Raw genomic sequence first — 54,862 nt, forward strand, 5'->3', positions numbered from 1 at the left:
CAGTGCGACCTGTTCTCCCACCTTGAATACCTGCTCCACGCTAAGTGCCGAACCACTTAAAAAGCTGTCGGCCCACGTATCAAAGGTATTCAGGCAGGTGCGGAAATCCGCGAATACGCGCTCAACCTTCGGCGCTTCGGGATCCATGGGCACTAGCACCAGGTTGGCCAGCACCGAGATCAAGAGACAGCCCCATTCATCAGGGCTCTAACGAACACCACCATCTGCAATCCCTCGCACTGTTTGATCAGGCGAGGGACTTTGCAGCGGTTGTCAGGTAAAAGAAGTCGGCGTTATTCGCGGGGATGGCGAGGAAGTTTCGTCTTAACTTCAGGTAAACCGAGGCTTGGTCGTAGGAGTTGGATTACAGCTGGAACAGTCTTACAACTTCAACTGCCCAATCGCCTTGCTCAACTCCCCGGCCAACGTCGCCAGTTCATTGCTGGTGGTGGCCGACGCCACGGTCTGATGCACGGTGTTTTCGGTCACATCGCGAATGCTCACCACGGCGCGGTTCATTTCTTCGGCGACATGGCTTTGTTGCTCGGCGGCCACGGCGATCTGGGTGTTGCTTTCGCGCATCTGTGCCACAGCGCCGGTAATTTCAGCCAGCGCGATGCCGGCTTCCTGGGCCTGTTGTACGCAGTCATCTGCCTTGAATGAGCTTTCCTGCATGAAGTCCACCGCGTCGCGGGTGCCGGCTTGCAGCGCCGAGACCATGCGGGTGATTTCGTCGGTGGAGCTTTGCACGCGCTTGGCCAGGTTGCGCACTTCGTCGGCGACCACCGCGAAACCGCGGCCCATTTCCCCGGCGCGGGCGGCTTCGATGGCGGCGTTGAGGGCGAGCAGGTTGGTCTGTTCGGCGATGCTGTGGATCACACTGACCACACCGTTGATTTTCTGGCTGTCTTCGGCCAGTTTCTGGATCATTTCGGCGGTCTGCTGTACGCCGCTGGACAGCCCGGCGATCGAGCGCTGTACCCGGGTGACCACTGCCTGGCCGCTGCCGGCGAGAGTGTCGGCGGACTGGGACAAGTCACGGGTGGCGCCCGCGTGCTGGGCGATGTGGTAGACGGTGGCGGTCATTTCGTTGATGGCGGTGGCAGCCTGGTCGGTTTCGCTTTGCTGGCCCAGCATGCCGTGTTGCACCTCGTTCATGCTACTGGCCAGGCGTGCGGCGCCGTCGTCCAGTTGCCGGGCGGTGCGTGCCACGGTATTGACCACGCGCTGGTAGCCGGCTTGCATGGCGTTGAAGGCGCTGGCCATCTGGCCGACTTCATCCTTGCAGGCCAACGGCACCCGCGCCGACAGGTCGCCGGTCTTTTCGACGTGCAGCATCACATCCTTGAGGGTGTTGAGTTGGCTGAGCAGGAAGCGGATCAACAACTGCGAGGCACCGAGCATGGCCAGCATCAGCACTGCCACGGCGACGGCGTAGTGGGTGAAGCGTTCACTGAACACTTGGCTCAGGCTCGGCGCGTAGGCCAGGACTGCGACCTGCTGGCCGTCGGCCCGGCTGATCACCTCGGCGCCGATCAGCGGGTTTTCACCGAACAACGGCATGGGGTTGAGTTCAGTCCAGCCGTTGGCAGTGCTCAGGGTGGGTAGATCCTGGGGGGGCTGGCCTTTGGAAAATGCGAGCCAGTGCTCACCCGTGGGCAAGGTTCTGTCGGCTGGCCAGGCGCTGAGCAAGCGTCCTTGGGCCTGGGCCGATGCTTGCGACGCCTGGCTGCGCGCCTGTTGTTCAAGCTGTACCGCGTACAGCACCAGCAGCAGGGTGGTGATGAAGGCGACCGCGTTGACGGCCCAGAATTTGTATTTGAGCGAGATATTGCTAAGCCAGGCACCCATGGAAGGTTTTCTCTGATAGCGGAAACAGTATTGGCAAGGTGCCATTATTGTGCCGCTATTCAGAAAAGCGCTTTTGACATGGGTCAATGCGCCGTATTAATCGATGGCAGGCAAGCCGAAAAAGCGGCGGGCGCAGGCGGTGCTGTGCAACGCCAGATCTTCCATCGTTTCGTTACGGTGCAAGGCCACTTCGCGCAGTACTTCGGGCAGGTACGCCGGCTCATTGCGACCATTTTTCGGCTTGGGGCGCAGGGTGCGTGGTAGCAGGTAGGGCGCATCGCTTTCCAGCATCAGACGGCCTCGGGGAATTTCCCTTACCAGGGGATGCAGGTGGGTGCCACGGCGTTCGTCGCAGATCCAGCCCGTGATGCCGATGTGCAAATCCAGGTCCAGGTAACTGAACAGTGCGGCCTGTTCACCGGTGAAGCAGTGCACCACGGCGGCCGGCAGGTGGTCGCGGTAGTCCTTGAGGACCTCCAGCAGGCGCTGGTTGGCATCGCGCTCATGGAGAAACACCGGCAGTTTCAGCTCGACTGCCAGGGCCAGGTGTTCTTCGAGAACTTTTTCCTGCTGGGGGCGAGGGGAGAAGTCCCGATTGAAATCCAGCCCGCACTCACCCACGGCGCGCACTCGGCTGTCGCCCAGCAAGCCACGCAGACGTTGGGCGCTGTCGCTGTTCCAGTCGCTGGCAGAGTGGGGGTGAATGCCGGCGGTGCTGAACAGGCGCTGGCCGCTTTCGTCGAGTTTTACACACAGTTGCAGGGCCTGTTCGCTGCCCTCGACGCTGGTGCCGGTGAGTACCAATTGCTGCACGCCAGAGGCGTAGGCGCGTTCGAGAACGGCCGTGTGCCTCTCGTCGAAACTGGGGTTGGTCAGGTTGACGCCAATATCAATGAGTTGCATGGTGCTATCTCCGCCTGCGGCCGGAAAGCATATCAGAGCTGTAGATTGATAAGAAAAACCAAGAACTACAATGCGTTAACGCTGTCTTTGAACGTCGCAAGCGACATTGTGGTGGGCCGATTGCCTGCCACCTTGGCGCCGTTGCACGCCTTGCCAGCGCATAAAGCGCTCTGTTTCTGACCCCCAGCACTGCGTAATTCGCACAGGCGCTGGCCAGTTTTCTTTCCGGAGAGCGGATGATCCGACCCTCGGCGTTGCTTATGTTGTGCCTGGCGTTATTGCTGCCCATGACGGCGGTCGCACGTCTGGATGGGCCGCTGCAAGTGGCCAAGCCCGGCAAGGTCCGCGACCTGGCGCAAATTCGCTCCAGCCGCACCCTGCGTGTCTTGGTCAACCAGAGCCGCAACAGTTCCGGTGAAGTGCAGGGCCAGGCCATCGGTGTCGAATACCATCGGTTACGCGCCTTCGAGCAATACCTCAACGGCCATGCCCGTGATGGGCAGGCCATCAACCTCAAGATCATCCCCAAGGCCAAGGACCAGTTACTCGGTGCGCTGGCCCGTGGTGAAGGTGACCTGGTGGCGCCCGGTGAGTTGCTGGACGTGAAAGGCGTGCACAAGGTCAGCGCCAGCGCCCCGATTGTCAGCGATGTGCCGTTGTGGCTGGTGGGCGTCAAGGGTGAACGACGGTATACCAAACTGGAGCAACTGTCGGGTCGCACGGTGACGCTGACCACCGGTAGTGCGGCGGTGGACGCTATCAGTCAGGTCAATCAAAAGCTGGCCCTGCACAAGCGCCCACCAGTGAAAGTGGAATGGGTTGACCCGAGCCTGGCGGTGGAAGATGTCCTGGAGATGGTGCAGGCCGGGATTTTTCACCTGACGATCGTGGAAAAACCGATTGCCCAACGCTGGTCGAAAATCCTGCCCAAGTTGCGCTTTGACAAGCAGGTCGTCATCAGCGAGCCAGGCGACGAGTTCTGGTTTGTGCGTCAGGACGCGTCGATGCTGCGTGCCAGCATCGATCGGTTTCTCAAGACCTATCACACGCCTTCCGACCAGGATGTGGCCTTCCAGCGCATCTATCGGCGCCTCTACCAGGTCCGTAACCCATTGGCGCGGGCTGACCGCCAGCGCCTGGAAAAACTGCGCCCGGTTTTGCAAAAACATGCGCGTGAGCAAGGTATGGACTGGCTGAATCTGGCGGCGTTGGCGTTCAAGGAGTCTTCCCTGGACCCAGGCGCACGCAATAGTGGAGGCCCTACCGGCCTGATGCAGATCACGCCGTCGGCGGCGCAGCGGGTGGGGGTCAACAATATCGAGTCGCTCGACAGTAATGTGCAGGCGGGGGCGCGTTACCTGGCGATGATCCGGCGCAAGTTTTTCTCCAGCCCCAAGCTCAATGAGCGCGAGCGCATGGCCTTTATGCTGGCGGCGTACAACATGGGGCCGGAGCGGGTGCAAGGTATGCGCACCGAGGCCAAGCGCCGTGGGCTTAACCCCAATCAGTGGTTCTTCCAGGTTGAACGCATTGCCATGGAGCAGGTAGGGATGGGCGGCGTCAGCTATGTTAATAGCGTCAACAAGTATTATTTGGCGTTCGATCGGGAGCGCGAGTCTCTGGAGCCGCCTGCGGCTAAAGTTGCATCGCGTGAGTAATCGATTTTTTTGATGTGAATTAGGCAATATTTCGGCTTTTATCATTGCTTAAACTGATTAATATAGCGGCCAACCAACCCCTACCTGGAAAAGGATTTACCCCCATGAGCCCAATGATTACCCGTGTACTGTCCACTCGCGCCGGTTATGGCCTGACTATTCTGCGTATCTTCGTCGGCATCATCTTCGCTGCCCACGGTTCGCAAAAGCTCTTCGGCTGGTTTGGCGGTGGTGGCCTGGCGGGCACCGCACAATGGATGGAAAGCATCGGCCTGGCGCCGGGCACGCTGATGGCGCTGCTGTCGGGCGGTACCGAGTTCTTCGCCGGCCTGGCCCTGATCATCGGTTTGCTGGTTCGCCCTGCTGCATTGGGCCTGACCTTCCTGACACTGGTGGCGATTTTCTCTGTACACATCCACAACGGGCTGTTCATGGCCAACAACGGTTATGAGTTCGCACTGGCGTTGCTCGGCGGCGCGTTGGCGGTGTTGCTGGAAGGTGCGGGCAAATTGTCTGTCGACCGCGCGATCACTCACTGATCGTTTAGCAAGCTGCACAAAAAGGCCCGCTGATGCGGGCCTTTTCGTTGCCCGGGATTCTTGACACTGCCCCACAGGCTTCTCTAGGATGCTGCTCATGCGCCGATTTAAACAGCTAATTGCGGGGCGCCACTGGGTCTCAATGCAGCCCGACAGAAGTACGCTTGCTCACGCAGGGCGTTCCTCGAAATACCGCTAAAGCGCTGGTTCGGTGTTGCCTCTCACCTGCCCGCAGACTTTTGAGGCAGAGACACGACACGATGAATGCACTACGCCCCCTCATACGCCTGGCCCCGATCACCGCGGACCTGACTCAACGCAATCCGAAAATCCTCCTGGGCGGTAAGCACCAGCCGACACTGCTGCGTTATCTGGACGGCTGGCCACGCCGTTCCGGTCGGCCTTCGGCGTTCCTGATCCAGTTTGTGGAAGACGGCGATTCCCTGGCCCGTTTTGCCAGCGACAGTTTCGACCTTGCAGTGATTCAGGCACCGAGTGCCAGCAACGCCCATGAGGTGATCCACCAACTGACGCGCATTGCCCGGCAAGGGCTGATTGCCCGTCGCTGAGCGACTAGTGAAAGGTTGCCAGTGCGAGGAGTCGACGCTTGCGCTGGTACAGGAACAGTAACCCGGCAATCAGGCACAGCAGTAGCGGTAGAGGCACGACCATCAGCCCTTTGAGCTGTCGCTCGAAACGCTGCACCGGGGCATAGGCCTGCGCCTTGAGTGTATGCAACTCGATGGGCAACTGCAGGCGCTCCTTGTTGAGTACCTGCAACTGCGTATTGGTATCCACCGCCTGGGTGATAAGCCGCGTGTGCGCTGGGTTCAACTCGCGCCATGCTTGCTCTGTCTGCTCAAGTCGTCGCTGGAGCTCAAGCGAATTTTTCCGATAAGCCTGTGCGGCTTCGTCGCGCATGTGTTCCAGCCTGTGCAACGGTTGGCGCATGACACGGGATCGAATGCGCTGGAGCGCTTCGGGCGCCGCCAGGTTATCCAATGTGTTCAATACAAACTGCGCGTTGCCGTTGCGTGCATGGCTGACTGTGTCCGCGAGCAAGTCGGTGTCGGCCACGACCACCATCTGGATCAGTTCTGCTTTTTGCAGCCCGGGCGGCTGGCCCTTGAGGCCGTCGGGAAACGCTGAGTAAGCGGGCCCCTCAACGCGCGCAGCGATCACATGGCGCTGCCCTGAAGTCGCCGTTTCATCGATCAGTGAGTCAAATGTCGTCGCCGAGCCAAAGCGTTTCGCGTCCAGCAGGGCCGATTGCCGTGAGCTCAACAGAAGCGGGGTCAACAGTGAACGGCTCTTGGGGGCCAGGGAAAGCGCGCCGCTGCTTGAGACCATCACGGCGTCCAGCCCCCAGGCGCTGACATCCGTTGGAGTCATCGCCTGTGATGGAAGGTGTAGCCTGGCCGGGTGCAGTACCCGGGGCATTCCCGGGCCGGGCGTGGCTGATGAGGCATAGAGATTATCCACCAACAGCTTATCCGCGGGCATTTGGATGCCCCACGCGTTCAGCAGCCCCTCCATTCTGGCGTTCGCTGGCACGGCGTCAGCGCCCATCTCGCTCACGGGGTCGAGGAACATCATCAACTGGGTGCCTTTCAATACCGATTGCTCAATGGCATATAGGGCTCGTTCAGGTAAAGCGTGCGGCTGTACGACTATCAATGTCGCGATGGATGACGGAACCTGGGCGATGTTCGCAGCCAGTTCCACCACGTTGAATTGCTCGCGGATCAACCCCAGCAACTCGCTGGCCGATTTGTCTAACGCCAGTCCCGACAGCAGGCCGATAGTGGCACGCTCAGGCTGCCCCAACTTATAGATCAGGTGGCTGATCTCATATTCAAGTAATGACTCGTGCTCAGGCCGGAACGCTTCGATGCGTTGGGCGCCCTGGCCAGTACGGGTGCCGATAAGGCCAAGGAATCCTTGTGTGTCATCAAGCCCAAACAAGCGGGCTTTGTAGGCATCTTCAGAAAAGGGAGCGCGGTTAATGATATGTAAGTTGATCAGGCCGTTTGCCGCTTTTTCGAACGCCTTGAGCACGTCTTCCACGCGCCGACCATAACGTTCTAATGCCTGGCTTTTTTGCGGCGCATTGAGGGTATTGAAGTAATACAGATCCAGTGGGCTTTCAAGTGACAGTAGCAGTTGCTGCGCCGCGGGCGATAAGGTGTGGATTTTTTCTTCGGAAAAGTCCCAGCGAACAGTGGGCAGTTTGGGTACCCAGACTAGATTGAATGCCAGAAACAGCAGTGATATGACGAGAAGTGTCATACCCGCACGAAAAGCGGATCCCATCAGCGGTCTTCCTTTTCTCAGCTGTTTTTATAATTGAGTGTGAGGGTGGTCGCGAACAGAAAAGCAACGATCATGCTGATAAAGTACAGGCTGTCCTGCAGTGTGAGCTTGCCGTTATCCATCGCGCTGAAGCGGGCAACGGGATCCAGGGACATCAAACTGTCGATAATCCATATCGGTGCTTGTTGTTCAAGTGCATCCAGTACTGACGAAAGCCCACTGGCGGTCAGCAACAAGCCGAGCGTGAAAAAGAAAATCAGCAGGCGTTGGTTCGCAAGTACGCAGATGAAACAACCTACCGAAAGATAACTTCCCGCCAGTAACCAACTGGCCAGGAATTGTGAGGCGATAACGCTATTGTCAGGTGTGCCCAGATAATTCACGGCAATCACCAGGGGGAAGTTAAGCATCAGCGCAATGCCACAGACAGTCCATGCCGCGATGAATTTTCCGATTACCCGTTCCATCGAGGTGACAGGCAAGGCATTCAGGGTGTTGTAAAAGCTGGCGTTGGATTCATCCGACCACAACTGCGTCGATAAAAGGGGGACCAGCAGGAGATAAAGCCAGGGGTGCAGTTCGAAAAAAGCCTGCAAATCACTGCTGTTTCGCTCCATCCATTGGTTGGAATGCAGTCCCAGCGCTGCGCACAGGGCGAGAAAAACCGCCACGCTCAGGTAAGCGCTGGGGGCGCAGGCATAGCTGACGAGTTGTCGTTTGAAAATGACAGGTAGCAGTCTCAAGGTGTTACCTCTTGGCTCAGATGGTGAACGACATCGTTCAGGCGACCCGGCTCCAGATTCATTGAGGTGATGTTCCAGCCGCGATGGGTGATAAGCGCGTTGATCGAGGGAAAGATGGAATGCCCGGGCATGGCCAGTACCGTCACCTTGCCGGGCGCATGCCGGTCTTCTTCGATGCCTGCGACGCCGGGCAATACGGCCAACGCGAGCAAATCCAGCGGGGCGTCTGCCGCGAGGGTGACGGCCTGGAAGTGCCGGGAGCTGCGCTGTAAGTCGGACAGCGAGGCATCGCCCACCAGGCGACCACCGGCGATAACCAAGGCACGGGTGCAGATGTCCGCCAGATCCTGGTAATGGCGGGAGGCGATGATGATGGTCATTTCCTCGCTCAGGGACTGGATGAGTGCCCGGAACTTGAGGCGTTGATCAGGGCAGAGCCCTTCTGTGGGTTCGTCCAGCAGCAGCAGGCTTGGGGAATGCAGGAGCGCCTGGGCCATTGCCACTCTGCGCTTCAAACCAAGGGAAAGGACGTTGATGGGGCAGTCGAGCACGGGCAGCAGTTCCAGTCGTGCGGCTACCTGCGCCACCTGGCTGCGTTTTTCCATCCCGCTCAAGCCGCGAATGGCGGCAATGAAATTGAGCATATTTTTGACGGGCATCGTGTGATGGTCGAGGCCGTTTTGGAGCTGATAGCCAATGACCTTTTTGGCTTGAATTGAGTGGGTATGGGTATTGAAGCCTTGAATACTGATGTGCCCGGCCGTCGGCTTGATCGTCCCGGCGATCAGGCTCAACAGTGTTGTTTTTCCCGCCCCACTCTCTCCCAGCAAGCCCACACACTCCTGGCGCTGGGCACAGAAGGACAAGTTGCTGATTACGCGTGTTTTGCCCAGGTGTTTTGTGAGGTTGCTTATCTCGATCATGGTTTTACCGAATAAGTTTTGCAGGGCGTGTGAGAGAGGCCGGCGGTATGGAAAAGTGCTTTAAAAAGGGTACGTTCAATATGAAGACTTGGGAACGCGAAGTGTGATTAATAAGAAGAATCCTACGTTCGGCCCGATAATCCGCTGAAACAATTGTTTTGTTTTGAATACTTATTAATGTCCAGATGTTTATCTGATGTTTATATAAAGTTTTCTCCTTTGTAACGAGGCCAGATTGCCATGATGCTTCTACGTACTCTTGTTCTTGAGCGCAACGATGAAGGGACGCCCGTTAACGGCGCCTTGTTGTGCGGGTTTGCTGTGACGCAAACGGCGTCCAACTTTCTGGTGTATAGCCTGGATGAGGAGGCAGAGCCCGGCCACTCCAGGGTCTATATCGCGGCACTGCGTAAAAAGATTGACCGGTATTTCCTGGGAGGCGTTGACTCCAAAGAGGACCTGCAATTAGCCATGCAAGTCTTCAAACAGATCCTGACGATGGCAGCGGCAGCCGGCTCGAAGACAACGCCGATTGCCGAACCCCAGGTGCCCTTTCATTTCGTTGATTTGAAAGGCTGCCGGTTGCCGCCTGCCAGGCCAGAGGATCATCACTCGGTGATCATCAAGAAAGCTTTGGTCATGAAGGTCATCACCTTGGGCATGTCGGCCCCGGCGTTGCCTGCGATCGAAAGCAGCGCAGTGATCGTGCCGTCCATTCGCTTCTCGTCGCAAATGGTTGCGCCGCCGCGAAATCCGCGCTCAGCCACGACTGCGCCGCAACCTATGGATGAAGGCACCCTTGAAGAACCGGCGCGGTCGCTGGTCGCGATACCGCAGGAGCAGGTTGAGCCCAGTGCGTCGCCTGTTCCTGGTGAACAAGATGACAGTCACTTTGAGTCAGACAACCTGCGGTTGGAGCCACCCGAGCCTGAGCCCGAACCCTTGGACCCGCCTGCCCAGTTGGACCATACCTCTTTGCTCGAAATGGACAGCGCGCTGAGCAATCTGGCCAAAGTCGCCCAGGAACTGACGCAAAAAAAATGCGCGGTCCTAGAGAAGGAGCAAATGCTTGAACAGTGGCAGGCGCGATTGCAACAGCAGCAGAGCCAGTTGGAAGAAAAAGGCCGTGAACTTGAGCAGCGCCATACCTATTTGCAGGAGCAGGGCTTGGAGGTCAGCCAGAAGGCCGAAAAGCTGGCGATGATGATGTTGCAGTTGTCGGGTATGCGCCAGCGTATGCAAGGCACGTTGCTTGAATTGGACCAAGTGCTGGAGGGGCATGGGTGAGGTAATGGGGCGCCGGCCTGGATACTTTCCAGGGTTCATTTATCATCAGTCCCAGCCAGCCGCTGCCTGGGCATGATGCCCTGGCATAACGGCACCATTGGACATTGCCTGGGGATGCAAGCGTTTGAGTACCAAGCTGATTACCAAAGAAGGTCATGAAGCGCTGAAAAAAGAGCTGGATTACCTGTGGCGAGAGAAACGCCCGGATACCACACGCAAAGTGACCTGGGCCGCCTCCCTGGGAGATCGCAGTGAAAATGCGGATTACCAGTACAACAAGAAGCTGTTGCGCGAGATCGACCGACGGGTGCGTTACCTGCGCAAACGCCTGGAAGACATGCGGGTGGTGGAGTACATGCCCGAGCAGGAAGGAAAGGTATTTTTCGGTGCATGGGTCGAAATCGAAAACGAACAGGGCGAGACCAAGCGTTTTCGCATCGTCGGTTATGACGAGATCTACGATCGCATGGATTACATTTCCATCGACTCACCCATGGCACGGGCCCTGCTGCGCAAGGAGGTGGACGACGAGGCAATCGTACAGACCCCCGGCGGAGAGGTGTGCTGGTGGATCACCAAGATCGAATATGTGAAGACCGCCTGATGGCACGTACCCTTGGCTGGGGCGTGCCATCCAGGTCTCAGCCTTCGCGCAATACGGTCAGCGGGCTGGCATTCAGTGCACGGCGTGTGCCGAATACCCCGGCAGCGCCAATCAGCACGGCACCGATCACGGGCAGCAGTAACAACCACGGGTGGGGATGCCACGCCAGGTCAAAGGCATAGCGGTACAGCACCCAGGTCACCAGTTCGGTGCCCAGTGCCGCCAGCAAGCCACTGACCGCCCCCAACAGACCGAATTCGATGCGTCGGGCCTTGACCAGCAACTTGCGCTCGGCGCCCAAGGCTCGCAGCAATGCACCTTGGCGGATTCGTTCATCCAGGGTGGCCTGCAGGCCAGAGAACAACACTGCCATGCCCGCCGCGAGTACAAACAACAGCACGTATTCGACCGCCAACGTCACTTGGGCGAGGATGCTGCGCAACTGCTCCAGCAGGGCCTCGACCTGCAGGATAGTGACCGCCGGGAAGGCCCGTGACAGGTCGACGATCTGTTGGTCATGGCCGGGAGCCAGATAGAAGCTGGTGAGGTAGGTCGCGGGCAGATCCTTCAAGGTGCCCGGTTGGAAAATCATGAAGAAGTTGGGCTGGAAGTTATCCCAGTTGATGGTGCGCAGGCTGGTGACCCGTGCTTCACGGTTTTCCCCACCGATGGTGAACAATAAATGGTCGTTGAGCTTGAGCTTCAAGCTCTCGGCCACCTTGGCTTCCACCGACACGCCTGGAATCCCGTCGTTGGGTTGCGCCGACCACCACGTACCTGCCGTCAGGACGTTACCCGCTGGCAAGTCGGCTGCCCAGGTCAGGCTCAGGTCGCGTTGAGTGGCCCGGTCGCCACTGGAGTCCTTGCTGACAATCTCCTGCACGGGTTCGCCATTGATGCTGATCAGGCGCCCCGGCACCACCGGGTAGAGCGGCGCCGCTTGTGCCTGGACGTCCAGCAGACGGGCGCCAAAGGCGTCCTTGTCGGCTGGCAGGATATTCAGGGCGAAGTAGTTGGGCGCATCCTTGGGCAACTGGTTTTGCCAGGTGTCGAGCAATTCGCCTCGCAACAGCGCGATCAACCCCATGGACAACAGGATCAAGCCAAAGGCCAGGGATTGGCCTGCCGCCGCCAACGGGTGACGCAACAATTGGCCCAGGCCCAGGCGCCACGGCAGGGAGGCGCGAGCCAGTAACCGCCGCAGGCTCTGTAGCAACAACAGCAGCAAGCCACCCAGGAGCAGCGCAGCGACTACACCGCCGCCGAGTAACGCGAAGGTCAATACCAGGTCCAGGCTCAGGCGCCACATGATCAGGCCCAAGGCAAACAGTGCCGCGCCGTAGACCATCCAAGTGCTTGAAGGAATAGGCAGCAAATCGCGGCGCAATACCCGCAGCGGCGGTACCCGGCCCAGTGCGGCCAGCGGCGGGAGGGCGAAGCCGGCGAGGGCGACCAGCCCGGTGCCAATCCCCGCGACGGCCGGTAGCAGCCCGCCTGGCGGTACGTCGGCGGGTAGCAGGTCGTGCAGGAAGTAGAACAGGCCAAATTGCGCCAGCCAGCCGAGCTGGGCGCCGGCCAGGCTCGCCAGCAAGCCCAGTACGCTCAGTTGCAGGCTGAACAGCAGCATGGCTTCACGGCGCGACAAGCCCAGGCAGCGCAACAACGCGCTGGCATCGAAACGTCGACTGGCGAAGCGGTTGGCTGACAGCGCCACGGCGACGCCAGCCAGCAGCACAGCCACTAGGCTGGCCATGTTCAGGTAACGTTCGGCCTTGCCCAGTGCGCCGCCGATTTGCTGGTTGCCATCGCGGGAGTCCTGCAGGCGCTGGTTGGCAGCCAGGCCCGGTTTGACCAGGTCGCGATAAGTTTGCAGCGCTGTGCTGCCTTGTGGCGCACGCCATAGTTCGCGGTAGCTGACACGGCTGCCTGGCTGGACGACACCGGTGGCGTCCAGGTCCGCCAGGTTGATCATGACCCTGGGCGTGAGGCTGTAAAAGTTGCCGGCGCGGTCGGGCTCATAGTTCAGGATGCGCGCCAGGCGCAGGGTCTTCATGCCGACATCGATGCTGTCGCCGACTTTCAGGTCCAGCGCCGTCAGCAACCGTGCTTCTACCCAGGCTTCACCAGGTTTGGGGCCACCGCCCGGGATTTGCGTACCGAAGGGCTCGGTGCTGCTTTTAAGCTCGCCGCGCAAGGGGTACTGCTCGTTGACCGCCTTGATGCTGGAGAGCTGGATGCCGTTATCGGTGGCGATAACGCTGGAGAACTCCACGATGCGAGCGTGATCCAGGCCCAATTCGGTCCCAGATTTGATTTGCTCGGCACGGGCCGGCGAGCTGCCTTCGAGCACCAGGTCGGCGCCGAGGAATTCGGTGGCGCGCAGCAGCATGGCGCCGTTGAGGCGCGCACCAAAGTAGCCGATAGCGGTGCTGGCGGCCACGGCCACCAGCAGGGCAAAGAACAGCACGCGCAATTCGCCGGCGCGGGCATCGCGCAGTAACTGACGCATGGCAAGACTGAACAGGCGCAACAGCGGCAAACGTGCCATCAAGGCTCCAGGGGCGCGACCATCAGGCCGGCTTCAAGGCGGATCAGGCGCCGGCAACGGTGGGCCAGGCGCTCGTCGTGGGTGACCAGTACCAGGGTCGTACCGCTCTCTTTATTCAACTCGAACAACAGGTCGCTGATGCGCTCGCCAGTATGACTGTCGAGGTTGCCGGTGGGCTCGTCGGCAAACAGCACGTCCGGTTCGGCGGCAAACGCGCGGGCAATCGCCACGCGTTGTTGTTCGCCACCGGACAGTTGGCGGGGCGAGTGGGTCAGGCGCTGGCCCAGGCCTACGCGCTCCAGCAGGTGTTTGGCTCGCTCGCGGGCGTCCTGGCGACCGTCCAGCTCCAGCGGCAGCATCACGTTTTCCAGAGCATTCAAGCTGTCGAGCAATTGGAAGGATTGGAATACGAAACCCACATGCTCGGCACGGATGCGCGCGCGCTGATCTTCGTCGAGGGTGCTCAGGGCTTGCCCGCCCAGGGTCACTTCGCCGCTGCTGGGCAGGTCGAGGCCGGCCAGCAGGCCCAGTAGTGTGGATTTACCGGAACCGGAGCTGCCGACGATAGCCAGGCTATCGCCCTTGTTCAGTTCCAGGCTCAGTTCGTGCAGGATAGTCAGTTCACCTTCCGCGCTGGGAACCACTTTGCTAAGGTTTCGCGCGGTGAGAATGCTTGCGCCCATGGAGAATCCGATGCGAGTGTGGTTTTTGAGTGCTGGCCTGGCCTTGATGTGCATGGCCCAGAACGCAGCGGCGGGTACAGTCCTGATCGTTGGCGATAGTATCAGTGCCGGTTTCGGCCTGGATACCCGCAAAGGGTGGGTCGCGTTGCTGGAGCAACGGCTCAAGCAGGAGGGTTTTGACGACAAAGTGGTCAATGCTTCCATCAGTGGCGACACCAGTGCAGGAGGCCTCGCGCGGCTGCCCGCGGCGCTTGCAACGCACAAACCGGACGTGGTGGTGATCGAGTTGGGTGGCAACGATGGCTTGCGCGGCCAGCCGCCTGCGCAATTGCAACAAAATCTTGCTTCGATGATTCAGCAGTCCCGGGACAGCGGCGCCAAGGTGCTGCTGTTGGGTATGCAGATTCCGCCCAATTACGGCAAGCGCTATGTCGAAGCTTTTGCCAAGGTATTCGGTGATGTGGCACAGAAAGAAAAGGTGCCGTTTGTGCCGTTTTTCCTCGAGGGCGTGGGTGGCCATCCGGAGTTGATGCAAGCTGACGGGCTGCACCCGGCGGTCGCGGCGCAAGACAAGTTGCTGGAAAATGTCTGGCCGGCGCTAAAACCGCTGCTATGACGCTTTTCTACCGGCAGGCTTTCGGCTAAGGTGGCGCCCCCCTGATTTGGAGCCCTCGATGTCGCGCCCTGCCTGGTCCCTGTTTAACTACCAACTGATCGAGCCGGACGAGCAGCTGGACCTGTTCGCCTGCCAGGAAGTGCGAGTGCATTTGGTGGCGCGTCAATTGGAACTGGGCGGCTCCATCGACCGCACGCTCTGCGGCACTTTATTGCCCGCACAGCCACGCTGGTCCTCGGTCAACCGCTCGATTTTTCAAGACCAGCGACTCTGCCCGTTATGCCGGGCGATTCTAGAATCGCAAAAGCGCGGCACGCCGCCGATCTGGCCGGAGCTGCGCTTCGAGCTGTAAAACAGCTTGAAGCTTGGCGCTGCGAAGCCGTATACAATCAATTTTTCCCTACCCGTCGTCTTGCGAAGGATTTTCCGGATGTTGTCGCGCCTTTCCGTCGTCACCTGCTGCCTGTCTCTTGCTGCGCTTTGTGCGGCGGGTGCGGCGGCGGCCTTGCAGTTGCCCTTGCCACCGCCCGGTGAGGACATTGTTGGCCAGGTCCAAGTGATCAAGGCCAAGTACGAAGACACTTTTGCTGACCTTGGCACCACCTACGACCTGGGCTATTCGGAAATGGTCGCGGCCAACCCGGGTGTCGATGCCTGGTTGCCGGGTGCGGGCACTGAGATTGTGCTGCCGACACGCTTTATCCTGCCGCCCGGGCCGCGGGAAGGCATTGTGATCAATCTGGCGGAATACCGGCTCTACTACTATCCAAAAGGCCAAAACGTCGTCTATACCTTCCCTCTGGGCATTGGCCGGGAAGGCTGGGGTTCGCCGATCGCCCATACCAGTATCATCGCCAAGACGCCGAACCCGACCTGGACGCCACCGGCCTCGATCAAGGCCGAGCACGCCGCCAACGGTGACCCGCTCCCCAACGTGGTGCCTGCCGGCCCCGACAACCCACTGGGGCCGTTCAAGTTCACCCTGGGCACGCCGGGTTACCTGATTCACGGCTCCAACATGAAGTTTGGTATCGGCACGCGTACCAGCCACGGGTGCTTCCGCATGTTCAATAACAACGTGTTGGAAATGGCAGGCATGGTGCCGGTAGGCACGTCAGTGCGCATCATCAATGACGCGTACAAGTTCGGCAGCAGTGGTGGCAAGGTCTACCTTGAGGCCCACACGCCGTTGAATGATGACGGTACGCCATCGGTGGTCGACAAGCACACCGCGGTCATCAATGCGTTGCTCAAGCGCGAGGACCTGTCCAATAACCTACGCGTCAACTGGGACCAGGTGCGTGATGTGGTCGCCGCCGAGGATGGCTTGCCGACCGAAATTGGTGTGCCAGGCGGCGCACCTGTGGCGTCCAGCACCCCGCTCGATCTTCAATAATAAGCCTGAGCGAACATCCCTGTGGGAGCGGGCTTGCTCGCGAAGACGTCGGCCCGGCAAACATTGATGTTGACTGACCCACCGCTTTCGCGAGCAAGCCCGCTCCCACATGCCAAATCATAGGCAAAAAAAAGCCGACCCATAAATGGATCGGCTTGATAACAACCCCGAAGGATTATTACTTGCGGCTTGCTTTTTCAAGCATGCGCAGAGCGCGCTCGTTAGCTTCGTCAGCAGTCTGTTGTGCTTTTTGAGCAGCAGCCAGAGCTTCATCAGCTTTACGGTAGGCTTCGTCTGCACGGGCCTGGGAGCGAGCTGCTGCGTCTTCAGTTGCAGTCAGACGAGCTTCGGTTTCTTTGGAGACGCTGCTGCAACCGGTAGCCAGAACTGCGGCCAGAGCCAGAGCAGAGAATTTCAGAACGTTGTTCATCGTGTTCCCCTTCAAGGACTTTCAATTTAATGGCTACTTTCTCAGAGTGAGCTAATAGCCGGCGTACATACTACCCATTACTTGTAGTAAGTAAACTGACGTTGCGCAAGAAGCAAAAAAATTTCTTGTGCCGAATCTATTTTGGCTAATCTTTTGGCGGTTTGTATGAAAACTGTCCAATTTTTTGCACCTGGACGCACATTGGATCCAGGCTGAAAGGGCCGGCCCGCATGTGTTAAGCCTTGTAAATAGATGAAATTTTATATAACGAAGCGGGGCACTTTGGTTACGCTTGGCTTTACTGCGGCGGGCATCTTTTGCGCATCTAGAGGTGACTTTAAGAGCGCCAGTTCGTCTCAAGGTTCAACTGCCGGCAATGTTCAGGCTATCGGTCACCGGTTGATCGAGGCCCTTTCTATATCCACCAGCGGCGGGGAATGACGAGTGCGCCTTGAGCAATTTCAGGATTGGTGCCTACTATTCCCTATGTGCTGGTTGTGAGCGCTCACGGTTTTCTCGCTGTCGAAACCGGCACGGGGTGGCGTAGATGTTCCTTCGCCGGAAAAACATCGGTAAGGTAGGGTCGTTAATTCAGACCCGCGAGGAGTAGTGATGAGCGAGGCGTTGTCCATCCACCATGACCAGGCTGGTCATCAGTTCGAGACCAATGTGGACGGTCATCGTGCCTACCTGACCTACATGGACCTCGGGAAGCAGACCCTGGATATCTATCGCACCTTCGTGCCCAACGCACTGCGGGGGCGAGGCATTGCGGCTGCGTTGACCGAGGAAGCCTTGAAGTTTGCCGAAGAGGCTGGCTACACGGTGATCCCGTCGTGCTCTTATGTCGAACGCTATATGGAGCGCCACCAGCGCCATGCCGCGAAGCTGTAACTGACCAGTTGCCAATAAAAAACGCCGGGCTTAGCCCGGCGTTTTTGTGTGCGCGAAACCGGTACGGACTCAGGTGCGCTTGCGCTGGGGCAACACGTCCTTGAGCTTGGCGTGCATGCTGCGCAGGGTAGTTTCGGTGGCGGACCAATCGATACAGGCATCGGTGATCGACACGCCGTACTGCAAGTCGGCCAAGTCTTTTGGAATCGCCTGGCAACCCCAGTTCAAATGGCTCTCGACCATCAAGCCGATGATCGACTGGTTACCTTCCAGAATCTGGTTGGCAACGTTCTCCATCACCAATGGCTGCAAGGCCGGGTCTTTGTTGGAGTTGGCGTGGCTGCAGTCGACCATGATGTTTGGCTTGATCTTGGCCTTGTTCAGCGCCTGTTCGCACAGCGCGACGCTGACCGAATCATAGTTGGGCTTGCCATTGCCGCCACGCAGCACCACGTGACCGTAGGCGTTGCCCTTGGTCGTCACGATGGACACGCCGCCTTCCTGGTTGATACCCAGGAAGCGATGAGGGCTGGAGACCGATTGCAGCGCATTGATCGCCACGGTCAGGCCGCCGTCAGTGCCGTTCTTGAAGCCTACGGCCGAAGACAGGCCGGACGCCATTTCGCGGTGGGTCTGGGATTCGGTGGTGCGTGCGCCGATAGCCGACCAGCTGATCAGGTCCTGCAGATATTGCGGGGAGATCGGGTCGAGGGCTTCGGTGGCGGTGGGCAGGCCCATTTCAGCCAGGTCCAGCAGCAGTTTGCGACCGATGTGCAAGCCATCCTGGATCTTGAAGGAGTCGTCCAGGTACGGGTCGTTGATCAAGCCTTTCCAGCCGACGGTGGTACGCGGTTTCTCGAAATACACGCGCATGACCAGGTACAAGGTGTCGGACACTTCAGCCGCCAGCACTTTGAGGCGCTCGGCATATTCGTGGGCGGCCTTGAGGTCGTGGATAGAGCAGGGCCCGATCACCACGAAGAGACGGTGGTCGGTGCCGTCGAGAATGTCACGGATGACTTCGCGGCCCTTGGTGACGGTCTGCAGGGCAGCGTCGCTCAGGGGGATTTCGCGCTTGAGCTGATCGGGGGTGATCAGGGTCTCGTTGGATTCAACGTTAAGGTCATTGATCGGTAAATCAGCCATCGTGTTACTCGCCAGGGTCACGGGTGCCGGCCGCCAGCTATCCCCGTGCGGCGGGCACAGCATGATTTGAATGCAGGGGGGAGGAACCTTAGCGCGTAACACGGGCCCGCGACAATGGGCAAAGCCCGGTTTAATCCAGCGCTGGCTGCACAACCGCCTCATGGGAGAACTCGCCGGCATGACGCGACACCCACTCACGGGCCATGGTTTCAAGTTGTGCAGGCGTTGGCTCGGCGTCTTCGTGCAGGCGGCAGTAACGCTCGATCTGGCACACTTGCTCGCCCATCCGTGCACCGAACAAGGCGTGTTCGTCGGTAAAGCAAATACCAATGCGATAGCCCTGTTCGACTTTGCGGCACCAGGCGACATAGCCTGGATAACGGGCGCTGGGCCCTAGGGAAGGGATATGCAGGTCTACCGCCGTGCCGGCGCGCCAGGCACGTGGCCAATTGCAGGCGACGCCGCCGCGGCCGATAGTGTGCAGGCGTTGGCGGGGAAGGGCGGGAGAGGGACGTTGGATCAACTCGACAGCGACATCATCAGGGTGAGGTAAAAAACGACCCATGTACACGGACTCCGAGCGCCGTCCAGTTGACGGCAATGGCAGCAGTATAGTGAAGGAACTGGAATTGACCGACCTGGATATTGACCAGCAATTGCTGGGATTGCCAGGTATTTCGCTGGTAGTGTTCACCAGTGTCGGTTGTGCCAGTTGCCGCTGGGCACGCCAGCAGTTGCCCAGCTGGCACTTGCCGGTGGACCGCGTGTGCTGGGTGGATGCCGGGCACAACGGCGGTGCGGTGGAACGCTACCGGATCTTTCATTTGCCGGCGTTGTTCCTGGTGTGCGAGGGTCAATTCTTTGGGCAATTACAGACACGTCTTACAGCATCCGACCTCGCCGAATGCCTAAACCAGGCGCTCAACCGAACACCAGAGGATTTGCCATGACAGCAGTTGCAGCCCCGTCGCCACGCATTGGCATTATTGGCACCGGTGCCATCGGCGGTTACTACGGACTGATGCTGGCGCGTGCCGGCTTCGATGTGCATTTCCTGTTGCGCAGCGAATATGCCGCGGTGAGCAGGCATGGCCTGCACGTCAACAGTACGGTGCATGGGCAACTGCACCTGCATCCGGTGCAGGCCTATGCCAGCGCCGCCGACATGCCGCCGTGCGACTGGCTGTTGGTGGGCACCAAGTCCACCGGCAATGTGGACCTGGCGCCCACCATCGCCCAGGTGGCGGCGCCGGATGCCAAAGTGGTGCTCCTGCAAAACGGCCTCGATGTCGAAGACAGCCTGCGTGAACACCTGCCGCCGTCGCTGCATCTGTTGGGCGGCCTGTGCTACATCGGTGTGCACCGCTCGGCCCCCGGTGTGGTAGAGCATCAGGCGTTGGGCCGGGTCAACCTGGGCTATCACAGTGGCACGGCGGCCAACGATGAGGTGCAGCAACAGGCGATTGTCGAAGCCGGTGCCGGGCTGTTTCATCAAGCGGGCATCGAGTCCCAGGCCATGGCCAATGTGCATCTGGCGCGTTGGCACAAGCTGGTCTGGAACGTGCCGTTCAATGGCCTCTCTGTGTTGCTGGGCACGGGCACCACGGCCATGATGGCCGATGAGTCCAGCCGCGAGTTGATCCAGGCGCTGATGGCCGAGGTGGTGCAGGGCGCTCATGCCTGCGGGCATGAAATCCCTGCCAGTTACGCTGGGCAGATGTTCGCCATGACAGAAACCATGGACGACTACCTGCCCAGCATGTATCACGACCACCTGCACAAGCGGCCGCTGGAGCTGGCGGCCATCTATGCCCGTCCCTTGGCCGCTGCCAAAGCGGCCGGTTGCGAACTGCCACGCATGCAGGCGCTGTATCAGGCCTTGAGTTTTATTGATCGGCACAACCGCTGATTGGGGGGAACCACCATGGTGAAGGGATTGGCTGACAAACTGGTGCTGGCGATTTCCTCACGAGCGCTGTTCGACCTGAGTGACAGCCACAAGGTTTATCTGGCTGAAGGGGTCGAGGCTTACCGCAAATACCAGATCGAGCACGAGGAAGAAACCCTCGAGCCTGGCGATGCCTTCCCGCTGGTCAAGAAGCTGCTGAGCCTGAATGCCAGCCTGGGGCGTGCGCGGGTCGAGGTGGTGTTGGTGTCGCGCAACAGTGCCGATACCGGGCTGCGGGTGTTCAACTCGATCCAGCATTACGGCCTGGATATTTCCCGCGCCGCTTTCGTAGGCGGGCGTAGTCCCTATCCCTATTTGGCCGCCTTCGGTTGTCATCTGTTTCTCTCCACCCATGCTGAAGATGTGCGCAGCGCCCTCGATGCCGGGTTTGCGGCCGCGACGATTTTGTCCGGCGGCCCGCGCCGCGCTTCCAGCGAAGAGCTGCGCATCGCATTCGATGGCGATGCCGTGCTGTTCTCCGATGAGTCCGAACGTGTCTACCAGGCCGGTGGGCTGGCAGCCTTCCAGGCCAGCGAGCGAGAGTCGGCGCGCCAGCCTTTGCACGGCGGTCCGTTCAAGGGCTTCCTGGCGGCACTGAACCTGTTGCAACGCGAGTTTGCCGATGAGGCCTGCCCGATTCGTACCGCGTTGGTCACCGCACGTTCGGCACCGTCCCATGAGCGCGTGATCCGCACCTTGCGCGAGTGGGATATCCGCCTGGACGAATCGCTGTTCCTCGGTGGCCTGGAAAAATCCGCGTTTCTGGAAGCCTTTGCCGCCGATGTGTTTTTCGATGACCAGGCCGGCCATTGCGAGAAAGCCAGGGAGGTAGTGGCCACCGGGCACGTGCCCCATGGCATCAGCAATGAGTTGAGAATCCAGACCGAGCGCTAGCTGCTAAGCTCATTCAATTCCCGCCATCCTGGCAGCCCAGGAGGTTTTATGATTCGTTCGATGCTGTTTGCCACGGACCTCGGTCTGTATGCGCCCTACGTGATGCAACATGCGCTGGCGCTGGCGCGAACGTTCAAGGCTGACCTGTATGTGATCCACGTGGTCGAGCCCATTGGCTTGTTCGCCGAATCGGTGCTGCAGAGCTACCTTGATGAAACCGCCCTGAGCGAATGGCAAAGCAAGGGGTTGAGCACGGTGATGGCGACGATTGAACAACGCGTGCTGGACAGCTTCCGCGAGGAGTGGGGGGAAGGGGAGCAGGACCTGCAATGGATTCGCTCGGTCAAGGTGATCCAGGGGGATCCTTGCGAGGTGATTCTCGACCAGTTGCGAAAACTGTCTGTCGACTTGCTGATCGTCGGGAGTCATAGCCAGGCAACCGGTGTGGCCGTCCCCCTTGGACGTACCGCCGCACGGGTGTTGCAGTTGTCCCCCGTGCCGGTTTACCTGGTGCCGTCGCTGCAGCGTCGGCGCAGTGACGATAGTTGATCGGCAAAAACGATAAAAAGTTCTAGATTTATCCGTCAAACCTTTAATATAGTTATATACCGTCGCTGATACCCGTGGCGTCTATCTGCTTTGAGGGATTCATATGAAGCTTCAACAACTGCGCTACATCTGGGAAGTGGCGCACCACGACCTCAACGTTTCCGCTACCGCTCAAAGCCTCTATACCTCGCAACCTGGTATCAGCAAGCAGATCCGCCTGCTCGAAGACGAGTTGGGCGTCGAAGTCTTCGCACGCAGTGGCAAACACCTGACCCGCGTCACTCCAGCTGGCGAGCGCATCATCACCACCGCCGGCGAGATCCTGCGTAAAGTCGAAAGCATCAAGCAGATCGCCCAGGAATTCTCCAACGAGAAGAAAGGCACCTTGTCGATCGCCACCACTCACACCCAGGCGCGCTATGCATTGCCGCCGGTGATCCGTGATTTCATCAAGCAATACCCGGACGTAGCCCTGCACATGCACCAGGGTTCGCCGATGCAGATTGCCGAGATGGCCGCTGACGGCACCGTCGATTTTGCCATCGCCACCGAGGCCCTGGAATTGTTCGGCGACCTGGTAATGATGCCCTGCTACCGTTGGAACCGCTGCGTGGTTGTGCCCCAGGGGCACCCTTTGGCCAAGCTGCCGAAGCTGACCCTGGAAGCCTTGGCTGAATACCCGATCGTGACCTACGTGTTCGGCTTTACCGGCCGTTCCAAGCTCGACGAAGCGTTCAGCCATCGCGGCCTCACGCCCAAGGTGGTGTTCACTGCTGCCGATGCCGACGTGATCAAGACCTACGTGCGCCTGGGCCTGGGCGTCGGGATCGTCGCCAAGATGGCGGTCGACACCAACCTCGACAAAGACCTGGTGGTGCTGGATGCCAGCGAATTGTTCGAGTCCAGCGTGACCAAGATCGGTTTCCGTCGTGGTACCTTCCTGCGCGGCTTCATGTGCGACTTCATCGAGAAGTTCGCACCGCACCTGACCCGTGAGGTGATGGCCAAGGCGATCCAGTGCCACAACAAGCAAGAGCTGGAAGAGTTGTTTGACGGCGTTGAATTGCCCGTCCACTGACCGCGATTACCCTGTAGGAGCGAGCTTGCTCGCGAAGATCGCCAACGTTAACGCGGGGCGCCAGGTAGAATGCAGCGCCCTTGCGTTCCTTCGCGAGCAAGCTCGCTCCTACAGAGGGCTGTAGGTTATCGGGCCTCGGTCACCGTAAAGTGCTGCCGAGCGCCGGCCACCAGAATCTCTACCTCTTCATCGATACGCTTGCCCAGCAGGCCTTTGCCCAGGGGCGAGCGTGGCGTGATGACCGTCACCGGTTGCCCCACCACATCCACTTTCAAACCCGCCGCATCCGGCGCCAGGAACAGCCATTGCTGGCGACCGTCCTCGTCTTCCAGGCCCACCAGCGTGCCTATCTCTATCCCGCGTTGATCATCGTACGCACGTAGCTGCAGTTGCTGGCACAGCACCAGCGATTGCTTGATCTCCTCCACTCGTCGGGCCTGCCCGGTGGCCAGGTACGAAGCCTCCAGGCCGAGGGTGTCGTATTTGTTTTCGGCAATGTTTTCTTCGTGGGTCGCGGTTTCGTAGGCGGTCTGCGCGGCGCGTTGGACGACGTCGATGTCGACGGTGAGCTTTTCCAGGATCAGCTGGAGCACGGCGTGTTTATTCATGGCGGTATCTGGCATCAATCGCAGAATTGCAGGACATTGGCCCGCGTCTTTTCATTGGGGGCGTTCTGGTCTTGTTGCAGCCAGAACTGGCATTTGGGGTTGGACAGGTTACGCGCGTTGCTTCGGGCCTGGTCCAGGGCCTGTTGTTGTTCCTGTTTTTGCAGGTTCTGTTGGTACTGTTCGAACAGACGGTTCGGTGGCTGCGGCTCAACCATGGCCGGTTTGCCCAATTGCTGAACCGCCTGTGCCACCGGCGCCAGGCTCTGGGGGAACAGGTAGCGAGACGCCAGCCAGGCGGTCAGCGCAATGGCGATAAACCCTAGCCACACGCCGGCGGCAATCGCGATGCAGAGCTTGAACAGCGATAACGGACGGTCAGACATAAGGGCCTCCTGGCAGGCATTGACGGCATGACGGTGATTGTCGCACAGCCTCCGTGCAGAATAATCGCGATCAAGCCTTCTGCATCCACGCATTTATGCGGACAATCGAACCTTTGATCGATGGAGCCCGGAATGAAAGCCCGCTGGGATATTTTTTGCAGTGTCGTCGACAACTACGGCGACATCGGCGTGACCTGGCGCCTGGCCCGGCAGTTGGTGGTGGAGCATGGCTGTGACGTGCGCTTGTGGGTCGATGACCTGCGCGCCTTCGAACGCATGTGCCCGGACATTGATGTGCAGGTGGGCCAGCAATGGCAAGAGGGCGTCCAAGTGCGCCACTGGCCGGCCGAATGGCCAGGCGCACACCCGGCGGATGTGGTGATTGCTGCGTTCGCGTGCCAGCTACCGCCCGAGTACATGGACCGCATGGCCGAGTGTGAACGTGCGCCGTTGTGGATGAACCTGGATTACCTCAGCGCTGAAGACTGGGTGGTGGGCTGCCATCGCTTGCCTTCGGTGAAGTACAAGGGCGTGCAGAAGTACTTTTTCTTCCCCGGGTTTCGCCCTGGTACTGGCGGCCTGTTGCGCGAAGCCGGCTTGTTGGAGCGACGCCGGGCGTTTCAGCAGGACGCGGCCGCGCAACAACGGTTCCTGCAAAGCCTGGGCGTTGCTCCGACGTCCGGCGCGCGTTTGATGTCGCTGTTTGCCTATGAGAATGACGGGTTGGCCGGCTGGCTGGACGTATTGGCGGCCGATGGACGGGGGACGCACTTGCTGGTGCCGGAAGGGCGCATTCTGGGGGACGTGCAGCGCTGGCTGGGGGTGAACAGCTTGTCGGCGGGAGACATCCAAGTACGTGGTGCGCTGACCGTACAGGTCATTGCATTCGTACGTCAGGAGCAATATGACCGATTGCTATGGTGCTGCGAATTTAACGCCGTACGTGGCGAAGACTCGTTCGTGCGTGCCCAGTGGGCGGGGAGGCCATTGCTGTGGCACATCTACCGCCAGGACGAAGACATCCACCTGGACAAGCTCGATGCCTTCCTGGAACTGTACACAGCCGCACTTTCACCGGCCGCCAAAGCTGCCGTCGTCACGCTCTGGCAAGCCTGGAACGCTGATGGCGATATGGCACAGTCCTGGAAAATGCTGCTGGAACATTGGCCCGAGGTCAGCCAGCACGCTGAGAACTGGTGTCTGGAACAAGGCTTGCAGGCCGATCTTGCGACGGCGCTGGTACAGTTTTATGAAAGTTGGATATGATACGCCACCTTGATTTTTGTCAATCCCATCCAAATTTCGGATATACGCAATGAAAACTGGTAAAGAACTGAAACCCGGTACAGTGATCCGTCTCGAAAACGACCCTTGGCTGGTTCAGAAAGCTGAGTTCACCAAGTCTGGTCGTAACAGCGCAATCATGAAGACCAAGCTGAAGAACCTGCTGACCGGTTACAAGACCGAAATCGTCTACAGCGCCGATGACAAACTGGACGACGTGATCCTCGACCGCAAAGAAGCGACCCTGTCCTTCATCAGCGGCGACACCTACACGTTCATGGACACCACTGACTACACCATGTACGAGCTGAACGCTGAAGATATCGAAGCCGTTCTGCCGTTCATTGAAGAAGGCATGGAAGACGTCTGCGAAGCTATCTTCTTCGAAGAGCGCCTGGTTTCCGTAGAGCTGCCGACGACCATCGTGCGTAAGGTTGCTTACACCGAAGGCTCCGCTCGCGGCGACACTTCCGGCAAGGTGATGAAGCCTGCCAAACTGAGCAACGGTACCGAACTGCAAGTGGCCGATTTCATCGAAATCGACGACCTGATCGAGATCGACACCCGTGAAGGTGGTTCGTACAAAGGCCGCGCCAAGAAGTAATTCTGGCCCCGGCGATACGAAAAAAGCCCGACCTTGAGTCGGGCTTTTTCATGGGCGTCTGTTTTTCAGACCGTTACATGCAAGCGCACCTCAACGTTGCCACGGGTGGCATTGGAGTACGGGCACACTTGGTGCGCAGCGTCGACCAGGCTTTGCGCCTCATCTTGTGCCAGGCCCGGCAGGCTGATATGCAGGTCGATATCCAGGCCGAAGCCGCCCGGGATCTGGCCGATGCCCACGTGGGCGGTGATCGAGGCGTCATCCGGGATTTTGCGTTTGGTCTGGCTGGCCACGAACTTCAGTGCGCCGATAAAGCAAGCGGAGTAGCCGGCAGCAAACAATTGCTCTGGGTTAGTGGCCTGGCCACCGGCGCCGCCCAACTCCTTTGGAGTCGACAGTTTGACGTCGAGAATATTGTCGCTGGAAACGGCGCGACCATCACGGCCGCCAGTGGCGGTGGCTACTGCGGTATAGAGCGTTTGCATGGGGCGTTCCTCTGTGTGTTTAGCGCTAAACATTTGTGCGCTAAGTAGTTGGTGAGGTGAATGTATAGCGCTAATGTTTAGTGCGCAAGTTAATTTTTCAGCGTTGAAGAATTTAAGGGTGTCGCAGAACAAAAAGTGGGAGCTGGCTTGCCTGCGATGACGGTGTATCAGTCACTGCATGGTTGACTGATGAATCGCAATCGCAGGCAAGCCAGCTCCCACTTTTGAGTATGTTTAGTGCTGGGGCCTAGCGTGTCAGATGCTGGTTTGCAGATTGGCGCGCAACGCGATCAGGTCGCCTTGCAGCTTGCGCAATTGCTCCAGCGCCATCCCGCTGGCGCCCAGGATGCATTGCGGAACATCCTTGGCCTTCTCCTGCAAGGCGCGCCCGGCGTCGGTCAGTTTCACCACCACCACCCGCTCGTCTTCGCGGCTGCGCGTGCGGCTGAGCAGGCCCTCGGCTTCCAGGCGCTTGAGCAGTGGCGTCATGGAGCCTGGGTCCGTCAGCAGGCGGCTGCTGATTTCACTGACGGTCAACTCATCCTCCTCCCACAGCACCATCATGGCCAGGTACTGCGGGTAGGTCAGGCCGATGGCCTGGAGCAGGGGCTTATAGACCTTGGTCATTAGCAGTGAGGTGGAGTGCAGGGCGAAGCACAGCTGGTTGTCCAGCAACAGCGATTCGCAAGGATCAGGGTTTTTGCTCATGGTGGCGTCTCGAAAAAGCATGTCTGGGCTGGAATCTAGCGGGCAAATCTTTAATGCGCCAGGTAATTCTTGCCGTAGGCGTCAGACCAAGCCACTTTGCAATGCCAGATCCCAGGGCGGCACCGGGCTGAAACGGGATTTGAGGTATTCAAGCAACAGTCGGCTGCGTGCATTGGGCTGTTGCTCCAGGCGCAGCGCATAAATGCCTGCGGTTTCCGGACTGGGCAAACCGTCTTCACAAAACAGCGGCAACAATTCGCCGCGCACCAGGTATTCACTGGCCAACCAGGTCGGCAAGTGAGCGATGCCCAGCCCGGCCAGTGCGCCCGAGAGCAGGGCTTCGGCGTTGTTGGCACTCATGCGGATGCGTCGCGGGCGATAGGTGGTGCGGCGCCCGTCCAGTTCGAAGCGCCAGGCGAACATTGGCGCCAGCCCGTCCCAGTCCAGGCCGTCATGTTCGCTCAGATCTCGAGGATGGGCCGGCGTGCCACGGCTTTTCAGGTACGCGGGGCTGGCACAGGCGATACGCACGATACTCGCCAGCGGCGTAGCGACCAGCCGGGTGTCGACAATATGCCCTGCGCGCAGAACCAGGTCGACCTTGCCCAGATGCGCGCCCTGCATATCGACAAAGCTGTCGATCAAGTGCAGGTGCACGTCCAGGCCTGGATACAGGCTCAAAAAATCGGCAATGACCGGCGCCAGGTGCCGGCGGCCGAATGCTGCGGGCGCATCGACCCGGATCAACCCCTCCGGCGCATGGCTCAGCGAGACCGCCTCTGCCCGTGCCAGCTGCAACTCGCTGACAATTCGTCGCGCTCGCTCGGCAAAGGCCAGGCCTGCGGAGGTGGGCACCACCGCATGGGTGCTGCGTTGGAACAGGCGGCTACCCACGGAGCTTTCCAGGCTGTCGATGCGCCGGGCCACGGCTGAAGGTGTCAGCGGATGGAGGCGCGCGGCGGCGGAAAAACTGCCGGCTTCCATTACGTCGAGAAACAGGCTCAGCTGGTCGGTCAGGGTGTTGGGGTTCATAGCTCAACGCTTATGCGAGATTGGCACAGCCATTGTGCGTTGCTGTGCGTTTCCGCGCCAGAGCCGACTGCGTAGCATGCCAAGCATGAAATTGCGGAGTACCGAGCGGTGTGGGATTTAGTGATGTACCTGGCATTGGGTGCGGCGTTGGGCACTGTAGGTGGGCTGTTTGGCATTGGTGGTGGGCTGATTGCCATCCCGGTGCTGGGCGTGTTGTTCGGCCTGGATCAGCAGATTGCCCAAGGTACCGCCTTGGTGATGGTCGTGCCGAATGTGATGCTTGCGCTGTGGCGCTATCATCAGCGTAACCGCATCGAGTTGCGTCACGCTTTACCCCTGGGTGTGACCGGCTTTTGCTTTGCCTGGCTGGGATCGATCTGGGCGGTGGGCCTGGATGCGGGTGCCATGCGCATCGGTTTTATTGCGTTCTTGGTGGCGTTGTCTGCCTACAACCTGCTGCGCATGTTCACTCGCAATGCGCCGCCCACCGCACAAATGCGTTATTCCTGGCCCTGGCTTGGCGTCTTGGGCGCGGCATCCGGTTCCATGGGCGGGCTGTTCGGGGTCGGCGGCGCGGTGGTCGCCACGCCGGTACTCACCAGCGTCTTCGGCACTACTCAAGTGGTCGCCCAAGGCTTGTCGTTGGCCTTGGCGTTGCCCAGCACCGGTGTGACCCTGGTCACCTATGCCTGGCACCACGAGGTGGACTGGATGATCGGCCTGCCACTGGCGGTGGGGGGCCTGCTGAGTATCAGTTGGGGCGTGAAAGTGGCGCATGCCTTGCCAGAACGTCTGTTGCGCGGCCTCTTCTGTGGCTTCTTGGTGGTGTGCGCGCTGATGCTGACCTTTAAAGTTTGAAGCCTTCGACGATGTAGTCCGCCAGGCATTCGGTGATCGGCGAGGTCATCTGCGGGTTACGCAGCAAGCGCAGGTTCATCGACGGTAAAGGCGGGAAGCCTTCGTCGCTGCCGAGCACTCGCAGGTCGTCGGTGACCAGGCTTTCCATGCTGACCATCGCCGCCAGGCCTGCACTGACCACTGCCAGGATCGCTGCTCCGTTAGAGCTGTGATAGGCCAGGCGATAATCTCGCCCGGCCGCCTCCAGTGCGGCCCGTGCCCAATGGGTGTACAGGCACTCGTCGCCGGACACCGCCAGGGGCAGGGCATCGTGCTCCTCCACACAAAAGCACGGTGATGCTGCCCACACCATGCGTTCGGTACGCAATAACTCACCCAGATCGTTGCCGGGCTCGCGGCTGATTACGGTCAACGCCAGGTCCCGCCGTTGCATCAATACGGTCGATGCTTCGCAGTGCATTTCGATCTGGATCAGTGGGTAGGCTTTGGAAAATTGCTTGAGGATGCCTGGCAGAAAGCGCATCACGTAGTCATCCGGCGTGCCGATACGCACCAACCCCACCATATGCGGCTCGCGCAGGGTATTGAACACTTCGCTGTGCAATTTCAGGATGCGCCGCGCATAACCCAACAGCACCTGGCCTTCGGGCGTGAGCCGTACCTGGCGGCCATCGCGCTCGAACAGTTTGCGCTGCAACACGTCTTCTTCCAGGCGCTTCATCTGCATGCTCACCGCCGATTGAGTGCGGTTGACCTGCTCGCCGGCGCGGGTGAAACCGCCCTGGTCGGCAATGGCGACGAAGGTGCGCAGCACATCAGTGTCGATGCTGGGATAGGCGGACAATTGATCAATCTCCGAGATGTAATGCATAAGAAACATTCGTTGGATTGATCATAATGCCCGGCACACACTGTCGTCATCCCCACTGGAGGGCGAGAAGATGAAAGGTCAAAAAGGTTTCATATCGACGGATAAATGGCCGTTTGCCGGGCTGTTTCACACATTCGCGCGTTGGCAGCTGTTGCATCAGGAGCGCCAGATGCTGGCGACCCTGAGCGATGACGCCCTCAAGGACATCGGGCTCAATCGCGCCGACGTCGCGCAGGAAAGCCATCGGCATTTCTGGGAGGACCCGCTGCGAAAATAAGCGCGGATGCAGTAGGGTAGGGGGCGAGCTTCTATGGAGATTGCCATGCCCGCCGACCTGTGTTTTTCACTCAAGCAAGCTCGACGCATGGCGCTGGCTGCCCAGGGATTTTCCGGGCGCCAGGCGCCTGCACAGATAAAGGCTGCGCACCTCAACCGCTTGATCGAACGCCTGGGCGTTTTACAGATCGACTCGGTCAATGCGCTGGTGCGTTCCCACTACCTGCCCGTGTTTTCCCGCCTTGGTTCTTATTCCCCATCGATTCTTGAACAGGCGGCCTGGAGCCAGGGGCGGCGGCGTTCTCTGTTTGAATACTGGGGGCATGAGGCGTCACTGCTGCCCTTGGCGCTGTACCCGTTGATGGGTTGGCGCATGGAGCGCGCCCGGCAAGGGCGGGGGATTTATGCGCAAATGGCACGTTTTGGCCGTGAACAGCAGGCGACGATCCAACGCGTGTTGCGCACCGTCGAACAGCAGGGCGCCTTGGGGGCGGGTAGCTTGTCGACCCGCGAGGAGCGTGCCGGGCCCTGGTGGGATTGGAGTGATGAAAAGCACGCGCTGGAATGGCTGTTCGCCGCTGGCCTGGTCACGGTTGCCGGTCGTCGAGGGTTTGAGCGGCTTTATGATCTGCCCGAGCGTGTTATTCCCGCAGAGGTGCTCAGGGTCTCCATGAGTGAAGGTGAAGCGCAGCGTGGCTTGCTGTTGCACAGCGCGACTGCATTGGGTGTCGCCACCGAAAAAGACCTGCGCGATTATTTCCGCCTCGACCCCGCCGACAGCCGCAACCGCTTGGCCGAGCTGGTTGAGGATGGGCAACTGCTGGCGTGCCGGGTGCGGGGCTGGAAACAACCAGCGTACTGCCCGTCGGCGCCGAAACTGCCTCGCACAGTGCCGGCCAGTGCATTGTTGTCGCCGTTCGATTCGCTGATATGGGAGCGCAGCCGCACCGAGCGCCTGTTCGACTTTCGCTATCGGCTGGAGATCTACACCCCGCAAGAAAAGCGCGTGTATGGCTACTACGTGTTGCCGTTTCTCCACAACGAACGCATTGCCGCGCGCGTCGACCTGCGAGCCGAGCGTGCTCATGGGCGCCTGGCCGTGCATGTCGTGCATGAGGAAGAGCCGGGGCTGGATGAGGAAGGCATGCTGGCGCTGGCGCTGAACCTGCGCAAAATGGCCGACTGGCTAGGGCTGGAACAGGTCCAGCTCAATTGCCAGCGGCCCAGTGCTGCTCGGTTAAGGGCAGCGATGCCGAACCGGGATACCAACCTTTAAACCTCTATCGCGGGCAAGCCCGGCTCCCACAGAGAAACGCGTTCAAATGTGGGAGCCGGGCTTGCCCGCGATGGCGTCATCCCCGTCGCTAAAACGTCAGCGCTTTACCTGTTTCAAGGTCTCTGCAATCAGAAACGCCAACTCCAGCGATTGATCGGCATTCATCCGTGGGTCGCAATGGGTGTGATAACGGTCCGACAGGCCATCTTCGGTGATCGGCCGTGCGCCGCCGATGCATTCGGTGACGTTCTGCCCGGTCATCTCGATATGGATCCCGCCAGCATAGGTGCCTTCTGCCTGGTGCACTTGGAAGAAATCCTTCACTTCGCCAAGGATCTGCGCAAAGTCGCGGGTCTTGTAGCCGCTGCTGGCCTTGATGGTATTGCCGTGCATCGGGTCGCAGCTCCACAGCACTTGCTTGCCCTCGCGCTGCACGGCGCGGATCAGGTTGGGCAAATGGTCGCCGACCTTGCCTGCCCCCATACGGGCGATGAGGTTGAGGCGGCCAGGGTCGTTATCCGGGTTGAGGATGTCGATCAGGCGGGTCAGGTCGTCCGGGTTCATGCTAGGTCCGACTTTCACGCCGATCGGGTTGTTCACTCCGCGCAGGAACTCGACATGGGCGCCGTCCAACTGACGGGTGCGGTCGCCGATCCACAACATATGCGCCGAGCAGTCGTAGTAGTCGTTGGTCAGGCTATCGCGGCGCACGAAGGCCTGTTCATAGTTGAGCAGCAATGCTTCGTGGGCGGTGAAGAAGCTGGTTTCGCGCAATTGCGGCGAGCTGTCCATGCCACAAGCGCGCATGAAGGCCAGGGTTTCGTCGATGCGGTCGGCCAGTTGGCTGTACTTCTCGGCGAGCGCGGAGTTGGCGATGAAATCCAGGTTCCACTTGTGCACCTGGTGCAGGTCAGCGAAACCGCCCTGGGCAAAGGCGCGCAGCAGGTTGAGGGTGGCGGTGGACTGGTGGTAGGACTGCAACAGGCGGTCCGGATCTGGCACGCGGCTTTTTTCGTCGAAGCCGATGCCGTTGACGATATCGCCCCGGTAGGCGGGGAGGGTGATGCCGTCGATGGTTTCATCGTTGGCCGAGCGTGGCTTGGCGAACTGGCCGGCCATGCGCCCGACTTTCACCACCGGGCAACCGGCAGCGAAGGTCATGACAATGGCCATCTGCAGCAGCACCTTGAAGGTGTCGCGAATCTTCGCGGCGGAAAACTCGGCAAAGCTCTCGGCGCAATCGCCACCTTGCAGCAGGAACGCACGACCTTGGGTCACTTCGGCAAACTGACGGCGCAATTCGCGGGCTTCCCCGGCAAACACCAGGGGCGGGTAGCTCGCCAGGCTCTGCTCCACTTGCAGCAAGTGTGCAGCGTCCGGGTATTGGGGTTGCTGCTGGATCGGCAGGGCTCGCCAGCTATCGGGGCTCCAGGGTTGGCTCATCATGAACTCGTTTGCGGGTGGATGTTCGGGCGTCAATGTTAGCAGCAATTAGTGCGTGACCTGTTGCTGCCGCTTGGCCGACAATCGCGCCTTTGCCGTGCAGCAGACCCTTTTAGGAGTAGTGATGAGCGAGGAGCGTGTCGAGCACCTGCTGGCCGAAGTCCATGATGAATTCGGCATGATCCGTGTGCTTGAAGTGGCTGATTACCGCTTTCTCGAATTTGGCGACGCCATCGAGCAAAGCTGTGTGTTCACTGCTGACCCGAGCTGGCTGGAGTACGACTACACCCGCGCCATGCTGATCGGCGCGTTGTGCCATGAACAGCCGGAGAGTGCATTGTTTCTCGGCCTGGGCGCGGGCACGTTGACCCAGGCGTGCCTCAAGTTCCTGGCGCTGGAAGATGTCGAAGCCATTGAGCTGCGCCCTGATGTGCCGCGCCTGGCCATCGAATATCTGGGGCTGGATGACGACCCGCGCTTGTACATCCGCATTGGCGACGCGTTGCAATTGCTCGACAGTGCCGAATCGGCCGATTTGATTTTCGTCGACCTCTACACCGATGTCGGCCCGGGCGTGGGGCATCTGGCCTGGACCTTCCTGGAAAACTGTCAGAAGAAACTCAACCCCGGCGGCTGGCTGGTGATCAACCAATGGGCCACCGATGATGGCAAGCCGTTGGGGGCGGCGTTGTTGCGTGGGTTGTACCACCGGCATTACTGGGAGCTGCCGGTGAAGGAGGGCAATGTGATTCTGTTGGTGCCTTCGGAGCTGGATCAGGTGCTGGACCTGGAGGCGCTGTCAGCCCGCGCCGAAGCTTTGGCGCCGCGCTTGGGGTACTCGTTGCAGCCGTTGATCAAGGCGATTCGGCCGGCAACTTAGTTGCCAGTTCGGACGCTTTCGCGGGCAGGCCCGCTCCCACAGGGGATTGCATTTCAACAGAGCATGCAATTCAACTGTGGGAGCGGGCTTGCCCGCGAAGAGGCCCTCACTGCCGACCGCTAATTCAGTTCGTTCAAATCCCCTTGAACACCCCCGGCCGCTTCTCGACCATCGCCCGAACACCCTCCTTGGCATCTTCACTGTTGAGCAGTTTATCCACCATGGGCGGCAGCGCGGCGGCTGCCACAGCCTCACCCTCCATACGCGCCAGCCGTGCCGACATCAACGTGGCCTGTACACCCAGCGGTGCCTGGCGCGCAATGCGGTTGGCCAACTCGATGGCGCGGGGCAACAGGTCTTCACTGGCCATCACTTCCTGCACCAACCCCAGGCGCAGGGCTTCATGGGCGTCGAACTCGTCGCCGGTGAGCAGCCAGCGCATCGCATTGCCCCAGCCGGCAATCTGATGAAAGCGCAATGTCGCGCCGCCAAACGGGAAGATCCCGCGTTGCACCTCCATCTGGGCAAAGCGGGTATTGCTGGCGCAGAGGTTGATATCCGCCGCCAGCATCAATTCGATACCGATCGTCAGGCAATAACCCTGGGCGGCGACGATCACCGGCTTGCTCACGCGCGGGCCTGCAAACACCCCCCACGGGTCGCACCCTCCCAGCGGCGGTTGCCAGCCACCCGCCATCACGCTGCTGACATTGGCCAGGTCCAGCCCGGCCGTGAAGTGGTCGCCATGGGCAAACACCACGGCCACCCGTGCGTCATCGTTTCGATCAAATTCGCCATAGGCCAGGCTCAGCGCATTGAGCAAATCCAGGTCGAAGGCGTTGCGCTTGGCCACACGGTCCAGGCCCAGCAATAGAACATGACCCTCAAGTGCGCGGCTGACACGGCTACTGCTGGCTTGATTCATGGGGTGTGCCCTCGGGGCGCGGGTAAGGTTTCAGACCAAAGGGTCTCAGCGGGTGGGTGAACCGTTTAAGCTCGATGACCAACAGGGCCGGGCCTTTGAAAAATAGACCCTGGCGCACGGATCTGCAAAGCGCGTGACGCAGTGCGGTTTATCGGTGCCTGGCGATAAAAAAAGCTCCCTTTTTCAGCTATTTCCGGTATAGTGCGCGCCGGCCTTTAACCGGGCCGCGTTTAGGTAGCGCAATTCCCCGAAGTCAGCTTCGGCTGCACGTCCGCACAGCGGACTCTTCCTTGACGAATCTTTTTCATTCATTCGTTTTCGCAAATCCCCGCCGACAAAGCAGCCAGGGCGACTCTTGAGTCTCAACACGGCATGCGCAGCTTTGGAGCATGGGTCTTTGCGGATGCACTTAGAGGCAGACCCATGACCCAGGAAACCGGCGGCTTCGCCGCTTTTAATCTTAACCCGAATATTCTTGCAGCCGTCGCAGCGACCGGCTACGAAGAACCTTCGGCGATTCAGCAGCAATCGATCCCGATCATCATGGCCGGTAAGGACATGATTGGCCAGGCGCAAACCGGTACCGGCAAAACTGCCGCGTTCGCTTTGCCAATCCTGCACTGCATCGATCCTGCCAAGCGCGAGCCGCAAGCCCTGATCCTGGCGCCAACCCGTGAGTTGGCGCTGCAAGTAGCAACCGCCTTTGAAACCTACGCCAAGCAAATGCCGGGTGTAACTGTTGTGGCCGTTTACGGCGGCGCGCCTATGGGCCCACAACTCAAGGCAATCCGTAATGGCGCACAGATCGTTGTCGCCACTCCGGGCCGTCTGTGCGACCACCTGCGTCGTGACGAAAAAGTCCTGTCGACCGTGAACCACCTGGTTCTGGACGAAGCTGACGAAATGTTGAAGCTGGGCTTCATGGATGACCTGGAAGTCATCTTCAAGGCACTGCCAGCGACCCGTCAGACCGTGTTGTTCTCGGCGACCCTGCCGCAGTCCATCCGTGCCATTGCCGAACGCCACCTGCGCGATCCGGAGCACGTGAAGATCCAGACCAAGACCCAGACCGTTACCGCGATCGAACAGGCTCACCTGTTGGTTCACGCTGACCAGAAGACCTCGGCTGTATTGAGCCTGCTGGAAGTCGAAGACTTCGACGCCCTGATCATGTTCGTGCGCACCAAGCAAGCGACCCTGGACCTGGCCAGCGCCCTGGAAGCCAAAGGCTACAAAGCCGCTGCGCTGAACGGTGACATTGCCCAGAACCAGCGTGAGCGCGTGATCGACTCCCTCAAGGATGGTCGTCTGGACATCGTTGTGGCGACCGACGTTGCCGCCCGTGGCCTCGACGTTCCACGTATCACCCACGTGTTCAACGTTGACATGCCTTACGATCCAGAATCCTACGTTCACCGTATCGGCCGTACCGGCCGTGCCGGTCGCGAAGGCCGTGCATTGCTGCTGGTGACTCCACGTGAGCGCCGCATGCTGCAAGTGATCGAGCGTGTTACCGGCCAGAAAGTTGCCGAAGTCCGCCTGCCGGATGCCCAGGCCGTTCTCGATGCGCGCATCAAGAAACTGACCAACAGCCTGGCGCCACTGGTGGCTGACGCTGAATCGACCCACGGCGACCTGCTGGACCGCCTGACTGCCGATATCGGTTGCACCCCGCGTGCCCTGGCTGCAGCTCTGCTGCGCAAAGCTACCAATGGTCAGGCCCTGACCCTGGCAGCCATCGAAAAAGAACGTCCACTGGTTCCGAACAGCGCGCCACGCGGTGATCGTCCAGAGCGTTCCGGCGACCGTCCAGACCGTGGTGATCGCGAGCGTCGCGCTCCAGTGCCATTGGCTGAAGGCCGTGCTCGTTGCCGTACCGCGCTGGGTGCGCGTGATGGTATCGCGGCCAAGAACCTGCTGGGCGCTATCCTCAACGAGGGTGGCCTGGCACGTGAAGCCATCGGTCGCATCCAGGTGCGTGACAGCTTCTCCCTGGTGGAGCTGCCGGAAGACGGCCTGGAAAAACTGCTGGCCAAGCTCAAAGACACTCGCGTTGCCGGTAAGCAGCTCAAGCTGCGTCGCTACCGCGAAGATTGATCTGCCCTTGGGCTGATTGATCGCACATAAAAAATCCCCGACTGGTTCGGGGATTTTTTTGCCTCATGTTTTAGTCTCCGAGGCGATCAACTGTGGGAGCTGGCTCCCGCGACGACCTGATGGTAGATGCTGATCTAACTGATGCCCCGCGATCCAAATGTGGGAGCTGGCTTGCCTGCGAAGACGGTCTGACAGCCGACGCTTTTCTACCTGACACCCCGCAATCAAACTGTGGGAGCGGGCTTGCTCGCGAAGACGGCCTAACAGTCAACTCAGTTGGACCGTGTACATATCCATGCCTGCCGGCCAGCGTGGTTTAACGGGGCGCCTAAGATCAAAAGCCAGATCAAGATCACAAGCAGATCAAGATCAAGAGCGGCTCGTTTTGCATCGTGGTTACCGTCGGCTGCTATTGCAGCAAGCCAGCTTCTAAAGCTATGACGGTGTCAGTCAAAGCGATAGATATCCATGCCCAGGGCGCCCAGTGTGAAGCCTTGGTGCGCCACGCTGAAATCTGCGCCCGCACCCCGCGCAAAGTACAGCGGCAGCAAATGCTCATCGCTGGGATGGTTGCGCACGGCATGTGGCGCCTGGCGCCGATAGTCATGCAAGGCGGCGTCGTCATTGGTCGCCAGTTTGTCGACCACCCAGTCGCGAAACTCCCGCGCCCACGGGGTGATCGTTTCCGGCCCGGCGCGCCAATCCAGTTCGCCCAGGTTATGAGTGATGCTGCCGGAGCCGATCAACAGCACGCCCTGTTCGCGCAGGCTGGCGAGCGCATGCCCGACCCGGGTTTGCAGGGCGGGGCCCAGGCGGCTGGGCAAGGAAACTTGCACCACTGGAAGGTCTGCTGCCGGATACATCAGCGACAGCGGGACCCAGGTGCCGTGGTCGAAGGGACGTTGCTCGTCAATACGTGCAGCCAGACCGTCGGCGTGCAGCAGCTCGACGATCTCACTGGCCAGCTGTGGGTCACCCGGCGCGGGGTATTGCACCGCAAACAACTCGCGCGCAAAGCCGCCAAAGTCGTGCCAGGTTTCCGGTGCAGCACCGCCGCTGACCAGCAGTTCCGGGCTTTCCCAATGCGCCGACACCACCACAATGGCTTTGGGGCGGGGTAGCTCGGCAGCCAGGCGCTGTAGCGCGGGGCCACTGGCGCCGGGTTGCAAGGCCAGCATGGGCGAGCCGTGGGAGATAAACAGGCTGGGGAGCATGAGCGGGTCCTGAGGGTTAAGATAACGCCATCTTCAATCAGATCATTGATCTAAATCTAATATAAGTTTTAGCGCCTTTTGATCGAATTTTCGGAGTGATTCATGCAGCCTGAATTTTGGCAGGACCGCTGGGCGAGCAATCAGATCGGTTTCCATCAGCGCGAGGTCAATCCCTACTTGCAACGGCACTGGCCCGTGTTGGGGTTGCCCGAGGGGGCAAAGGTGCTGGTGCCGTTGTGTGGCAAAAGCCTGGACTTGGTATGGCTCGAGAGCCAGGGGTACCCGGTAATGGGCGTGGAGCTGTCGGAGCAGGCGGTTGAGGCGTTCTTCAGCGAGCAGGGGCTGGTGCCGCACGTCAGTCATAAGGGCGTCTTCAAGGTCTACCAGGCGGGTCAGATCGAACTGTGGTGTGGCGATTTCTTCAGCCTGGATGCGCAGGCGCTGGTCGGTTGCCGCGGCGTATATGATCGCGCCGCGTTGATTGCATTGCCTCCGCTGATGCGTGCGCAATACGCCGAGCACCTGAATGCCTTGCTGCCGTCAGGCTGCCAGGGGTTGCTGGTTACCCTCGATTACGACCAGGCGCAGAAAGCCGGCCCACCCTTTGCTGTCTCGGACGAGGAAGTGCAGGTGCTGCTAGCACCGCATTGGGCGTTGGAGCGGCTGGAGGAGCGAGACATCCTGGGGGAGAGCTGGAAGTTCGTGCAGGACGGAGTGACTCGCCTTGAAGAGCGTGCTTATCGGCTGACCAGGCTCTAAAAGGCCTTTTCCTTTTGTAGGCGCGAGCGGGGAAATCAGCAGGCACAAAAAAGGAGCGATTAGATCGCCCCTTTTCGAGTCATCCGGCTATCAGCCGCGGCGACGCAATGCGTCAATCCGCTCTTCCAGCGGCGGGTGGCTCATGAACAGGCGAGCCAGGCCCTGCTTGATGCCGCCGTTGATGCCGAAGGCGGTCAGGCTGTCGGGCATATGCACCGGCAGGCCCTGTTCAGAGCGCAAGCGTTGCAGCGCGCCGATCATTGCGCTGGTGCCCGCCAGGCGTGCGCCGGCTTCGTCGGCGCGGAACTCGCGTTTGCGCGAGAACCACATCACGATGGCGCTGGCCAGGAAGCCCAGGACCAACTCGGCGAAAATGGTCGCCACGAAGTAGGCAATGCCGCGGCCTTCTTCATTCTTGAAGATGACCTTGTCGACGAAGTTGCCGATGATCCGCGCGAAGAACATCACGAAGGTGTTCACCACGCCCTGTACCAGCGCCAGGGTGACCATGTCGCCGTTGGCCACGTGACCGATCTCGTGGGCCAGCACCGCCTTGACTTCATCGGGCGAAAACCGCTCCAGCAGGCCCTGGCTCACGGCCACCAGCGCGTCGTTCTTGTTCCAGCCGGTCGCAAAGGCGTTGGCCTCATAAGCCGGAAAGATCCCCACTTCGGGCATTTTGATGCCGGCTTCTTGAGACAACTGTTCCACGGTTTGCATCAGCCATTGTTCATGGCGAGTGCGGGGTTGAGTGATGATCTGGGTGCTGGTGCTCATCTTCGCCATCCACTTGGAGATGAACAGCGAAAACAGCGAACCGGCAAAACCAAAGACCGCACAGAAAATCAGCAGCTGATTGAGGTTCAGATCAACCCCATTGGCCGCCATGAACCCGTTGAAGCCAAAAAGGCTCAGGGTGACGCTGGCAATCAGTACGACCGCCAGGTTAGTGGCCAAGAACAGCAGGATGCGCATCATGGTTGTAGAATTCTCCTCATGCTTAATATGTCGCTCACTGCGGGGTATATAAGGTGCGGCATGGGGTGATTCAACCGGGGGACTATTTCAAACTGTGTCCTACGCCTCGGGCGTAGGGCCTTGAAGGGATTTTCCGACCTGTATCGTCAGCCCTTATCAACCCGATACTACCTCGCCGCCCCGTGATTATAAGGGGTACGTCCTCGGCAGGGGCCAAATGAAGTACAACCGCAAGTAAGTGACGCAGAAGTGTTGCCAGATAATCGCTGTACGACCCCAAGTGAGTCGTACAGCGTCAATGGCCTTACTGGCGATAGGACTTCAGGAAGTTGCCGATGCGACCAATGGCCATTTCCAGGTCATCCACGCGTGGCAAGGTCACTACGCGGAAGTGATCCGGCCATGGCCAGTTGAAGGCGGTACCTTGCACGACCAGCAGTTTTTCCGACAGCAGCAGGTCGAGCACGAACTTCTCATCGTTGAGGATCGGGCAGACTTTCGGGTCGATCCGCGGGAACGCATAGAGCGCACCCATGGGCTTCACACAGCTCACGCCGGGGATAGCGTTAAGCAACTCCCAGGTGCGGTTACGCTGCTCCAGCAGGCGGCCTTGAGGCAAGACCAGGTCATTGATGCTCTGGTAGCCGCCGAGGGCGGTCTGGATCGCGTGCTGGCTCGGTACGTTGGCGCACAGGCGCATGTTGGCCAGCATGTCGATGCCTTCTATATAGCTTTGCGCATTGTGCTTGGGCCCGGAGATGGCGATCCAGCCGGAGCGGAAACCCGCCACGCGGTAGGACTTGGACAGGCCATTGAAGGTCAGGCACAGCAGGTCCGGGGCCAGGGAGGCGGTGCAGATATGCACGGCGTCATCATAGAGGATCTTGTCGTAGATCTCGTCGGAGAACACCACCAGGTTGTGCTGACGCGCCAGTTCCAGCATGCCCAGCAATACTTCCCTGGAGTACACGGCGCCGGTGGGGTTGTTCGGGTTGATGATCACCAGAGCCTTGGTGTTGGGCGTGATCTTGGCCTTGATGTCGGCCAGGTCCGGGAACCAGTCGGCGCCCTCATCACACAGGTAATGCACCGGGTGGCCGCCCGCCAAGGTCACGGCGGCGGTCCACAGCGGGTAATCCGGGGCTGGCACCAGGACTTCATCGCCGTTGTTGAGCAATGCCTGCATGGACATCACGATCAGCTCGGACACGCCGTTGCCCAGGTAGATGTCCTCGATGCCGACACCTTCGACCTGCTTCTGCTGGTAGTACTGCATCACCGCCTTGCGCGCGCTGAACAGGCCTTTGGAGTCGCTGTAGCCCTGGGCGGTCGGCAGGTTGCGGATCACATCCTGGAGGATTTCGTCCGGCGCTTCGAAACCAAACGGCGCCGGGTTGCCAATGTTCAGCTTGAGGATGCGATGGCCTTCCTCTTCCAGGCGTTTGGCGTGCTTGAGCACCGGGCCGCGAATGTCATAGCAGACGTTGGCGAGCTTGTTCGATTTGCTGACCTGCATGGCGATGTGATCCTGAAAATGAACGATCCCGACGGCGTAGGCACTACCGTAGGGTGAAGCCTGCACGGCCCGCACCCATAAATACGTTTGAATGCCGATGGCGCGGGTGCCAGACTGGCGTTTTGAAGAGGCGCAATCATACGTGCCGTCTGATCCATGGAAAAGACACAGATCAGGGTTTTTCAGTTGCCGAGGTGTACCGATGGAAAAGTTGCAGAAAACTGTAGATGAATGGAAGGCGATGCTCGATCCGGAGCAGTACAACGTGTGCCGTCTCAAGGGTACCGAGCGACCGTTCAGCGGCAAGTACAACGCCACCAAGACCGACGGCGTCTACCACTGCATCTGCTGCAACGAGCCGCTGTTCGATTCCAAGGCCAAGTTTGATTCCGGCTGTGGCTGGCCCAGCTTCTATGAGCCGATTGCCGACAGCGCGATGGTCGAGATCCGCGATGTCAGCCACGGCATGATTCGTACCGAAGTCACCTGCGCCAAGTGTGACGCACACCTGGGGCATGTGTTTCCGGATGGTCCGCCGCCGACGGGCCTGCGCTACTGCATCAACTCGGTATGCCTGGAGCTGGTGCCGCGCTAGGCTTACATAGCCCCCGTAGGAGCGAGCTTGCTCGCGAAAAACGCCAACGATAACGCGGGGCGCCTGAATGAACGCGGCGTCTGGGAGTTTTTCGCGAGCAAGCTCGCTCCTACACGAATAAGGTTCTTCTTTCGCTGACTTGAGGTATTGCCATGAGCGACTCCCTGCTGAGCATCCCTTGCACCACCATAAAGGGTGAACAAAAGACCTTGGCCGATTTTGCCGGCAAGGCCATTTTGGTGGTCAACACCGCCAGCAAATGCGGCTTCACCCCGCAGTACAAGGGCCTTGAGCAGCTTTGGCAGCAATACAAGGACCAGGGCCTGGTGGTGCTCGGCTTTCCCTGCAACCAGTTCGGCAAGCAGGAACCGGGCAACGAAGGCGCGATATCCGAGTTCTGCGAGCTGAATTTCGGCGTCAGTTTTCCGCTGTTCAAGAAAATCGACGTCAATGGCAGCGATGCCCACCCGCTGTTCGTGCAGTTGAAAAAACAGGCCCCGGGACTACTGGGTTCCAAGAACATCAAGTGGAACTTCACCAAGTTCCTCATCGGCCGTGATGGCCAGCAGGTCAAGCGCTTTGCGCCAACCACCAAGCCCCAGGACTTGACCCAGGAGATCGAAGCCCTGCTCAAATGACCTAAGCATTGCGGGTACCCCTCAGAGGCTGATGGTCTTCGGTACCCACAGCTCCAGCAAGGCGTTGAGTTCTTCCCGGCGAAACGGCTTGGCCAGGTAATCGTTCATTCCCGCGGCCCGGCAACGCTCGCGTTCTTCGGCCATCGCGTTGGCGGTCAAGGCCACGATGGGCAAGTCCGGCCACCGCCCGCTGCGACGAATCTGTCGGCTGGCCTCATAGCCATCCATCACGGGCATGTTGCAGTCCATCAACACCATATCGAAGCGCTGATCCTCCAGCAGCTTGAGGGCTTCGCCACCGTGGGCCGCGACGATCACCTCGCACCCGAGCTTGCTGAGCATGCCCTTGGCCACCAGTTGGTTGACCGCGTTGTCCTCCACCAGCAGGATGCGCGCGCGGTGCGCAAGCGGTGCGGCTTCTATCTGCACCGGATCGAGGACCAGTTGCGCGTCGCTGCGCAGGTTGCGTTGCAGGATCTGGTACAGCGCGTTGCGGCTCAACGGGCGGGCTTGTTGCTGCAGCGGCGCCAGGGCCGCGACTTCAGCGCTGGGCAAAAAGTTGCCGTAGGCGGTGACCAGCAGAATCGGCGCGCTGATGCCCGGGCGCAAGCGGAACAGGCATTCAGGGCAGTCGGTGATCAACAGGTCGGGCGCCAGCCCGCTCAGATCATCGTCCTGGGAATAGCAGCGCGGCGTCAGCCCCCAAGAGGGCAGCAGGGTGGTGAGCAGCTCCGTCAGCCCGCCGCCGGCGTTGGTGATGGCGATCACCTCGCCGGTGAGCGGTGCATAGCGTGTGGCAGGCAAATGCGCGGGCAGCGGGAGGTCGGCGCAGAACTGGCTGCCAAAGCCCACCTCCGAGCTGATACTCAAACGACCTTGCATGGCTTCGCACAGGTTATGGGTCAACGCCAGGCCCAATCCCGTTCCACCAAACTGGCGGGTGATGCCAGCGCCGGCCTGGGTGAATGGTTGGAAAATTTTCACTTGGGCTTCCTGAGCGATACCAATGCCGGTATCGCACACTTCGATGCTGACCCTGCCTGCCGAGGCGCGCAGGCGCACGTCGACGCGGCCAAAGCGGGTGAACTTCAAGGCATTGGAGAGCAAGTTGCTGACGATTTGCCGCACACGGGTTGGGTCGCCGATCACCTGGGCGGGAAATCGCGGGTCGATCAGGCAGGTCAACTCAACACTCGGCGCCGCGTTTTGCGACAGCAGGTTGGCGGTGTCCTCCACCAGGGAGCCCAGGTCGAACGGAATATGCTCCAGCTCCAGTTGCCCAGCGTCGAATTTGGACAGATCGAGGATATCGTTGAGCAACTCCACCAGCACTTTACCTGAGTCATGGGCAATGGACAGTTGCTGGCGCTGTTCGGCAGTCAGCGGGCTGTCCAGTGACAGGGCAATCATGCCCAGCAGCCCATTGAGTGGCGTGCGGATTTCATGGCTCATATTGGCCAGGAATGCCGCCCGCGCCTGGGCCATGCCCAACGCCGTCATTTTCGCTGCTTCCAGCTCATCGTTGGACTGGCTCAAGCGTTGGTTGCTGGCCTTGAGTTCAAGGGTGCGCGCCGAAACGATATTTTCCAGCTGCCCCAGGTACTCCGTGAGGCGGTCTTCGGCGTGGCGCCGTTGCTGGATCTCGGTTTCCATGTTTTCAAATTGCTGGTTAGCGACATTGACCAGCACGCCGATTTCATCGTGTTCATGCCCCGCGGGGCAATCCAGTCGCGCCTGTTTGCGTGTGCTCAGTTCGCGAATAATGCGCACCAGCGGTTGGGTGAGCATCACATAGAACAGGCCCAGCAAAATCCCGGTGAGCAGCAGGCTGCGGGCGAAGCCGTTGAGCAGGGTGATCTCGGCGCGATGCAGGAAACGGCTGCCAAAGGCATAGGTATCGACGTCCAGGCGTAGCACACCCAGGGAGTCGTTGGGCATATGGCTGAGAAACAGCCGGTCTTCAAACTGGCGATTGGCCCCAAACAGAAAATCGCTGACGGGCCGATAGTTGCTTTCTTTGCGCGGGCGGTTGACGTCGGCCAGCACCACGCCATTGTTGTCGATCAACTGCGCGCGGATGATGGCAGGGGAGTGCAGCAGGCCCAGGGTCAGTTCCTGGGCGAGTTCGGCATCGATGTTGTAGGCGATGCGTGACGCCGGGTTATGGCTGATTTCAATCAGTGAGCGTATTTCACGGTTGATGGATGCGTCTTCGCTGGCATAATCAATGCCGATTTGGATCAGGCTGAGCAAGGTTCCCAACACGAAACCGACCAGCACAGTCAATCTGGCTTGTTTATAAGACAAGCGGTGGGCGAACTTGATATCCATCGAGTGTTGAACCACTTAGCGTTTCCCTTCGCCCGGCAAGCATAGCTGAACATCCACAAGCTTTGGCTTGCCCGGCATGAATCGTTTGTTTGATGCAGCCCATGCAGTGTGCCGCAGGGTTGCCAATACGCCATCTTTTGCAAGAACTTGCCAGAGGAATAGCTGTGGATTCTCGATTGAATGCCTTTCTTGAGCGTGCCGATGCGGTGCTGGCTCGCCTGGAACCGTTGTTACCCGCACCGCGCCAAGCGATCGACTGGAACCAATGCCTCGCCGCCCGTTGGCAGCGCGAAGGCCGCAATGGCTTCCTGTTGCCGCTGGAGGTCAGCCTGGACATGCGCTTGTCGGACCTGATAGGTGTCGACAAGCAACGTGAACAACTGGCGCGCAACACCCAACAGTTCCTCGACGGTTTGCCCGCCAACCATGCGCTGTTGTGGGGTTCGCGTGGCACCGGCAAGTCTTCCATGGTCCGTGCCTTGCTCGCCCAGCACGCCAACGCGGGCCTGCGCTTGATCGAGATCGAGCGTGACCACCTGGCGGACCTGCCGCGGGTGGTCGAGCAACTGATCAAGCTACCACAACGCTTTATTTTGTTTTGCGATGACCTGTCGTTCGAGGCCGGCGAAGGTGACTATCGGGTGCTCAAGAGCGTGCTGGATGGCTCCCTGGAGCAGGCGCCGGAAAACGTGCTGCTGTATGCCACGTCCAACCGTCGCCATCTGGTGCCGGAAAACCAGAGCGACAATGACAACTGGAAACGCGTGGATGGCGAGTTGCACCCGAGCGAGGCGGTTGAAGATAAGATTGCCTTGTCGGATCGTTTTGGTTTGTGGTTGTCTTTCTACCCGTTTAGCCAGGAGCATTTCCTGGATGTGGTGGAGCACTGGATCGGTGAGCTGGCCAGCAAGGCCGGCTTGCAGTGGCAGCGCGATGAACAGCTTGATGTCCTCGCGGTACGCTGGGCCACTGGGCGCGGCAACCGCAATGGTCGGTGTGCCTATCAATTCGCCCGTTACTGGGTAGGTCTCAAATTGCTGGAACGTCAACCATGATCGATCTACAACAGGCCGGCAGCGGCCTTGATGGCTATGCCATGCTGTGCGCGCAACTGGAGTCGCTGTTGGCTGATGAACGCGATTTTATTGCCAACAGTGCGCAGTTTTCCGCGTTCCTGTTCAACCAGCTGGATGACTTGAACTGGGCGGGTTTTTACCTTAATCGCAATGAAGAGCTGGTGCTTGGGCCATTTCAGGGGCAAATCGCCTGTGTGCGCATTCCGTTCGGTCGTGGCGTGTGTGGTGCGGCTGCGGCAACGCGGCAAACCCAGCGCGTGGAAGATGTGCACGCATTCCCAGGCCATATTGCCTGCGACAGCGCTTCGAACAGTGAATTGGTGGTGCCCTTGGTCAAGGACGGTCAATTGATTGGCGTCCTTGACCTCGACAGCCCGTCCTTGGCTCGGTTTACCCCCCAGGACCAGGTGGGGATCGAGCGCTTGGCGGCTATTTTCCTGCGATTGACCGACTGCTGAAGCGGCGGGTGTTTATGCCGGTAGCGCAAGGAGCGCGTTTGCTCGTTCCTTGGGCTACCGGCTGTTGCACTTATTGGCCTGGCAGCTCATCCAGCTGAACCTGCAACATCTTTTCCAATTCCAGCATGAGTTGTTCCAGTGCCTTGATGCCGCTTTCGATCACCGCCCACTCCTCATTGCGAGAGCAGGTTTGCTCCAAGGCTTCGCATTGCCCCGCCAATGAGTGGGCTTGCACGATACGGGCCGCGCCTTTGATCTTGTGAGCTTGCTCAATGATGTCTGAGAGGGGCGCGTGTCGATCCAGCAGTTCGATAAGCAGCTGGCGGTCGTGAAGGCTGCTGCTCAGCAGTTCCTCCAGCAAGCGTCGACTCAAGTGGGGATCACCGCCGGTCAGCGCTTCCAGGCATTCGAGGTCCAGCCGTGGGTGCACGGCTTTAGGGACAATGTGTGTCAGTTGGCGCTCCAGCACGGTAAGGCTGATGGGCTTGAACAGGCAGTCATCCATGCCGGCTTGCACGCACCGTTGCCTTTCCTCTGGCTGGGCGTTGGCGGTAAAGCCCAGTACCACGCAGGGCACCAATTGCTCGCGCTGCTCATACTCACGGATTGAGCGACTCAGTTCATAGCCATTCATGATGGGCATATTGCAGTCGGCAATCACTAAGTCGAAATGCTCTTTACGCCAGGCCTGGAACCCCGCCGCACCGTGCTCGGCAGCGGTGAATTTATGGCCCAGGTAGCCCAACTGCTGGCACATCAGCAGGCGGTTCGCCGGGTGATCGTCGACCACCAGTACATTAAGCATCAGTGCGGTAGCCGGCTTTTGCGGCGTTTGGTCACCTACCGGCTGGACCGCTTGCAAGCGGGGCATGCTCAGGTTGACGTGCACCTGGGTGCCCACCATGGGCACGCTGCTCAGGCTCAGTTGGCCGCCCATCATCGCGCACAGGCTGCGGCAGATCACCAGTCCCAGGCCCGCACCACTACGGGCCAGTTGCCCGGAATTGTCTGCTTGCGCAAAGGGTTCGAACAGGCGTAGTTGGTCCTCCCGACTGATGCCGATGCCGGTGTCTTCCACCACCAGTTTCAGCTCGATCTGCTCCGGTGCCTGGGTAGGCTGCAGTTCAACCTTGATCTTGACCTGTCCCTGTTCGGTGAACTTGATCGCGTTGCTCACAAGGTTCGAGAGCACCTGCTTGAAGCGCAGCGGGTCTATCAGCACCTCGATATCGTTAAGGTCGGGCTTGAACTCCAGCAGCAGGCTGAGGGTTTTTTGCCGTGCAAGACCGTCGAACACGCGCACCACTGATTCAATGACCTCCCGCAGGTTCACGCGCTCCGGCGCCAGGCTGAGGCGGCCCGACTCGATACGCGCGATGTCGAGGATGTCACCGATCAGTTCCAGCAGGTCTCTGGCCGAGTTGTACGCCACTTCGATTGCCGGACGGTCAAGATGCCCTTGATCGGCGCGCTTGAGCGTCAGTTCGAGCATGCCGATCACGGCGTTCATCGAGGTGCGAATCTCGTGGCTCATGGTGGCCAGGAACGTGCTCTTGGCGCGATTGGCCTCGTCGGCACGCTCCTTGGCGGCGCGCAGTTCATCGAATAGCTGGCGTCGGTCACTGATATCGATCCAGCCACCGATGATGCCTTGGACTTCACCCGTGGAGTCGCGGTAAGGCAGGATCCAGTGGTAGATGGTCAGTTTCCTGTCGTGGATATGCAGGCTGCGATCGAGGATCAGCGGGTTGCCCTCGGCCACCACGCGCAGATAGTCAGCATGGTACTGGGCCGCCTCCGACTCCAGGGCCATGCTCATCTGGGTCACGCTTTTGCCGATCACGTCTTCACGCTTGACGTCGAACACCTGCAGGTAGCTGTCGTTGCAGGTCTGCAGCAGGCCATTGCGGTCGCGCACGTAGATCGGATGCGGCGTCTCATTGACCAGCGCGCGCATGAACTCGAACTGATCGTTGAGGGCGCGTTCGGCCATTTTTCGATGCTTGATCTGGCGCCGCATGTAGGCGTTCCAGGCCAAGGAAATCAACAGCAACAGGCCGGTGCCGATGATGATGCGCGCGATCAACTGATGATAGTTTCGCCAGTAACTGTCGGACGCGGCGGTGTAGCCCCGCCAGCGGCTGTTGATCACGCCCATTTCATCCGGGGCAATGCTGAGCAGGGCCTTGTCGAGGATCGAGCTCAACTCCGTGGCTTGGCGCGAGGTGGCCAGGGTGAATGTTGCGGGGGTGGTGCCGATGCTGGCGCTGATTTGCAGGCGGTCCTGGAAAACCTGGGAAGACAGGAAGTAGTTGGCGATCACCAGGGTGTTCACGGCCCCATCTACTTGTCCCTGTGCGAGCAGCTCGGATGCTCTGAATGTATCACTGGTTTCCACCAGGTGAATCTCAGGAAAGTCCTTGGTCAAGGTTGCGGCCAAGGGGTTACCCTGGGTTATCGCCAGGCGCTTTCCGGCCATTTGCTCCATGTTCGACGGCGCTCCTGGCTCTTTGCGCGTCAACAGCACATAGGAGTTTTCGAGGTAAGGGCGGCTGAAATTAAGTTGTGGGTCTCGCTCGTTGCTGGGAACGATGGCCCCGATCATATCGACTTTCTGGGTCGCGACCTGGTCGATCATCGCGTTGACGTCGCGCCCACGTTGTACCGAAAAACGCAGGCCGGTGCGCAGGCGGATCAATTCCAGCAGGTCCGCGGTGATCCCGCGAAAGTTGCCGTCCGCATCGAAAAATGTCAGTGGCGCGAAGGTTTCGTTGACGATGACCGTCACCACCGGGTGGTCTTTGAGCCAACGCTCTTCGCGCTGGGTCAGTTGCAGTTTCTTGTCGGTCAGCAGGATATCGCTGCCGGCGCTCCAACGCTTGGCGATGCTCTCCCGTTCATTGATGGGCACCGAAGCCAGCGCTGAATCGACAATGCTCAAGAGCATCCGGTTGTCCTGACGCGTGGCAAAGCTGAAGCCATAAGCTTCATGCTTGCCGAAGTTGGCCATGCGAATGTTTTTGAGGTAGCCCTTGTTGATCATGTAATGGGTGGAAATGGTGTCACCGAGAAACACATCCGCCTGGTCGAAGGCCACTGCATTCAAGGCATTCTGATAAGAGGGGTAGGCGCGGATGATCGCCTTGGGGTACAGCTTTTCCACCTCATTAAGCGGCAGGTAGTGATAGACAAGGCTCAGGCGCAGCCCGTCGAGGCCTTCACTGAGGCTGCGGGTTTCTCCCTCGCGTGTGACCAGGACTGGCTGGTCTACCGCATAGGGTTCGGAGAGGATCAGATTCGGCGTTGCAGCCTCAAAGCCGTTGGAGGAGCCCAACAAGTCGATTTCCCCGGCTTCCAGGGCGCGAATGGCAGCCGCCCGGGACGGGTAGCGCATCACAGTGATGGGCAGGGAGAGTGCCTTGGCCAGCAATCCCGCGTAATCGGCGGTAAGGCCTTCATAATCATGTCCGCTGGACGTGAGGTCAAAGGGTGGGTAGTCAGGACTGGATGTACCCAGCGTTAGTTCACGTTTGTTATGCAGCCACTGGCGCTGGGCCTTGTCAAAATGAGTGTCCAGTTGTACAGCTCCCGCACGACTCAAGAGGGTGAAGCGTTCCGGGCTGGTTTGGTGCTCTGCCAGCACAGTTGTGCTGAAGTACAAACCGGCACTTAATATAATCAGATAGTCCTTTATACGCCTGGGCATCCGCTTTCTCACACTAGCGCGTTTCGTTTTGCCAACTCGATGAGGTCGACCAAGGATTTGGCTTGGAGTTTTTGCATTAATCTTTTCTTATAAGTACTGACGGTCTTGTTACTCAGGAACATACCTTTGGCGATTTCCTTGTTAGTGCGACCTTGTGCAAACAGTTGCAGCACCATCAGCTCCCGGTCGTTGACGGTCTTGAACAGTTCCAGCTCCTGAGCATCCATGCCTTCCGTTCCGGGGCCATTCAAGGCCTGGCTGGGGAAGTAGTTGTAGCCGGATAGCACCGCGCGGATGGCGCTCAGCAACTCGCTCAGGTCACCCTCCTTGCACACATAGCCCTCTGCCCCCGAGCGCATGCACCGCGTGGCAAACAACGTCGGACATTGAGCCGTGAGGACCAGGGTTTTCATCGAGGTGTTCATGGCGTTGAACCGGCAGAGCACCTCAAGGCCATCAAGTTTCGGGATGCTGATGTCGAGAATCACCAAGTCTGGAAGGCATTCACGCACCATCTGTATGGCATCGCACCCGTTATCTGTTTCGCCGACGACTTTGTAACCTTCATGTTCCAGCAACATTCGAATGGCAAGCCGGATAACGGGATGGTCGTCGATAATAAAAACTGAGTTCATAGTCACATTCCATGCAGGTGCAGATAAAGCGGGCACATTAGCTCAGAAGGTGAGTCCGCAGTATGAAGCTCGCAAGGAGTAGATGCAGAACAGGAAAGTTCCTACATTTAAAAAGGTATAGACCTACAAGTTGTTAGGTAATCGTGACAGGGTATGTGAGCGTTTCGAGGTCGATCATGACAAGACGCAAGGCTGGGGAATTTACGGCGGGCCTCGTATCTATTTTCGTTGAAAGGAATGTTTAAAATCCTACATGAGGGGGTCAAAAGTTAAGCCGATTAATATTTCAAGATCATCTTTGTTCAAAGGTTTTGGCAAATAGCCAAGGAGGGGCAGATTTCGTTGCGCGGCTTGTGTCGTCAGGTTGACCAGTTCTGGCGTAGGTAAGCCGCTCAACAGGATGGCACTGCTGATGAAGCGTCGGCGGCTGGCGATTTCCACCAGTTCAAGCCCAGGCAGGTCTGGCAGGCATTGGTCGCATAACATCAGGTCGAAAGGGTGTTCGGACTGGCTCATCGCGCGTATGGCCTGCTCGGCATTTTCCACCGCGGTCAGTTGGTCGAAGCCGAAACTTCTGAGCAGGCATTGGGTGGCCAGGAGTTGAAAGGGGTGATCCTCCACCAAAAGAATACGGAGAGAATAGCTGGGCATAAAGAGCACACAGTAAGGCAAGCGTCGATGGGGGCAGTAGGAATGACTCGGCTGGTCCGTTGGGAGCGCGCGTGATTATTCTTCGAGTGTCTGTACGAATTCGATCAGGCCGCTCTGTTCCCGTCGTAGGGCAATTCGCTTCAGGGAACAGGTTGCCTGATGAAGTCGTTATTGGGGGCCGGAGCGCCCGGTCATTTCTCGTGCCATTTCGGTGGCGTAGCTGTCGGTCATACCGGCGATGAAGTCGATCATCCGCAGGAACGAGGCGTGCAGTGACCAGGCGGGGTCTGGCGCGCTATTGCCTAGCAGGTCGAGAATGCGCCGGTTCTTGAACGACGGGGTGCGCCCGCCATGTTGTTCAAGGGCCGCGCCGCAGAAGGCGTTCAGCAGGATTTCCAGGGTGGTGTAGGCCCCGATTTCATGCAACGTCTTGCGCTTGTCCTGGAAGATTTTCTTGCGCGCCATGTCCTTGGCATCCAGCACGCAGCGCTTTGCCGGGCCGTGCATGTGCTCCACCAGATCCCCCGGCAGCGTGCCGGCCAACAGGGCGTCCTGTTGTTCGACGAACGCCTGCGCCGCTGCGTTGGTCAGGTGCTCGATGGCTTTGCCGCGCAGGATCGCCAGCTTGCGGCGGCGCGAGTCCATTGGCCCCAGTTGGCGATAGGTTTGTGGCAGATCATCGCCGACCAGGTCCAGCAGCAATGACTCGACTTCGGCGTACTCCAGCAACTCCATTTCCAGGCCGTCTTCCAGGTCGATCAACGCATAGCAGATGTCGTCGGCGGCCTCCATCAGATACACGAGCGGGTGACGCGCCCAACGTTGTTCCTCCAACTGAGGCAACCCCAGCTTGTGGGCGATTTGCTCAAGAATCGGCAGCTCGCTCTGGTAACAGCCAAACTTGTGTTTCTTGTAGCCCAGCGAGTCGGCGTGGCGGGCGGTCCAGGGGTATTTAAGGTAAGTGCCCAAGGTGGCGTAGGTCAGCCGCGTACCGCCGTCGAACTGATGGTATTCAAGTTGGGTGAGCACCCGAAAACCCTGGGCATTGCCTTCGAAGTTAAGGAAGTCATTGCGTTCGGCGCTGCTCATGTCATCCAGCCAGCCGCGCCCGGCGGCCTGTTGGAACCAGTGGCGAATGGCGTCTTCGCCAGAGTGCCCGAACGGTGGGTTGCCGATGTCATGGGCCAGGCAGGCCGATTGCACCACCATGCCCAGGTCGCTCGGGTCGCACCAGTCGGGCAGGGCGCCGCGCAGGGTTTCGCCTACGCGCATGCCCAGGGAGCGCCCCACGCAGCTGACTTCCAGCGAGTGGGTCAAGCGTGTGTGGATATGGTCGTTGCTCGTCACCGGGTGTACTTGGGTCTTGCGCCCCAGGCGCCGGAACGCGCCAGAGAAAATAATGCGGTCGTGATCTTTGTGAAAGGGACTGCGGCCCAGTTCTTCAGGGCTGTGCAGGGGTTTTCCAAGACGTTCGCGGGTCAACAGGGTGGGCCAATCCAAGGCAGAGGCTCTCCGTAGGGTGAATGACAGCGCCAGCTTCCCGGTTCGGCCTTTATGGGGCAAGCGAATCCAGCGGTCGGCCGCGTCAGTATCAATTAACAGGCAGCGCAAAAAACCGCAATGACCAGCAGTTGTCTGGTCGTTGCGGTCATTGGCTTTCGAAGGTCAGCTTTTGCGCGAAGCGCCTTGCATGGCCAACTTGATCAGTGGGATCAACCCGGCACCCAGCCGCACCAGGCGCGTGATGCTGCTGATACTGCCGCCCTTGGCGCCCTTGCCGGTAAAGAAGCCCATCAGCGTGACCGCCGCCACGCCCCACAACGGCGCGTGCTTGATGCCCAGGCTGTCCTGCCAGTTGTGGCGCATGTTGCGCATTTTGTGCAGGGGGGCCATGAGTTGTTGGGACTCATGCCGGATTTCCTGGCGGTGCATTTCCATGCGCAGGCGGATCAAGGCTTTGCGCATTTCCCGGCGTGACGTATTTTGCGGGATCTCAGTCATGCTCATGGCAGCAGGCGCTCCCGGTCATTGGCCAGTTCTTCGAGCGTGGCATGGAAGGGCGTGGACTCATCGAATACCGCCGCCTTCAAGCGCACGCCGCAGAACGCAGCGGCCAGGCTATAGAACACGCAGAGGCAGATGATGCCGGTCAGGCGATAGCCCGTGTCCCACACCAGGATCATCACCAGCGTCGACAAGCCCACCAGCAACAGCAGGGCAAACACCAATGCCAGGCCGGCAAACAGCAACAGGCTGACGGTACGGGCCTTTTGCTCTTGTAATTCAATGCCGAACAACTCGACATGACTGTGCAGCAAGCCCAGCACAGCTGCGCCCAGGCGTCGGGAAGTTGAACCGCTTGCTGAGGAATGTGCGCTCGTGGATGAGCTGGATTCGCCGATAGACATGGTTAGCGCCTTGTAGCCAATAGACCGATCAAAAAACCTACGCCGGCAGCAATGCCGACTGACTGCCATGGGTTGGCTTGCACGTAGTCTTCAGTGGCAGTGATCGCCGCCTGGCCGCGCTCGCGCAATGAGTCTTCGGTCAGTTGCAGGGTCTGGCGGGCCTTGAGCAGGCTCTCGTGGATCTTGGTGCGCAGCTCGTCAGCCTGGTCACCGGCCAGCACGGCAGTGTCGTCCAGCAGCTTTTCGGTATCGCTGACCAGGGTTTGAAAATCCTCCATCAGTATCTCTTGAGCAGTCTTTGCTGTTTTACCGGCCATGGTTATCTCCGTGGGTAGCTGATCTGTACGTGTGGTTTCGAGTCGCGGCGTTCGCTGAAGGTTCACTGCAATTGTGTGGTACAGCTTTTGCTTTGCCTTGGTGCGCAGGCCCTGGAGCCTGCGCTGAATCCGGGCGGTCGAGGTGAAAACCTTGAAAAACCTTACCCTAAATCACTTAACTTCGCGGAAAAACCCTGTCGGCAACGGCCTGTTGTGTTGATCGCTGCGCTAAAGCGGTTCACGCCCTCTGAAGAAGGGCGAGGCCGGCGGTGCCAATTTAGTGCGCGAAACCCTGGCTTGAACCGCTTTGGTGCTTTTTGCCTTGATGCAGGCCTGCCAACCTCCATGGAAAACTTGCAAAGCGCGGTGGACACCCTCGTCCACAGTTCCAACACCTTGTTCATTCTGATTGGCGCGGTCATGGTGCTGGCCATGCACGCCGGCTTTGCCTTCCTTGAGGTTGGCACGGTGCGCCAGAAAAACCAGGTCAACGCCTTGTCGAAAATCCTCAGTGATTTTGCGATTTCAACGCTGGCCTATTTCTTTATAGGCTATTGGATCTCCTACGGTGTGAGCTTCCTGCAACCGGCCGCCGTGATCAGCGCCGATCATGGCTACGGCCTGGTGAAGTTTTTCTTCCTGCTGACGTTTGCCGCGGCGATTCCGGCGATCATTTCCGGTGGGATTGCCGAGCGTGCCAAGTTTGCGCCGCAGCTGTGTGCCACCGCGTTGATCGTGGCGTTTATCTACCCGTTCTTCGAAGGTCTGGTGTGGAACGGCAACCTTGGCCTGCAAGCCTGGCTGCTCGCAACCTTTGGTGCCAGCTTCCACGACTTTGCCGGTTCCG

Annotated in this window: 58 protein-coding genes and 1 pseudogene (1 of these 59 cut by a window edge); 27 read left to right on the top strand and 32 right to left on the bottom strand. The window is 59.4% G+C overall.

The genetic code is table 11. The features are described from left to right. The 3 genes from BMH52_RS29880 to BMH52_RS01640 all read right to left on the bottom strand — a co-directional run. The coding region (locus BMH52_RS29880; RefSeq protein WP_143192508.1) for a hypothetical protein at positions 1 to 183 on the bottom strand (183 nt) is incomplete at its 3' end. 198 nt (positions 184 to 381) lie between these two features. Further along, complete coding sequence (locus BMH52_RS01635) at positions 382 to 1,851, bottom strand: methyl-accepting chemotaxis protein (protein ID WP_060767680.1); 1,470 nt, start codon at positions 1,849 to 1,851, stop codon at positions 382 to 384. 96 nt (positions 1,852 to 1,947) lie between these two features. Further along, positions 1,948 to 2,754: a TatD family hydrolase gene (locus BMH52_RS01640; protein ID WP_073842748.1), complete on the bottom strand. Its 807-nt coding sequence runs from the start codon at positions 2,752 to 2,754 to the stop codon at positions 1,948 to 1,950. A gap of 236 nt (positions 2,755 to 2,990) precedes the next feature. On the opposite strand from BMH52_RS01640, the gene BMH52_RS01645 reads away from it, so the two are divergent. The 3 genes from BMH52_RS01645 to BMH52_RS01655 all read left to right on the top strand — a co-directional run bounded on the left by BMH52_RS01645 (position 2,991) and on the right by BMH52_RS01655 (position 5,520). Further along, positions 2,991 to 4,412: a transglycosylase SLT domain-containing protein gene (locus tag BMH52_RS01645; protein WP_032904985.1), complete on the top strand. Its 1,422-nt coding sequence runs from the start codon at positions 2,991 to 2,993 to the stop codon at positions 4,410 to 4,412. 104 nt (positions 4,413 to 4,516) lie between these two features. After that, positions 4,517 to 4,951, top strand: coding sequence for a DoxX family protein (locus BMH52_RS01650; protein WP_003189852.1), 435 nt, complete (start codon positions 4,517 to 4,519; stop codon positions 4,949 to 4,951). Positions 4,952 to 5,211: 260 nt separating this feature from the next. Beyond that, a complete protein-coding gene (locus BMH52_RS01655; RefSeq protein ID WP_003189853.1) occupies positions 5,212 to 5,520 on the top strand; it encodes a hypothetical protein in 309 nt (102 codons plus the stop codon). A 4-nt stretch (positions 5,521 to 5,524) separates the two neighbouring features. On the opposite strand, the gene BMH52_RS01660 is transcribed toward BMH52_RS01655, so the two are convergent. The 3 genes from BMH52_RS01660 to BMH52_RS01670 are packed head-to-tail and all read right to left on the bottom strand — an operon-like array spanning position 5,525 to position 8,930. Next, the gene (locus BMH52_RS01660) at positions 5,525 to 7,264 is read right to left on the bottom strand and encodes a Gldg family protein (protein ID WP_073842750.1); all 1,740 of its coding nucleotides are present in this window, start codon (positions 7,262 to 7,264) and stop codon (positions 5,525 to 5,527) included. A gap of 17 nt (positions 7,265 to 7,281) precedes the next feature. Beyond that, the gene (locus tag BMH52_RS01665; RefSeq protein ID WP_014717653.1) at positions 7,282 to 8,007 is read right to left on the bottom strand and encodes an ABC transporter permease; all 726 of its coding nucleotides are present in this window, start codon (positions 8,005 to 8,007) and stop codon (positions 7,282 to 7,284) included. After that, positions 8,004 to 8,930 (bottom strand): ABC transporter ATP-binding protein, encoded by a 927-nt coding sequence (locus tag BMH52_RS01670; protein WP_032874084.1) that lies wholly within the window; start codon positions 8,928 to 8,930, stop codon positions 8,004 to 8,006. The genes BMH52_RS01665 and BMH52_RS01670 overlap by 4 nt, the downstream gene beginning before the upstream one ends. A gap of 240 nt (positions 8,931 to 9,170) precedes the next feature. On the opposite strand from BMH52_RS01670, the gene BMH52_RS01675 reads away from it, so the two are divergent. Together BMH52_RS01675 and greB are read left to right on the top strand one after the other, a co-directional pair. After that, a complete protein-coding gene (locus BMH52_RS01675) occupies positions 9,171 to 10,217 on the top strand; it encodes a hypothetical protein (RefSeq protein ID WP_073842752.1) in 1,047 nt (348 codons plus the stop codon). A gap of 124 nt (positions 10,218 to 10,341) precedes the next feature. Further along, positions 10,342 to 10,821, top strand: a complete 480-nt coding sequence (gene greB / locus BMH52_RS01680; protein WP_014717656.1) for a transcription elongation factor GreB — start codon at positions 10,342 to 10,344, stop codon at positions 10,819 to 10,821. A 37-nt stretch (positions 10,822 to 10,858) separates the two neighbouring features. Here greB and BMH52_RS01685 read toward each other — a convergent pair whose 3' ends face one another. Continuing rightward, on the bottom strand, positions 10,859 to 13,369 hold the full coding sequence (locus BMH52_RS01685; protein WP_073842754.1) for an ABC transporter permease: 2,511 nt from the start codon (positions 13,367 to 13,369) through the stop codon (positions 10,859 to 10,861). Continuing rightward, complete coding sequence (locus BMH52_RS01690; protein ID WP_073842756.1) at positions 13,369 to 14,052, bottom strand: ABC transporter ATP-binding protein; 684 nt, start codon at positions 14,050 to 14,052, stop codon at positions 13,369 to 13,371. The genes BMH52_RS01685 and BMH52_RS01690 overlap by 1 nt, the downstream gene beginning before the upstream one ends. A 10-nt stretch (positions 14,053 to 14,062) precedes the next feature. On the opposite strand from BMH52_RS01690, the gene BMH52_RS01695 reads away from it, so the two are divergent. The 3 genes from BMH52_RS01695 to BMH52_RS01705 all read left to right on the top strand — a co-directional run bounded on the left by BMH52_RS01695 (position 14,063) and on the right by BMH52_RS01705 (position 16,064). Further along, the gene (locus BMH52_RS01695) at positions 14,063 to 14,668 is read left to right on the top strand and encodes an arylesterase (RefSeq protein ID WP_014717658.1); all 606 of its coding nucleotides are present in this window, start codon (positions 14,063 to 14,065) and stop codon (positions 14,666 to 14,668) included. Positions 14,669 to 14,726: 58 nt separating this feature from the next. Then, entirely contained in the window at positions 14,727 to 15,020 is a 294-nt protein-coding gene (locus tag BMH52_RS01700) for a hypothetical protein (RefSeq protein ID WP_003189866.1), read from the top strand. Positions 15,021 to 15,098: 78 nt separating this feature from the next. Then, entirely contained in the window at positions 15,099 to 16,064 is a 966-nt protein-coding gene (locus BMH52_RS01705; RefSeq protein ID WP_073842758.1) for a L,D-transpeptidase family protein, read from the top strand. Between the two features lie 178 nt (positions 16,065 to 16,242). Here the strand turns inward: BMH52_RS01705 and oprI are convergent, their stop codons facing one another. Further along, the gene (gene oprI / locus BMH52_RS01710) at positions 16,243 to 16,494 is read right to left on the bottom strand and encodes an outer membrane lipoprotei OprI (protein ID WP_003172710.1); all 252 of its coding nucleotides are present in this window, start codon (positions 16,492 to 16,494) and stop codon (positions 16,243 to 16,245) included. A gap of 612 nt (positions 16,495 to 17,106) precedes the next feature. On the opposite strand from oprI, the gene BMH52_RS01715 reads away from it, so the two are divergent. Then, complete coding sequence (locus BMH52_RS01715; RefSeq protein WP_003189869.1) at positions 17,107 to 17,388, top strand: GNAT family N-acetyltransferase; 282 nt, start codon at positions 17,107 to 17,109, stop codon at positions 17,386 to 17,388. A 69-nt stretch (positions 17,389 to 17,457) separates the two neighbouring features. Here BMH52_RS01715 and BMH52_RS01720 read toward each other — a convergent pair whose 3' ends face one another. Both BMH52_RS01720 and BMH52_RS01725 read right to left on the bottom strand, forming a co-directional pair. Next, entirely contained in the window at positions 17,458 to 18,534 is a 1,077-nt protein-coding gene (locus tag BMH52_RS01720; RefSeq protein ID WP_003189871.1) for a 3-deoxy-7-phosphoheptulonate synthase, read from the bottom strand. Positions 18,535 to 18,664: 130 nt separating this feature from the next. Further along, positions 18,665 to 19,099 carry a pilus assembly protein PilZ gene (locus tag BMH52_RS01725; protein ID WP_014717660.1) on the bottom strand — a complete coding sequence of 145 codons (435 nt, stop codon included), beginning with the start codon at positions 19,097 to 19,099 and terminating at the stop codon, positions 18,665 to 18,667. Here BMH52_RS01725 and BMH52_RS01730 point away from each other — a divergent pair. The 5 genes from BMH52_RS01730 (at position 19,098) to cysB (ending at position 23,003) form a co-directional block, all read left to right on the top strand. After that, positions 19,098 to 19,484 carry a hypothetical protein gene (locus BMH52_RS01730; RefSeq protein ID WP_014717661.1) on the top strand — a complete coding sequence of 129 codons (387 nt, stop codon included), beginning with the start codon at positions 19,098 to 19,100 and terminating at the stop codon, positions 19,482 to 19,484. The two genes, BMH52_RS01725 and BMH52_RS01730, sit on opposite strands and share 2 nt — an antisense overlap. Next, complete coding sequence (locus tag BMH52_RS01735; protein ID WP_014717662.1) at positions 19,481 to 20,443, top strand: putative 2-dehydropantoate 2-reductase; 963 nt, start codon at positions 19,481 to 19,483, stop codon at positions 20,441 to 20,443. Before BMH52_RS01730 ends, BMH52_RS01735 begins: the two co-directional genes overlap by 4 nt. A gap of 15 nt (positions 20,444 to 20,458) precedes the next feature. After that, positions 20,459 to 21,376: a 5'-nucleotidase gene (locus BMH52_RS01740; RefSeq protein ID WP_019820334.1), complete on the top strand. Its 918-nt coding sequence runs from the start codon at positions 20,459 to 20,461 to the stop codon at positions 21,374 to 21,376. A 48-nt stretch (positions 21,377 to 21,424) separates the two neighbouring features. Then, complete coding sequence (locus BMH52_RS01745) at positions 21,425 to 21,925, top strand: universal stress protein (RefSeq protein WP_014717664.1); 501 nt, start codon at positions 21,425 to 21,427, stop codon at positions 21,923 to 21,925. Between the two features lie 103 nt (positions 21,926 to 22,028). After that, entirely contained in the window at positions 22,029 to 23,003 is a 975-nt protein-coding gene (gene cysB, locus BMH52_RS01750; protein WP_003189876.1) for an HTH-type transcriptional regulator CysB, read from the top strand. Positions 23,004 to 23,128: 125 nt separating this feature from the next. Here the strand turns inward: cysB and BMH52_RS01755 are convergent, their stop codons facing one another. Together BMH52_RS01755 and BMH52_RS01760 are read right to left on the bottom strand one after the other, a co-directional pair. Further along, on the bottom strand, positions 23,129 to 23,611 hold the full coding sequence (locus BMH52_RS01755; RefSeq protein ID WP_014717665.1) for a GreA/GreB family elongation factor: 483 nt from the start codon (positions 23,609 to 23,611) through the stop codon (positions 23,129 to 23,131). A gap of 14 nt (positions 23,612 to 23,625) precedes the next feature. Next, the gene (locus BMH52_RS01760) at positions 23,626 to 23,994 is read right to left on the bottom strand and encodes a hypothetical protein (protein ID WP_038449530.1); all 369 of its coding nucleotides are present in this window, start codon (positions 23,992 to 23,994) and stop codon (positions 23,626 to 23,628) included. 132 nt (positions 23,995 to 24,126) lie between these two features. Here BMH52_RS01760 and earP point away from each other — a divergent pair, with 132 nt between their 5' ends. Both earP and BMH52_RS01770 read left to right on the top strand, forming a co-directional pair. Continuing rightward, positions 24,127 to 25,260: an elongation factor P maturation arginine rhamnosyltransferase EarP gene (gene earP, locus BMH52_RS01765; protein ID WP_073842760.1), complete on the top strand. Its 1,134-nt coding sequence runs from the start codon at positions 24,127 to 24,129 to the stop codon at positions 25,258 to 25,260. Between the two features lie 49 nt (positions 25,261 to 25,309). After that, entirely contained in the window at positions 25,310 to 25,882 is a 573-nt protein-coding gene (locus BMH52_RS01770) for an elongation factor P (protein WP_003172723.1), read from the top strand. A gap of 65 nt (positions 25,883 to 25,947) precedes the next feature. On the opposite strand, the gene BMH52_RS01775 is transcribed toward BMH52_RS01770, so the two are convergent. The 3 genes from BMH52_RS01775 to BMH52_RS01785 form a co-directional block, all read right to left on the bottom strand. After that, on the bottom strand, positions 25,948 to 26,367 hold the full coding sequence (locus BMH52_RS01775) for an organic hydroperoxide resistance protein (protein WP_014717668.1): 420 nt from the start codon (positions 26,365 to 26,367) through the stop codon (positions 25,948 to 25,950). Positions 26,368 to 26,622: 255 nt separating this feature from the next. Further along, complete coding sequence (locus BMH52_RS01780) at positions 26,623 to 27,075, bottom strand: MarR family winged helix-turn-helix transcriptional regulator (RefSeq protein ID WP_020302801.1); 453 nt, start codon at positions 27,073 to 27,075, stop codon at positions 26,623 to 26,625. Between the two features lie 81 nt (positions 27,076 to 27,156). Then, a complete protein-coding gene (locus tag BMH52_RS01785; protein WP_073842762.1) occupies positions 27,157 to 28,107 on the bottom strand; it encodes a LysR family transcriptional regulator in 951 nt (316 codons plus the stop codon). Positions 28,108 to 28,215: 108 nt separating this feature from the next. On the opposite strand from BMH52_RS01785, the gene BMH52_RS01790 reads away from it, so the two are divergent. Then, positions 28,216 to 28,965 (top strand): sulfite exporter TauE/SafE family protein, encoded by a 750-nt coding sequence (locus BMH52_RS01790; protein ID WP_032902966.1) that lies wholly within the window; start codon positions 28,216 to 28,218, stop codon positions 28,963 to 28,965. Here BMH52_RS01790 and BMH52_RS01795 read toward each other — a convergent pair. Next, positions 28,955 to 29,836 carry a LysR family transcriptional regulator gene (locus BMH52_RS01795; RefSeq protein WP_014717672.1) on the bottom strand — a complete coding sequence of 294 codons (882 nt, stop codon included), beginning with the start codon at positions 29,834 to 29,836 and terminating at the stop codon, positions 28,955 to 28,957. The two genes, BMH52_RS01790 and BMH52_RS01795, sit on opposite strands and share 11 nt — an antisense overlap. A gap of 70 nt (positions 29,837 to 29,906) precedes the next feature. Between BMH52_RS01795 and BMH52_RS01800 the strand changes: the two genes are divergently transcribed. Both BMH52_RS01800 and BMH52_RS01805 read left to right on the top strand, forming a co-directional pair. Continuing rightward, on the top strand, positions 29,907 to 30,113 hold the full coding sequence (locus BMH52_RS01800) for a DUF1127 domain-containing protein (protein WP_014717673.1): 207 nt from the start codon (positions 29,907 to 29,909) through the stop codon (positions 30,111 to 30,113). 45 nt (positions 30,114 to 30,158) lie between these two features. Further along, complete coding sequence (locus BMH52_RS01805) at positions 30,159 to 31,388, top strand: winged helix-turn-helix domain-containing protein (RefSeq protein ID WP_073842764.1); 1,230 nt, start codon at positions 30,159 to 30,161, stop codon at positions 31,386 to 31,388. 96 nt (positions 31,389 to 31,484) lie between these two features. On the opposite strand, the gene BMH52_RS01810 is transcribed toward BMH52_RS01805, so the two are convergent. Continuing rightward, positions 31,485 to 32,831, bottom strand: coding sequence for a class II 3-deoxy-7-phosphoheptulonate synthase (locus tag BMH52_RS01810; protein WP_019820346.1), 1,347 nt, complete (start codon positions 32,829 to 32,831; stop codon positions 31,485 to 31,487). A gap of 124 nt (positions 32,832 to 32,955) precedes the next feature. Between BMH52_RS01810 and BMH52_RS01815 the strand changes: the two genes are divergently transcribed. After that, positions 32,956 to 33,711, top strand: a complete 756-nt coding sequence (locus BMH52_RS01815) for a spermidine synthase (RefSeq protein ID WP_014717675.1) — start codon at positions 32,956 to 32,958, stop codon at positions 33,709 to 33,711. Positions 33,712 to 33,844: 133 nt separating this feature from the next. Here BMH52_RS01815 and BMH52_RS01820 read toward each other — a convergent pair whose 3' ends face one another. Beyond that, positions 33,845 to 34,636 carry a crotonase/enoyl-CoA hydratase family protein gene (locus BMH52_RS01820; protein ID WP_014717676.1) on the bottom strand — a complete coding sequence of 264 codons (792 nt, stop codon included), beginning with the start codon at positions 34,634 to 34,636 and terminating at the stop codon, positions 33,845 to 33,847. Positions 34,637 to 35,059: 423 nt separating this feature from the next. Between BMH52_RS01820 and BMH52_RS01825 the strand changes: the two genes are divergently transcribed. Continuing rightward, positions 35,060 to 36,733 (top strand): DEAD/DEAH box helicase, encoded by a 1,674-nt coding sequence (locus BMH52_RS01825; protein WP_014717677.1) that lies wholly within the window; start codon positions 35,060 to 35,062, stop codon positions 36,731 to 36,733. 446 nt (positions 36,734 to 37,179) lie between these two features. On the opposite strand, the gene BMH52_RS01830 is transcribed toward BMH52_RS01825, so the two are convergent. Then, entirely contained in the window at positions 37,180 to 37,947 is a 768-nt protein-coding gene (locus BMH52_RS01830) for a class III extradiol ring-cleavage dioxygenase (protein ID WP_073842766.1), read from the bottom strand. A gap of 102 nt (positions 37,948 to 38,049) precedes the next feature. Here BMH52_RS01830 and BMH52_RS01835 point away from each other — a divergent pair, with 102 nt between their 5' ends. Then, positions 38,050 to 38,706: a thiopurine S-methyltransferase gene (locus tag BMH52_RS01835; RefSeq protein ID WP_014717679.1), complete on the top strand. Its 657-nt coding sequence runs from the start codon at positions 38,050 to 38,052 to the stop codon at positions 38,704 to 38,706. A 90-nt stretch (positions 38,707 to 38,796) separates the two neighbouring features. Here the strand turns inward: BMH52_RS01835 and htpX are convergent, their stop codons facing one another. Both htpX and BMH52_RS01845 read right to left on the bottom strand, forming a co-directional pair. Further along, positions 38,797 to 39,684, bottom strand: a complete 888-nt coding sequence (gene htpX / locus BMH52_RS01840) for a protease HtpX (protein WP_003189904.1) — start codon at positions 39,682 to 39,684, stop codon at positions 38,797 to 38,799. A 304-nt stretch (positions 39,685 to 39,988) separates the two neighbouring features. After that, entirely contained in the window at positions 39,989 to 41,200 is a 1,212-nt protein-coding gene (locus tag BMH52_RS01845; RefSeq protein WP_003209058.1) for a pyridoxal phosphate-dependent aminotransferase, read from the bottom strand. Positions 41,201 to 41,402: 202 nt separating this feature from the next. Here BMH52_RS01845 and msrB point away from each other — a divergent pair, with 202 nt between their 5' ends. Both msrB and BMH52_RS01855 read left to right on the top strand, forming a co-directional pair. Then, positions 41,403 to 41,795, top strand: coding sequence for a peptide-methionine (R)-S-oxide reductase MsrB (gene msrB / locus BMH52_RS01850; RefSeq protein WP_014717680.1), 393 nt, complete (start codon positions 41,403 to 41,405; stop codon positions 41,793 to 41,795). A 152-nt stretch (positions 41,796 to 41,947) separates the two neighbouring features. Next, the gene (locus tag BMH52_RS01855) at positions 41,948 to 42,433 is read left to right on the top strand and encodes a glutathione peroxidase (RefSeq protein WP_014717681.1); all 486 of its coding nucleotides are present in this window, start codon (positions 41,948 to 41,950) and stop codon (positions 42,431 to 42,433) included. A gap of 21 nt (positions 42,434 to 42,454) precedes the next feature. On the opposite strand, the gene BMH52_RS29885 is transcribed toward BMH52_RS01855, so the two are convergent. The 3 genes and pseudogenes from BMH52_RS29885 to BMH52_RS01860 form a co-directional block, all read right to left on the bottom strand. Beyond that, positions 42,455 to 43,201 carry a response regulator gene (locus tag BMH52_RS29885; protein ID WP_370712655.1) on the bottom strand — a complete coding sequence of 249 codons (747 nt, stop codon included), beginning with the start codon at positions 43,199 to 43,201 and terminating at the stop codon, positions 42,455 to 42,457. Then, the gene (locus BMH52_RS29890) at positions 43,101 to 43,325 is read right to left on the bottom strand and encodes a DUF2486 family protein (protein ID WP_371360401.1); all 225 of its coding nucleotides are present in this window, start codon (positions 43,323 to 43,325) and stop codon (positions 43,101 to 43,103) included. The genes BMH52_RS29885 and BMH52_RS29890 overlap by 101 nt, the downstream gene beginning before the upstream one ends. After that, positions 43,256 to 44,764 (bottom strand): annotated as a pseudogene (locus tag BMH52_RS01860) (ATP-binding protein); the annotation flags it as partial. The gene BMH52_RS29890 and the pseudogene BMH52_RS01860, both read right to left, overlap by 70 nt. A 164-nt stretch (positions 44,765 to 44,928) precedes the next feature. On the opposite strand from BMH52_RS01860, the gene BMH52_RS01865 reads away from it, so the two are divergent. Beyond that, positions 44,929 to 45,819: an ATP-binding protein gene (locus tag BMH52_RS01865; protein ID WP_019820351.1), complete on the top strand. Its 891-nt coding sequence runs from the start codon at positions 44,929 to 44,931 to the stop codon at positions 45,817 to 45,819. Next, on the top strand, positions 45,816 to 46,298 hold the full coding sequence (locus tag BMH52_RS01870) for a GAF domain-containing protein (protein WP_014717684.1): 483 nt from the start codon (positions 45,816 to 45,818) through the stop codon (positions 46,296 to 46,298). The genes BMH52_RS01865 and BMH52_RS01870 overlap by 4 nt, the downstream gene beginning before the upstream one ends. 70 nt (positions 46,299 to 46,368) lie before the next feature. On the opposite strand, the gene BMH52_RS01875 is transcribed toward BMH52_RS01870, so the two are convergent. The 7 genes from BMH52_RS01875 to BMH52_RS01905 form a co-directional block, all read right to left on the bottom strand. Next, positions 46,369 to 50,004, bottom strand: a complete 3,636-nt coding sequence (locus BMH52_RS01875; RefSeq protein ID WP_073842768.1) for a transporter substrate-binding domain-containing protein — start codon at positions 50,002 to 50,004, stop codon at positions 46,369 to 46,371. Between the two features lie 8 nt (positions 50,005 to 50,012). Next, positions 50,013 to 50,639, bottom strand: a complete 627-nt coding sequence (locus tag BMH52_RS01880) for a response regulator transcription factor (protein WP_014717686.1) — start codon at positions 50,637 to 50,639, stop codon at positions 50,013 to 50,015. A gap of 249 nt (positions 50,640 to 50,888) precedes the next feature. Next, positions 50,889 to 51,290, bottom strand: a complete 402-nt coding sequence (locus tag BMH52_RS01885) for a response regulator (protein WP_014717687.1) — start codon at positions 51,288 to 51,290, stop codon at positions 50,889 to 50,891. A 168-nt stretch (positions 51,291 to 51,458) separates the two neighbouring features. Next, positions 51,459 to 52,790: a deoxyguanosinetriphosphate triphosphohydrolase gene (locus BMH52_RS01890; RefSeq protein WP_014717688.1), complete on the bottom strand. Its 1,332-nt coding sequence runs from the start codon at positions 52,788 to 52,790 to the stop codon at positions 51,459 to 51,461. Between the two features lie 165 nt (positions 52,791 to 52,955). Then, on the bottom strand, positions 52,956 to 53,297 hold the full coding sequence (locus tag BMH52_RS01895) for a hypothetical protein (RefSeq protein ID WP_014717689.1): 342 nt from the start codon (positions 53,295 to 53,297) through the stop codon (positions 52,956 to 52,958). After that, positions 53,294 to 53,698, bottom strand: coding sequence for a phage holin family protein (locus BMH52_RS01900; RefSeq protein WP_005786473.1), 405 nt, complete (start codon positions 53,696 to 53,698; stop codon positions 53,294 to 53,296). The genes BMH52_RS01895 and BMH52_RS01900 overlap by 4 nt, the downstream gene beginning before the upstream one ends. A 2-nt stretch (positions 53,699 to 53,700) precedes the next feature. Continuing rightward, entirely contained in the window at positions 53,701 to 54,015 is a 315-nt protein-coding gene (locus BMH52_RS01905; RefSeq protein ID WP_019820355.1) for a YqjD family protein, read from the bottom strand. Positions 54,016 to 54,360: 345 nt separating this feature from the next. Between BMH52_RS01905 and BMH52_RS01910 the strand changes: the two genes are divergently transcribed. Continuing rightward, positions 54,361 to 54,862 carry the 5' portion of an ammonium transporter gene (locus BMH52_RS01910; protein WP_014717690.1) on the top strand. 707 nt of this gene lie beyond the right edge of the window, so the window shows 502 of its 1,209 coding nt (coding positions 1–502); the start codon lies at positions 54,361 to 54,363; the stop codon falls past the right edge of the window.

The sequence above is a fragment of the Pseudomonas sp. BTN1 genome, assembly GCF_001907715.1.
Classification (GTDB): domain Bacteria; phylum Pseudomonadota; class Gammaproteobacteria; order Pseudomonadales; family Pseudomonadaceae; genus Aquipseudomonas; species Aquipseudomonas paracarnis.

Coding starts and splice junctions, on each gene's coding strand:
- BMH52_RS01635 (WP_060767680.1), bottom strand. CDS start 1,851: ATGGGTGCCTGGCTTAGCAATATCTCGCTCAAATACAAATTCTGGGCC.
- BMH52_RS01640 (WP_073842748.1), bottom strand. CDS start 2,754: ATGCAACTCATTGATATTGGCGTCAACCTGACCAACCCCAGTTTCGAC.
- BMH52_RS01645 (WP_032904985.1), top strand. CDS start 2,991: ATGATCCGACCCTCGGCGTTGCTTATGTTGTGCCTGGCGTTATTGCTG.
- BMH52_RS01650 (WP_003189852.1), top strand. CDS start 4,517: ATGAGCCCAATGATTACCCGTGTACTGTCCACTCGCGCCGGTTATGGC.
- BMH52_RS01655 (WP_003189853.1), top strand. CDS start 5,212: ATGAATGCACTACGCCCCCTCATACGCCTGGCCCCGATCACCGCGGAC.
- BMH52_RS01660 (WP_073842750.1), bottom strand. CDS start 7,264: ATGGGATCCGCTTTTCGTGCGGGTATGACACTTCTCGTCATATCACTG.
- BMH52_RS01670 (WP_032874084.1), bottom strand. CDS start 8,930: ATGATCGAGATAAGCAACCTCACAAAACACCTGGGCAAAACACGCGTA.
- BMH52_RS01675 (WP_073842752.1), top strand. CDS start 9,171: ATGATGCTTCTACGTACTCTTGTTCTTGAGCGCAACGATGAAGGGACG.
- BMH52_RS01685 (WP_073842754.1), bottom strand. CDS start 13,369: ATGGCACGTTTGCCGCTGTTGCGCCTGTTCAGTCTTGCCATGCGTCAG.
- BMH52_RS01690 (WP_073842756.1), bottom strand. CDS start 14,052: ATGGGCGCAAGCATTCTCACCGCGCGAAACCTTAGCAAAGTGGTTCCC.
- BMH52_RS01695 (WP_014717658.1), top strand. CDS start 14,063: ATGCGAGTGTGGTTTTTGAGTGCTGGCCTGGCCTTGATGTGCATGGCC.
- BMH52_RS01700 (WP_003189866.1), top strand. CDS start 14,727: ATGTCGCGCCCTGCCTGGTCCCTGTTTAACTACCAACTGATCGAGCCG.
- BMH52_RS01705 (WP_073842758.1), top strand. CDS start 15,099: ATGTTGTCGCGCCTTTCCGTCGTCACCTGCTGCCTGTCTCTTGCTGCG.
- oprI (WP_003172710.1), bottom strand. CDS start 16,494: ATGAACAACGTTCTGAAATTCTCTGCTCTGGCTCTGGCCGCAGTTCTG.
- BMH52_RS01715 (WP_003189869.1), top strand. CDS start 17,107: ATGAGCGAGGCGTTGTCCATCCACCATGACCAGGCTGGTCATCAGTTC.
- BMH52_RS01720 (WP_003189871.1), bottom strand. CDS start 18,534: ATGGCTGATTTACCGATCAATGACCTTAACGTTGAATCCAACGAGACC.
- BMH52_RS01730 (WP_014717661.1), top strand. CDS start 19,098: ATGTACACGGACTCCGAGCGCCGTCCAGTTGACGGCAATGGCAGCAGT.
- BMH52_RS01725 (WP_014717660.1), bottom strand. CDS start 19,099: ATGGGTCGTTTTTTACCTCACCCTGATGATGTCGCTGTCGAGTTGATC.
- BMH52_RS01735 (WP_014717662.1), top strand. CDS start 19,481: ATGACAGCAGTTGCAGCCCCGTCGCCACGCATTGGCATTATTGGCACC.
- BMH52_RS01740 (WP_019820334.1), top strand. CDS start 20,459: ATGGTGAAGGGATTGGCTGACAAACTGGTGCTGGCGATTTCCTCACGA.
- BMH52_RS01745 (WP_014717664.1), top strand. CDS start 21,425: ATGATTCGTTCGATGCTGTTTGCCACGGACCTCGGTCTGTATGCGCCC.
- cysB (WP_003189876.1), top strand. CDS start 22,029: ATGAAGCTTCAACAACTGCGCTACATCTGGGAAGTGGCGCACCACGAC.
- BMH52_RS01755 (WP_014717665.1), bottom strand. CDS start 23,611: ATGAATAAACACGCCGTGCTCCAGCTGATCCTGGAAAAGCTCACCGTC.
- BMH52_RS01760 (WP_038449530.1), bottom strand. CDS start 23,994: ATGTCTGACCGTCCGTTATCGCTGTTCAAGCTCTGCATCGCGATTGCC.
- earP (WP_073842760.1), top strand. CDS start 24,127: ATGAAAGCCCGCTGGGATATTTTTTGCAGTGTCGTCGACAACTACGGC.
- BMH52_RS01770 (WP_003172723.1), top strand. CDS start 25,310: ATGAAAACTGGTAAAGAACTGAAACCCGGTACAGTGATCCGTCTCGAA.
- BMH52_RS01775 (WP_014717668.1), bottom strand. CDS start 26,367: ATGCAAACGCTCTATACCGCAGTAGCCACCGCCACTGGCGGCCGTGAT.
- BMH52_RS01780 (WP_020302801.1), bottom strand. CDS start 27,075: ATGAGCAAAAACCCTGATCCTTGCGAATCGCTGTTGCTGGACAACCAG.
- BMH52_RS01785 (WP_073842762.1), bottom strand. CDS start 28,107: ATGAACCCCAACACCCTGACCGACCAGCTGAGCCTGTTTCTCGACGTA.
- BMH52_RS01795 (WP_014717672.1), bottom strand. CDS start 29,836: ATGCATTACATCTCGGAGATTGATCAATTGTCCGCCTATCCCAGCATC.
- BMH52_RS01800 (WP_014717673.1), top strand. CDS start 29,907: ATGAAAGGTCAAAAAGGTTTCATATCGACGGATAAATGGCCGTTTGCC.
- BMH52_RS01805 (WP_073842764.1), top strand. CDS start 30,159: ATGCCCGCCGACCTGTGTTTTTCACTCAAGCAAGCTCGACGCATGGCG.
- BMH52_RS01810 (WP_019820346.1), bottom strand. CDS start 32,831: ATGAGCCAACCCTGGAGCCCCGATAGCTGGCGAGCCCTGCCGATCCAG.
- BMH52_RS01815 (WP_014717675.1), top strand. CDS start 32,956: ATGAGCGAGGAGCGTGTCGAGCACCTGCTGGCCGAAGTCCATGATGAA.
- BMH52_RS01820 (WP_014717676.1), bottom strand. CDS start 34,636: ATGAATCAAGCCAGCAGTAGCCGTGTCAGCCGCGCACTTGAGGGTCAT.
- BMH52_RS01825 (WP_014717677.1), top strand. CDS start 35,060: ATGACCCAGGAAACCGGCGGCTTCGCCGCTTTTAATCTTAACCCGAAT.
- BMH52_RS01830 (WP_073842766.1), bottom strand. CDS start 37,947: ATGCTCCCCAGCCTGTTTATCTCCCACGGCTCGCCCATGCTGGCCTTG.
- BMH52_RS01835 (WP_014717679.1), top strand. CDS start 38,050: ATGCAGCCTGAATTTTGGCAGGACCGCTGGGCGAGCAATCAGATCGGT.
- htpX (WP_003189904.1), bottom strand. CDS start 39,684: ATGATGCGCATCCTGCTGTTCTTGGCCACTAACCTGGCGGTCGTACTG.
- BMH52_RS01845 (WP_003209058.1), bottom strand. CDS start 41,200: ATGCAGGTCAGCAAATCGAACAAGCTCGCCAACGTCTGCTATGACATT.
- msrB (WP_014717680.1), top strand. CDS start 41,403: ATGGAAAAGTTGCAGAAAACTGTAGATGAATGGAAGGCGATGCTCGAT.
- BMH52_RS01855 (WP_014717681.1), top strand. CDS start 41,948: ATGAGCGACTCCCTGCTGAGCATCCCTTGCACCACCATAAAGGGTGAA.
- BMH52_RS01870 (WP_014717684.1), top strand. CDS start 45,816: ATGATCGATCTACAACAGGCCGGCAGCGGCCTTGATGGCTATGCCATG.
- BMH52_RS01875 (WP_073842768.1), bottom strand. CDS start 50,004: ATGCCCAGGCGTATAAAGGACTATCTGATTATATTAAGTGCCGGTTTG.
- BMH52_RS01880 (WP_014717686.1), bottom strand. CDS start 50,639: ATGAACTCAGTTTTTATTATCGACGACCATCCCGTTATCCGGCTTGCC.
- BMH52_RS01885 (WP_014717687.1), bottom strand. CDS start 51,290: ATGCCCAGCTATTCTCTCCGTATTCTTTTGGTGGAGGATCACCCCTTT.
- BMH52_RS01895 (WP_014717689.1), bottom strand. CDS start 53,297: ATGAGCATGACTGAGATCCCGCAAAATACGTCACGCCGGGAAATGCGC.
- BMH52_RS01900 (WP_005786473.1), bottom strand. CDS start 53,698: ATGTCTATCGGCGAATCCAGCTCATCCACGAGCGCACATTCCTCAGCA.
- BMH52_RS01905 (WP_019820355.1), bottom strand. CDS start 54,015: ATGGCCGGTAAAACAGCAAAGACTGCTCAAGAGATACTGATGGAGGAT.